At 70.8% G+C, this 57,440-nt stretch carries 48 protein-coding genes and 1 riboswitch (1 of these 49 running past the window's edge); of the genes, 32 read left to right on the top strand and 16 right to left on the bottom strand.

Features of this window, described 5'->3' with window-relative positions; all coding sequences use genetic code 11:
• From ACFWSK_RS06750 to ACFWSK_RS06725, 6 genes are all read left to right on the top strand, one after another.
• A protein-coding gene (locus ACFWSK_RS06750) for a phosphatidate cytidylyltransferase (RefSeq protein WP_383782755.1) crosses the window boundary here: on the top strand, window positions 1–176 show its 3' end. The gene continues 907 nt to the left of window position 1, outside the view; 176 of the gene's 1,083 nt are visible here — the last part of the coding sequence; its start codon lies beyond the left edge, outside the window; the stop codon is at window positions 174–176.
• Window positions 177–280: 104 nt separating this feature from the next.
• Window positions 281–1,387, top strand: a complete 1,107-nt coding sequence (gene rlmN / locus ACFWSK_RS06745; RefSeq protein ID WP_383782753.1) for a 23S rRNA (adenine(2503)-C(2))-methyltransferase RlmN — start codon at window positions 281–283, stop codon at window positions 1,385–1,387.
• 43 nt (window positions 1,388–1,430) lie between these two features.
• Window positions 1,431–1,547, top strand: a riboswitch (TPP riboswitch).
• Between the two features lie 83 nt (window positions 1,548–1,630).
• On the top strand, window positions 1,631–2,725 hold the full coding sequence (locus ACFWSK_RS06740) for a thiamine ABC transporter substrate binding subunit (protein WP_383782751.1): 1,095 nt from the start codon (window positions 1,631–1,633) through the stop codon (window positions 2,723–2,725).
• A 56-nt stretch (window positions 2,726–2,781) separates the two neighbouring features.
• Complete coding sequence (locus tag ACFWSK_RS06735; RefSeq protein ID WP_383782928.1) at window positions 2,782–4,395, top strand: ABC transporter permease; 1,614 nt, start codon at window positions 2,782–2,784, stop codon at window positions 4,393–4,395.
• Between the two features lie 2 nt (window positions 4,396–4,397).
• Window positions 4,398–5,441, top strand: a complete 1,044-nt coding sequence (locus tag ACFWSK_RS06730; protein WP_383782749.1) for an ABC transporter ATP-binding protein — start codon at window positions 4,398–4,400, stop codon at window positions 5,439–5,441.
• A gap of 79 nt (window positions 5,442–5,520) precedes the next feature.
• Complete coding sequence (locus ACFWSK_RS06725; protein WP_383782747.1) at window positions 5,521–5,973, top strand: SRPBCC domain-containing protein; 453 nt, start codon at window positions 5,521–5,523, stop codon at window positions 5,971–5,973.
• 18 nt (window positions 5,974–5,991) lie between these two features.
• On the opposite strand, the gene ACFWSK_RS06720 is transcribed toward ACFWSK_RS06725, so the two are convergent.
• The 4 genes from ACFWSK_RS06720 to ACFWSK_RS06705 form a co-directional block, all read right to left on the bottom strand.
• Window positions 5,992–7,158, bottom strand: coding sequence for a hypothetical protein (locus ACFWSK_RS06720; RefSeq protein WP_383782745.1), 1,167 nt, complete (start codon window positions 7,156–7,158; stop codon window positions 5,992–5,994).
• The gene (locus tag ACFWSK_RS06715; RefSeq protein WP_383782743.1) at window positions 7,140–7,877 is read right to left on the bottom strand and encodes an ABC transporter ATP-binding protein; all 738 of its coding nucleotides are present in this window, start codon (window positions 7,875–7,877) and stop codon (window positions 7,140–7,142) included. Before ACFWSK_RS06715 ends, ACFWSK_RS06720 begins: the two co-directional genes overlap by 19 nt.
• 215 nt (window positions 7,878–8,092) lie before the next feature.
• A complete protein-coding gene (locus tag ACFWSK_RS06710) occupies window positions 8,093–9,472 on the bottom strand; it encodes an aspartate aminotransferase family protein (protein WP_383782741.1) in 1,380 nt (459 codons plus the stop codon).
• Window positions 9,457–9,948, bottom strand: a complete 492-nt coding sequence (locus ACFWSK_RS06705; RefSeq protein WP_383782739.1) for an Lrp/AsnC family transcriptional regulator — start codon at window positions 9,946–9,948, stop codon at window positions 9,457–9,459. The genes ACFWSK_RS06710 and ACFWSK_RS06705 overlap by 16 nt, the downstream gene beginning before the upstream one ends.
• A gap of 176 nt (window positions 9,949–10,124) precedes the next feature.
• On the opposite strand from ACFWSK_RS06705, the gene ACFWSK_RS06700 reads away from it, so the two are divergent.
• Entirely contained in the window at window positions 10,125–11,564 is a 1,440-nt protein-coding gene (locus ACFWSK_RS06700; RefSeq protein WP_383782737.1) for a gamma-aminobutyraldehyde dehydrogenase, read from the top strand.
• 183 nt (window positions 11,565–11,747) lie between these two features.
• Entirely contained in the window at window positions 11,748–12,911 is a 1,164-nt protein-coding gene (locus tag ACFWSK_RS06695; protein ID WP_383782735.1) for a spermidine/putrescine ABC transporter substrate-binding protein, read from the top strand.
• A gap of 14 nt (window positions 12,912–12,925) precedes the next feature.
• On the opposite strand, the gene ACFWSK_RS06690 is transcribed toward ACFWSK_RS06695, so the two are convergent.
• The 6 genes from ACFWSK_RS06690 to ACFWSK_RS06665 all read right to left on the bottom strand — a co-directional run bounded on the left by ACFWSK_RS06690 (window position 12,926) and on the right by ACFWSK_RS06665 (window position 18,772).
• Window positions 12,926–14,116 carry a serine hydrolase domain-containing protein gene (locus tag ACFWSK_RS06690; RefSeq protein WP_383782733.1) on the bottom strand — a complete coding sequence of 397 codons (1,191 nt, stop codon included), beginning with the start codon at window positions 14,114–14,116 and terminating at the stop codon, window positions 12,926–12,928.
• A 96-nt stretch (window positions 14,117–14,212) separates the two neighbouring features.
• On the bottom strand, window positions 14,213–14,941 hold the full coding sequence (locus ACFWSK_RS06685; protein WP_383782731.1) for a response regulator: 729 nt from the start codon (window positions 14,939–14,941) through the stop codon (window positions 14,213–14,215).
• Window positions 14,938–16,026: a sensor histidine kinase gene (locus ACFWSK_RS06680; RefSeq protein ID WP_383782927.1), complete on the bottom strand. Its 1,089-nt coding sequence runs from the start codon at window positions 16,024–16,026 to the stop codon at window positions 14,938–14,940. Before ACFWSK_RS06680 ends, ACFWSK_RS06685 begins: the two co-directional genes overlap by 4 nt.
• A gap of 95 nt (window positions 16,027–16,121) precedes the next feature.
• A complete protein-coding gene (locus ACFWSK_RS06675) occupies window positions 16,122–16,928 on the bottom strand; it encodes an SAM-dependent methyltransferase (RefSeq protein ID WP_383782729.1) in 807 nt (268 codons plus the stop codon).
• Window positions 16,929–16,994: 66 nt separating this feature from the next.
• Entirely contained in the window at window positions 16,995–17,717 is a 723-nt protein-coding gene (locus ACFWSK_RS06670; protein WP_383782727.1) for a glycerophosphodiester phosphodiesterase, read from the bottom strand.
• Window positions 17,718–17,737: 20 nt separating this feature from the next.
• Complete coding sequence (locus ACFWSK_RS06665) at window positions 17,738–18,772, bottom strand: adenosine deaminase (protein WP_383782725.1); 1,035 nt, start codon at window positions 18,770–18,772, stop codon at window positions 17,738–17,740.
• A 129-nt stretch (window positions 18,773–18,901) separates the two neighbouring features.
• Here ACFWSK_RS06665 and ACFWSK_RS06660 point away from each other — a divergent pair, with 129 nt between their 5' ends.
• A complete protein-coding gene (locus tag ACFWSK_RS06660) occupies window positions 18,902–19,666 on the top strand; it encodes a DUF4190 domain-containing protein (protein WP_383782723.1) in 765 nt (254 codons plus the stop codon).
• A gap of 72 nt (window positions 19,667–19,738) precedes the next feature.
• Here ACFWSK_RS06660 and ACFWSK_RS06655 read toward each other — a convergent pair whose 3' ends face one another.
• A complete protein-coding gene (locus ACFWSK_RS06655; RefSeq protein WP_383782721.1) occupies window positions 19,739–20,287 on the bottom strand; it encodes an NADAR family protein in 549 nt (182 codons plus the stop codon).
• Window positions 20,288–20,493: 206 nt separating this feature from the next.
• On the opposite strand from ACFWSK_RS06655, the gene ACFWSK_RS06650 reads away from it, so the two are divergent.
• The 7 genes from ACFWSK_RS06650 to ACFWSK_RS06620 all read left to right on the top strand — a co-directional run bounded on the left by ACFWSK_RS06650 (window position 20,494) and on the right by ACFWSK_RS06620 (window position 29,995).
• Entirely contained in the window at window positions 20,494–22,008 is a 1,515-nt protein-coding gene (locus tag ACFWSK_RS06650; protein ID WP_383782719.1) for a gamma-aminobutyraldehyde dehydrogenase, read from the top strand.
• A gap of 46 nt (window positions 22,009–22,054) precedes the next feature.
• A complete protein-coding gene (locus ACFWSK_RS06645; RefSeq protein WP_383782717.1) occupies window positions 22,055–23,305 on the top strand; it encodes a PotD/PotF family extracellular solute-binding protein in 1,251 nt (416 codons plus the stop codon).
• 53 nt (window positions 23,306–23,358) lie between these two features.
• Window positions 23,359–24,510 (top strand): ABC transporter ATP-binding protein, encoded by a 1,152-nt coding sequence (locus tag ACFWSK_RS06640; RefSeq protein WP_383782715.1) that lies wholly within the window; start codon window positions 23,359–23,361, stop codon window positions 24,508–24,510.
• On the top strand, window positions 24,507–25,439 hold the full coding sequence (locus ACFWSK_RS06635) for an ABC transporter permease (protein ID WP_383782713.1): 933 nt from the start codon (window positions 24,507–24,509) through the stop codon (window positions 25,437–25,439). Before ACFWSK_RS06640 ends, ACFWSK_RS06635 begins: the two co-directional genes overlap by 4 nt.
• Window positions 25,439–26,242, top strand: a complete 804-nt coding sequence (locus tag ACFWSK_RS06630; RefSeq protein ID WP_383782711.1) for an ABC transporter permease — start codon at window positions 25,439–25,441, stop codon at window positions 26,240–26,242. The genes ACFWSK_RS06635 and ACFWSK_RS06630 overlap by 1 nt, the downstream gene beginning before the upstream one ends.
• A gap of 47 nt (window positions 26,243–26,289) precedes the next feature.
• A complete protein-coding gene (locus tag ACFWSK_RS06625) occupies window positions 26,290–27,705 on the top strand; it encodes an NAD(P)/FAD-dependent oxidoreductase (protein WP_383782710.1) in 1,416 nt (471 codons plus the stop codon).
• 466 nt (window positions 27,706–28,171) lie between these two features.
• Window positions 28,172–29,995, top strand: a complete 1,824-nt coding sequence (locus tag ACFWSK_RS06620; protein WP_383782708.1) for a chitinase — start codon at window positions 28,172–28,174, stop codon at window positions 29,993–29,995.
• Here the strand turns inward: ACFWSK_RS06620 and ACFWSK_RS06615 are convergent.
• The gene (locus ACFWSK_RS06615) at window positions 29,946–30,764 is read right to left on the bottom strand and encodes a phosphatase PAP2 family protein (RefSeq protein WP_383782706.1); all 819 of its coding nucleotides are present in this window, start codon (window positions 30,762–30,764) and stop codon (window positions 29,946–29,948) included. The genes ACFWSK_RS06620 and ACFWSK_RS06615 overlap by 50 nt on opposite strands.
• Window positions 30,765–30,912: 148 nt before the next feature.
• Window positions 30,913–32,253 carry a 4-aminobutyrate--2-oxoglutarate transaminase gene (gabT, locus tag ACFWSK_RS06610; RefSeq protein WP_383782704.1) on the bottom strand — a complete coding sequence of 447 codons (1,341 nt, stop codon included), beginning with the start codon at window positions 32,251–32,253 and terminating at the stop codon, window positions 30,913–30,915.
• A 243-nt stretch (window positions 32,254–32,496) separates the two neighbouring features.
• Here gabT and ACFWSK_RS06605 point away from each other — a divergent pair, with 243 nt between their 5' ends.
• From ACFWSK_RS06605 to ACFWSK_RS06550, 12 genes are all read left to right on the top strand, one after another.
• Window positions 32,497–34,914, top strand: coding sequence for an ATP/GTP-binding protein (locus tag ACFWSK_RS06605; RefSeq protein ID WP_383782702.1), 2,418 nt, complete (start codon window positions 32,497–32,499; stop codon window positions 34,912–34,914).
• 114 nt (window positions 34,915–35,028) lie between these two features.
• Window positions 35,029–36,609, top strand: a complete 1,581-nt coding sequence (locus ACFWSK_RS06600) for a PucR family transcriptional regulator (RefSeq protein ID WP_383782700.1) — start codon at window positions 35,029–35,031, stop codon at window positions 36,607–36,609.
• Window positions 36,610–36,743: 134 nt separating this feature from the next.
• Entirely contained in the window at window positions 36,744–38,189 is a 1,446-nt protein-coding gene (locus ACFWSK_RS06595; protein WP_383782698.1) for an aldehyde dehydrogenase family protein, read from the top strand.
• Window positions 38,190–38,415: 226 nt separating this feature from the next.
• Entirely contained in the window at window positions 38,416–40,371 is a 1,956-nt protein-coding gene (locus tag ACFWSK_RS06590; RefSeq protein WP_383782696.1) for an acyl-CoA dehydrogenase family protein, read from the top strand.
• 214 nt (window positions 40,372–40,585) lie between these two features.
• Window positions 40,586–41,824, top strand: a complete 1,239-nt coding sequence (gene aroA / locus ACFWSK_RS06585; protein WP_383782694.1) for a 3-phosphoshikimate 1-carboxyvinyltransferase — start codon at window positions 40,586–40,588, stop codon at window positions 41,822–41,824.
• A 34-nt stretch (window positions 41,825–41,858) separates the two neighbouring features.
• Window positions 41,859–42,500, top strand: coding sequence for a hypothetical protein (locus ACFWSK_RS06580; protein WP_383782692.1), 642 nt, complete (start codon window positions 41,859–41,861; stop codon window positions 42,498–42,500).
• A gap of 55 nt (window positions 42,501–42,555) precedes the next feature.
• The gene (gene dxr / locus ACFWSK_RS06575; protein ID WP_383782690.1) at window positions 42,556–43,809 is read left to right on the top strand and encodes a 1-deoxy-D-xylulose-5-phosphate reductoisomerase; all 1,254 of its coding nucleotides are present in this window, start codon (window positions 42,556–42,558) and stop codon (window positions 43,807–43,809) included.
• Window positions 43,806–45,116 (top strand): M50 family metallopeptidase, encoded by a 1,311-nt coding sequence (locus ACFWSK_RS06570; protein ID WP_383782688.1) that lies wholly within the window; start codon window positions 43,806–43,808, stop codon window positions 45,114–45,116. The genes dxr and ACFWSK_RS06570 overlap by 4 nt, the downstream gene beginning before the upstream one ends.
• Before the next feature lie 172 nt (window positions 45,117–45,288).
• The gene (ispG, locus tag ACFWSK_RS06565) at window positions 45,289–46,443 is read left to right on the top strand and encodes a flavodoxin-dependent (E)-4-hydroxy-3-methylbut-2-enyl-diphosphate synthase (protein WP_383782686.1); all 1,155 of its coding nucleotides are present in this window, start codon (window positions 45,289–45,291) and stop codon (window positions 46,441–46,443) included.
• 190 nt (window positions 46,444–46,633) lie between these two features.
• Window positions 46,634–47,479: a GNAT family N-acetyltransferase gene (locus ACFWSK_RS06560; RefSeq protein WP_383782684.1), complete on the top strand. Its 846-nt coding sequence runs from the start codon at window positions 46,634–46,636 to the stop codon at window positions 47,477–47,479.
• 35 nt (window positions 47,480–47,514) lie between these two features.
• Complete coding sequence (locus tag ACFWSK_RS06555; protein ID WP_383782682.1) at window positions 47,515–48,120, top strand: GNAT family N-acetyltransferase; 606 nt, start codon at window positions 47,515–47,517, stop codon at window positions 48,118–48,120.
• 36 nt (window positions 48,121–48,156) lie between these two features.
• Window positions 48,157–49,857, top strand: a complete 1,701-nt coding sequence (locus tag ACFWSK_RS06550) for a proline--tRNA ligase (RefSeq protein ID WP_383782680.1) — start codon at window positions 48,157–48,159, stop codon at window positions 49,855–49,857.
• Between the two features lie 72 nt (window positions 49,858–49,929).
• On the opposite strand, the gene ACFWSK_RS06545 is transcribed toward ACFWSK_RS06550, so the two are convergent.
• Genes ACFWSK_RS06545 through ACFWSK_RS06535 form a run of 3 tightly spaced genes read right to left on the bottom strand, consistent with a single transcriptional unit; the run spans window position 49,930 to window position 51,910 of the window.
• On the bottom strand, window positions 49,930–50,847 hold the full coding sequence (locus ACFWSK_RS06545; protein ID WP_383782678.1) for an aminoglycoside phosphotransferase family protein: 918 nt from the start codon (window positions 50,845–50,847) through the stop codon (window positions 49,930–49,932).
• Between the two features lie 29 nt (window positions 50,848–50,876).
• Window positions 50,877–51,371: a ferritin-like domain-containing protein gene (locus tag ACFWSK_RS06540; protein ID WP_383782676.1), complete on the bottom strand. Its 495-nt coding sequence runs from the start codon at window positions 51,369–51,371 to the stop codon at window positions 50,877–50,879.
• Window positions 51,368–51,910 carry a hypothetical protein gene (locus ACFWSK_RS06535; protein WP_383782674.1) on the bottom strand — a complete coding sequence of 181 codons (543 nt, stop codon included), beginning with the start codon at window positions 51,908–51,910 and terminating at the stop codon, window positions 51,368–51,370. Before ACFWSK_RS06535 ends, ACFWSK_RS06540 begins: the two co-directional genes overlap by 4 nt.
• Window positions 51,911–52,086: 176 nt before the next feature.
• Between ACFWSK_RS06535 and rimP the strand changes: the two genes are divergently transcribed.
• The 4 genes from rimP (at window position 52,087) to infB (ending at window position 57,348) form a co-directional block, all read left to right on the top strand.
• A complete protein-coding gene (gene rimP / locus ACFWSK_RS06530) occupies window positions 52,087–52,584 on the top strand; it encodes a ribosome maturation factor RimP (protein ID WP_383782672.1) in 498 nt (165 codons plus the stop codon).
• Window positions 52,585–52,586: 2 nt separating this feature from the next.
• Window positions 52,587–53,627, top strand: a complete 1,041-nt coding sequence (gene nusA / locus ACFWSK_RS06525) for a transcription termination factor NusA (protein ID WP_383782670.1) — start codon at window positions 52,587–52,589, stop codon at window positions 53,625–53,627.
• A 146-nt stretch (window positions 53,628–53,773) separates the two neighbouring features.
• Window positions 53,774–54,061 carry a YlxR family protein gene (locus ACFWSK_RS06520; RefSeq protein ID WP_383782667.1) on the top strand — a complete coding sequence of 96 codons (288 nt, stop codon included), beginning with the start codon at window positions 53,774–53,776 and terminating at the stop codon, window positions 54,059–54,061.
• 140 nt (window positions 54,062–54,201) lie between these two features.
• Window positions 54,202–57,348 (top strand): translation initiation factor IF-2, encoded by a 3,147-nt coding sequence (infB, locus tag ACFWSK_RS06515; RefSeq protein ID WP_383782665.1) that lies wholly within the window; start codon window positions 54,202–54,204, stop codon window positions 57,346–57,348.
• Window positions 57,349–57,440 lie beyond the last annotated feature (92 nt).

Genomic DNA, 57,440 nt, shown 5'->3' with positions numbered 1-57,440 from the left:
CCGCCAGTGCCACCCTCGGTGACCTGGGCGAATCCATGATCAAGCGCGATCTGGGGATCAAGGACATGGGCACGCTGCTGCCCGGCCACGGCGGGATCATGGACCGGCTGGACTCGCTGCTGCCGACCGCGCCCGTGGTCTGGCTGCTGCTGGTGATTTTCGTCGGATCGGGCTGACACACCGCGCCCGCACACCGTCTGACCTGCAAAGTTGTGAGCGAGGGCCCGTTGTCCACAGGACGGCGGGCCCTTACTCGTCTGTCTGCGACACTGGAAGAACCATGCCAAAGCCCGGAGAACTCACTTTTGTCGCGCCCCGCGGAGCCAAGAAGCCGCCGCGGCATCTCGCCGACCTCACGCCCGACGAGCGCAAGGAAGCAGTCGCCGCGATCGGCGAGAAGCCGTTCCGCGCCAAGCAGCTGTCGCAGCACTACTTCGCGCGGTACGCGCACGACCCGTCGGAGTGGACCAACATTCCGGCCGCGTCGCGCGAGGGCCTCGCCGAGGCGCTGTTCCCCGACCTGATGTCCGTGGTGCGGCACATCAGCTGCGACGACGACACCACCCGTAAGACGCTCTGGAAGCTGCATGACGGGACGCTCGTGGAGTCCGTCCTCATGCGTTACCCGGAGCGGGTGACCATGTGCATCTCCTCGCAGGCGGGCTGCGGGATGAACTGCCCGTTCTGTGCCACGGGGCAGGCCGGGCTCGACCGCAATCTGTCGACCGCCGAGATCGTGCACCAGATCGTGGACGGCATGCGGGCACTGCGTGACGGCGACGTTCCTGGCGGGCCGGCGCGGCTCTCCAACATCGTCTTCATGGGCATGGGCGAGCCCCTCGCCAACTACAAGCGCGTCGTCGGCGCGATCCGCCGGCTGACCGATCCCGAGCCCGACGGGCTGGGTCTCTCGCAGCGCGGGATCACCGTCTCCACAGTGGGCCTGGTGCCCGCGATGCTGCGCTTCGCCGACGAGGGCTTCAAGTGCCGTCTCGCCGTCTCGCTGCACGCTCCGGACGACGAGCTGCGTGACACGCTCGTCCCCGTGAACACGCGCTGGAAGGTGCGGGAGGTGCTGGACGCCGCCTGGGAGTACGAGGCGAAGTCCGGCCGTCGCATCTCCATCGAGTACGCGCTGATCCGCGACATCAACGACCAGGCGTGGCGGGGTGACCGGCTCGGCCGGCTGCTCAAGGGCAAGCGGGTGCACGTCAACCTGATCCCGCTGAACCCGACGCCGGGTTCCAAGTGGACCGCCTCGCGGCCCGAGGACGAGAAGGCGTTCGTCGAGGCCATCGCGGCCCACGGCGTGCCCGTCACGGTCCGGGACACCCGCGGCCAGGAGATCGACGGGGCCTGCGGACAGCTGGCGGCCTCCGAGCGCTGAAGCGGAAGGGGCCCGGTGTAGCCTGGGCGCCACATTCAACTTCATATTCCGACAGGGGAGCGCCACAGCGCTGAGAGTGCGGCACCGAGGACAGGCTGGCCGCAGACCCTCTGAACCTCGCCCGGGTCATTCCGGGTAGGAAGTTCGGACCTTACTCAAGCTGTTGCGCCCTGCCCGCTTCCCGATGATCACTGGGAAGCGGGCAGGGCCGCGTCTCTTCCTGGTCACTTCCAGGAGGATCACATGAGCACCACCACGAAGATCACCGTGACCGCGGTCGCCGCCGCGCTCGGTGTCACGGCTCTCGCGGGCTGCGGAAGTTCCGACGACGCCTCCGAGGGGGCGAAGGGCTCCGGCTCCAAGACCGTGACGCTGGTCAGCCACGACTCCTTCAACGCCTCGAAGGACGTACTGAAGGCGTTCACCGAGGAGACCGGCTACACCGTCAAGGTCCTGAAGAGCGGTGACGCCGGTGCCGCGCTCAACCAGGAGATCCTGACCAAGGGCTCCCCGCGCGGTGATGTGTTCTTCGGCGTCGACAACACGCTGCTCTCCCGCGCCCTCGACAACGGCCTGTTCACGCCGTACGAGGCCAAGGGCCTCGACCGGGTGGCGGACGACGTGCGGCTCGACGCGGACAAGCACCGGGTCACGCCGGTCGACACCGGGGACATCTGCGTCAACTACGACAAGAAGTACTTCGCCGACAAGAAGCTCGCGCCGCCGCGGTCCTTCGACGACCTGCTGAAGCCCGCGTACAAGAACCTGCTCGTCACCGAGAACGCCGCCACCTCGTCGCCCGGCCTGGGCTTCCTCCTCGGTACCGTCGCCGCCTACGGCGAGGACGGCTACGAGGACTACTGGAAGAAGCTGAAGGACAACGGCGTCAAGGTCGTCGACGGCTGGGAGCAGGCGTACAACGACGAGTTCTCCGGCTCCGCGGGCGGCAGGAAGGCCAAGGCCGACCGGCCCCTCGTCGTCTCCTACGCCTCCAGCCCGCCCGTCGAGGTGCTGTACGCCGAGCCGCGGCCGGCCGAGGCCCCGACCGGCGTCGCCACCGGGACCTGCTTCCGGCAGATCGAGTTCGCGGGCCTGCTGGACGGCGCGAAGAACGAGGCGGGCGGCAAGGCCCTGCTGGACTTCCTGATCGGTCAGAAGTTCCAGGAGGACATGCCGCTGAACATGTTCGTGAACCCGGTCGTGAGCGACGCGAAGCTGCCGGAGCTCTTCACCGAGTTCGGCGCGAAGGTCGACGAGCCGACGACCGTGGCCCCGGAGAAGATCGCCGAGAACCGTGAGCAGTGGGTCCGGTCGTGGTCCTCGCTCGTGGTGAAGTAGCCGGCCGCTCCGTGCGCAAGGGGCAGGTACGCGGAAGCGCGGTGCGGCTCGGCCTGATGGCCGTGCCCGTCGCGTTCTTCGCGCTGTTCTTCGCCTACCCCGTCGCCGCGATCGTCGGCCGCGGGCTGAAGGACGCGGGCCGGTGGCAGTTCGGCCGGATCGGTGAGGTGCTGGGCCGGCCCGAGATCCTCGACGTCCTGTGGTTCACCACCTGGCAGGCACTCGCCTCCACCGCGCTCACCCTGATCCTCGCGCTGCCCGGCGCCTATGTGTTCGCCCGTTTCGACTTCCCCGGCAAACAGTTGCTGCGGGCCGTGGTCACGGTGCCGTTCGTGCTGCCGACCGTGGTCGTCGGGACGGCGTTCCTGGCGCTGCTCGGCCGCGGCGGTTTCCTCGACGAGCTGTGGGGTGTGCGGCTCGACACCACCGTGTGGGCGATCCTGCTCGCGCACGTCTTCTTCAACTACGCCGTGGTCGTACGGACCGTCGGCGGCCTGTGGGCGCAGCTCGACCCACGGCAGGAGGAGGCCGCCAGGGTCCTCGGGGCCGGACGGTACGCGGCCTGGCGGCGGGTCACCCTGCCCGCGCTGGCGCCCGCCGTGGCCGCTGCGGCGCTGATGGTCTTCCTCTTCACGTTCACCTCCTTCGGCGTCGTGCAGATCCTTGGCGGCCCGGCCTTCTCCACGCTCGAGGTGGAGATCTACCGGCAGACCGCCCAGCTCCTCGATCTGCCGACGGCCGCCGTACTGACCCTCGTGCAGTTCGCCGCGGTCGGTGCGATCCTCGCCGTGCACGCCTGGACCGTACGGCGGCGCGAGACCGCTCTGAAGCTGGTCGATCCGGAACAGACCGCCCGCAGGCCGCGTGGCGCCGGGCAGTGGGCGCTGCTCGGCGGGGTGCTGCTGACCGTCCTGCTGCTGATCCTGCTGCCGCTCGGTGTGCTGGTCGAGCGCTCCTTCGACGGGCCGGGCGGTTACGGGTTCGGCTTCTACGGCGCGCTGCAGTCCGCCGACGCGAGCGGCTCCACGTTCCTCGTTCCGCCGCTCGAAGCCGTCTGGAACTCGCTCCGATACGCGCTCGTCGCGACCCTCATCGCACTTGTCGTCGGCGGGCTGGCCGCGGCGGCGCTCACCAGGCGGGCGGGTCGGCTGGTGCGCGGGTTCGACGCGCTGCTGATGCTGCCGCTCGGGGTGTCCGCCGTGACGGTCGGCTTCGGCTTCCTGATCACGCTCGACAAGCCGCCGCTCGATCTGCGGACCTCCTGGATCCTGGTCCCGCTCGCGCAGGCGCTGGTGGGCGTCCCCTTCGTCGTACGGACCATGCTGCCGGTCCTGCGTGCGGTGGACGGGCGGCTCCGGGAGGCGGCGGCGGTGCTCGGGGCCTCGCCGCTGCGGGCCTGGCGCGAGGTCGACCTGCCGCTCGTGCGCAGGGCGCTGCTGGTCGCGGCGGGCTTCGCGTTCGCCGTGTCGCTCGGCGAGTTCGGCGCGACCGTGTTCATCGCGCGCCCCGACAATCCGACGCTGCCGGTCGCGGTCGCCCGGCTGCTGGGGCGGTCCGGGGAGCTCAACTACGGGCAGGCGATGGCGCTCAGCACGATTCTGATGCTCGTCTGCGCGGTCTCGCTGCTGCTGCTGGAACGTATCCGCACCGACCGATCCGGGGAGTTCTGACGATGCTGACACTGGAATCGGCCACGGTCCGCTTCGGGAAGCGGAAGGCGCTCGACGCGGTGGACCTGGAGGTCGCCGACCACGAGATCGTCTGTGTGCTCGGGCCGAGCGGCAGCGGCAAGTCGACGCTGTTGCGGGTGGTCGCCGGGCTCCAGCCCATGGACGGCGGCCGGGTGCTGCTGGGCGGCGCCGACCAGGCCGGGGTGCCGGTGCACCGGCGGGGTCTCGGCCTGATGTTCCAGGACCACCAGCTGTTCCCGCACCGCGATGTCGGCGCCAATGTCGCGTTCGGGCTGCGGATGCACGGTGCCGGGCGGGCGGAGCGGGAACGCGGAGTCGCCGAGCTGCTCGACCTGGTCGGGCTGCCGGGCGCCGGGCGCCGGGCCGTCGCCACACTGTCGGGCGGGGAGCAGCAGCGCGTCGCGCTCGCCCGTGCGCTCGCCCCCAGCCCGAAACTGCTGATGCTGGACGAGCCCCTGGGACAGCTGGACCGGAGCCTGCGCGAACGTCTGGTCGTCGAGCTCCGTACGCTCTTCGGCCGCCTGGGCACCACGGTCCTGGCCGTCACGCACGACCAGGGCGAGGCGTTCGCGCTCGCCGACCGGGTGGTCGTGATGCGCGACGGGCGGATCGCCCAGACGGGAACCCCGCTGGAGGTCTGGCAGCGGCCCGCCTCCGCGTTCGTCGCCCGCTTCCTCGGCTTCGACAACGTGGTGGACGCCGAGGTGACCGGCACGGTGGCGGACACGGTCTGGGGCAAGGTGGCCGTGCCCGAAGGGGAGTGGCAGGGTCCGTGCGAGCTGCTGGTGCGGCCGGCCGGGGTGCGGATCGGTGCTCCGGAGGAGGGCCTGCGCTGCACGGTGGGAGTGCGTACGTTCCGGGGGCACCACGTCTCCGTACTGCTGCACCCCGAGCGCGGGCCCGCGCTGGAGGCGGAGTGTGCGCTGCGGGACACCCCGGAGGAAGGCGCAGTGGCCGGGGTGACCTTCGAGGTGGCCGAGACGGTGGTCCTGGCACCGGCTGTCCGGGGGCAGTCCGGGGAGTGACCGGCTGGCGGCACCCTCCGGAGCCTGGTCCCCTGGAATCTGGCAGCACCGCCCGGGGGCCCAGGAAAGGACCACGACCATGAACGGGTCAGTACGCGAGGGGATCGACCTCACCCGTGTCTTCGACGCCCCACGGGAGCGGGTGTTCGAGGCGTGGACGACGCCGGAACGCTTCGCGGCCTGGTACGGAGGCCACGCCGACGTACCGCTCGACCGGGTGTCGATGGATGTCAGGCCGGGCGGGGAATGGAGCCTGGTCCTCGTCGTGCCGGGCACCGAGATGCCCTTTCACGGGGTGTACCGCGAGGTGGTCGAACCGGAGCGGCTGGTCTTCACGCTGAAGGACGCGAGTGCGGCCGACGAGTCCGAGGGCGAGATCGTCACCGCCACGTTCACAGGTCGCGGGCGCACCACCGAGATGACGTTCCGGCAGCGCGGTGGGAACCTCACCCCCGAGCAGTACGCGGCGGCGGAGGACGGCTGGGAGGCGTTCTTCGACACGCTCGCCACGGTCCTCGCGGACACCGCCTAGACCGGCTGTGCGGACCCGTCAGGCGGTCAGGGGCAGTGCGGCCAGTTGCGCCACTGCCCAGGTCAGCGGGGCGAACACGGCGAGCAGCGCGCCGGCGCGCAGGGCGGTGGCGCTGCGCAGGGCCGAAGCCGGGGCGCCCATCCTGAGCAGGGCGTCGGCGGTCTGGACGCGGGCCTGCTTCGCCTCCAGCGCGGAGGTCAGCAGCGTCGCGGTCGTGCAGCCCAGGACGAGTACCGCACCCAGAGCGGTGAGGGGACCGAAGGGGCGGGGCCCCGTCCCGTACAGCGCGGCGGCCGCGAGCACTCCGGACAGCACCGCGCAGACGACCCCGATCGGGCGGCCGATCCTGCGCGCCTCGTCCATCAGGACCCGGCCCGCCAGCAGGCGTACGGCTCCCGGGCGCGCGGTCTGGAGCAGTTGTCCGCAGAGGTAGGTGAGGCCGGGGCCCGCCATGGCCAGACCGATCGCCGTCAGCGTCCAGCCGGCCAGAACACCGGCCGGGGTGGCGTCCAGCCTGCCCGGCAGGGGGAACGGGCTGCCCGGCGCTCCCCGGCTCGCGTACGCCTCGACCGCGAGGCCGGCAGCGGTCAGGGCGACGCCCCACGGCAGACCGGACGGTGCCCCGGAGGGACCGGCTTCCCCGGCCGCCCCGGAGGCGTCGGAGGAGGGCGCCGGGGGCCGGGAGCGCAGGGCGCGCGCGGTCGCGAGCGCCGAGGCCACCGGTACGAGGGCGAGGAGGGTGAGGGCGGCTGCCAGCGGCAACGGGGCGCCCGCGCCCAGCAGTTCGGCCGCGCCGCCGTCGAACGGCAGCCCGGTCAGATCGCCCCGCAGGTGCAGGAAGAGGAGCAGGGCCACCATCGAGCCGAGCGTGGTGGAGACCGCCGTGGAGACGGCCGCGAGCACGGAGAGCCTGACCGGTCCGAGCCCGATGGCGGAGAGCCCCGGGCGGGGCCGGGTGCCCGGGTCCGTCCGGGCCACCGCGACGGCGAACTGCACGGTGGCCGCCAGCGGGACGAGGCACCACAGCAGGCGCAGTACCGAACCGGTGGACTGCGCCGGGTGACTGGAGGCGTACCCGAGGGTGCACAGCAACAGGAAGCCGACCCCGGCCGAGGCGGCGGCGACGAGCAGGCGCCGCATCAGGACCAGGGGATGCGTACCGCGGGTCAGACGGAGAGCGAGCACGCCGAGCGGCCTTCCGTATCGGATACGGCGGGCAGGGTGACGGTGCTGACGCGGCGGCCGTCCAGCAGGGCGACCGCGCGGTCCGCGAGCGCGGCGACCTCCACGTCATGGGTGGCGAGGACGACCGTGATGCCGTGCGAGCGGGCCGCGGTCGTCAGGGTGCGCAGGAGCTGCGTGCGGTCCGCGCGGTGCAGCGTCGCGGTCGGCTCGTCGGCGAAGATCACCGACGGCGAGGCGGTCAGTGCCCGGGCGACGGAGACGCGCTGGCGCTGTGCCTGGAGCAGCGCGTGGGGCCGCTTCTTGGCGAACGTGGCGATGTCGAGCCGCTCCAGCCATTCCAGCGCCGCCTTCTTGGCGGCCCGGTGCGAGGTGCCCCGCAGGAGCAGCGGAAGGGCCGCGTTCTCCCAGGTGGTCAGCTCCGGTACGAGCTGGGGTTCGGGGGCGATCCAGGCGAAGCGCTCGCGGCGCAGCTGTTCGCGCAGGCGCGGGCCCATGGTATGGACGGGGACGCTGTTGAACCAGACCTCGCCCTCCTGGGGCACCAGCTGTCCGGACAGGCAGTGCAGCAGCGTGGTCTTCCCGCTGCCGCGCGGCCCGGTCACGGCCAGGATCTCGCCGTCCCGGATGCCGACGGAGACACCGCCGAGGGCGGGCGAGCCGTTGTGGGAGTGGTGCAGGGAACGCGCCCAGATCACGTCGTTGTCCGGCGGGGCCACCATGGCGTACACCTCGGTTCAGTTCAGATTTCCTGTCCCCCGTACGGGGGAACGAAGACGCGGCCGATCGGTCACTCGGCACGGTAGGCAGCCCGGCCCGGGTGTGCGCACAGCACGCGGCCCGGATGCGCTCCTTCTCACTCGAAAGGCGTATCCGGGCCGCGTGGACCGTATGAAATGACCGCTGGAACGTCGTCAGCCAGGGGTCACCGTCGGGGTCAGAGCTTCGTCCACGCCTCCGTGAGCACGGACCGCAGGATGCCCTCGATCTCGTCGAAGGTCGCCTGGTCGGAGATCAGCGGCGGCGCGAGCTGGACGACCGGGTCGCCGCGGTCGTCGGCACGGCAGTACAGACCGTTCTCGTACAGCGCCTTGGAGAGGAAGCCGTACAGGACGCGCTCGGTCTCCTCGTCGGAGAAGGTCTCCTTGGTGGCCTTGTCCTTCACCAGCTCGATGCCGTAGAAGAAGCCGTTGCCGCGGACGTCGCCGACGATCGGCAGGTCGTGCAGCTTCTGCAGCGTCTTGAGGAACGCGCTCTCGGTGTCGAGGACGTGCTGGTTGAGGCCCTCGCGCTCGAAGATGTCGAGGTTGGCGATACCGACGGCCGCGGAGACCGGGTGGCCACCGAAGGTGTAGCCGTGCAGGAAGGTGTTGCCACCCTTGTAGAACGGCTCCGCCAGGCGGTCCGAGACGATGCACGCGCCGATCGGGGAGTAGCCCGAGGTCATGCCCTTGGCGCAGGTGATCATGTCCGGCACGTAGTCGAACTTGTCGCACGCGAACATCGTGCCGAGGCGGCCGAAGGCGCAGATCGTCTCGTCCGAGACGAGCAGCACGTTGTACTGGTCACAGATCTCGCGGACCCGCTGGAAGTACCCGGGCGGCGGCGGGAAGCAGCCACCGGCGTTCTGCACCGGCTCCAGGAAGACCGCGGCGACGGTCTCGGGGCCCTCGAAGAGGATCTCCTGCTCGATCTGGTCGGCGCACCAGCGGCCGTAGGCCTCCGGGTCGTCGCCGTGGATCGGGGCGCGGTAGATGTTGGTGTTCGGCACCTTGTGAGCGCCGGGAACCAGCGGCTCGAAGGGGGCCTTCAGGGCCGGCAGGCCCGTGATGGACAGGGCGCCCTGCGGGGTGCCGTGGTACGCCACCGCGCGGGAGATGACCTTGTACTTGGTCGGCTCGCCGGTGAGCTTGAAGTACTGCTTCGCCAGCTTCCACGCGGTCTCGACGGCCTCGCCGCCACCGGTCGTGAAGAAGACCTTGTTCAGGTCACCCGGAGCGTAGTTCGCGAGACGCTCCGCGAGCTCGACGGCCTTCGGGTGGGCGTACGACCACACCGGGAAGAAAGCGAGCTCCTGCGCCTGCTTGTACGCCGTCTCGGCGAGCTCATGACGACCGTGGCCGGCGTTGACCACGAACAGGCCGGAGAGGCCGTCGAGGTAGCGCTTGCCCTTGTCGTCGAAGATGTAGGTGCCCTCGCCACGCACGATGGTGGGAACGGGCGCGTTCTCGTAGTCCGACATGCGGGTGAAGTGCATCCACAGGTGGTCGTACGCGGTTCGGCTGAGGTCCTTGCTCACGGCTATCGGGTTCCCCACATATAGGTCTGCTTCTTGAGCTTGAGGTAGACGAAGCTCTCGGTGGAGCGCACACCGGGTATGGCCCGGATGCGTTTGTTGATCGTCTCCAGCAGGTGGTCGTCGTCCTCGCAGACGATCTCCACCATCAGGTCGAAGGAGCCCGCGGTCATGACCACGTACTCGCACTCGGCCATGGCCGACAGGGCTTCCGAGACGGGGTCGAGGTCTCCCTCGACATTTATGCCGACCATCGCCTGCCGGCGGAGTCCCACGGTGAGCGGGTCCGTGACGGCGACGATCTGCATCACGCCCTGGTCGAGCAGCTTCTGGACGCGCTGACGCACGGCCGCTTCGGACAGGCCGACGGCCTTGCCGATCGCGGCGTACGGACGGCGTCCGTCCTCCTGGAGCTGCTCGATGATTGCGAGAGAGACGGCATCGACCGTCGGGGACGATCCGTTCCCGGTCCTGGAGTCTGCGCTGCGACTGGCCACAGACCCACTCTGCACCGGGACTCGTCTGTCTGGCAAGCCCAGATCGATGAAATTCGTTGTTTGGGGGCCAGGATCTCACTGAATCCGAAGATGGCGGACTGTGGGTATGTCGAAAGCGTCACCGAAGCGATTAGGGTGGAATCTCATCCATCGGACAGCCGACAGGAGGGGTGGTTGTGACCACCGAGGTGCGCCGTCTGCGCAACTACATCAACGGAGAGTTCCGGGACGCCGCGGACGGGCGGACCATCGACGTGGTCAACCCGGTGACGGAAGAGGTCTACGCGACCTCCCCGCTCTCGGGACAGGCCGACGTCGATGCCGCCATGGCGGCGGCAGCCGCCGCTTTCCCGGCCTGGCGTGACGTGACGCCGGCCGAGCGCCAGAAGGCTCTGCTCAAGATCGCGGATGCCTTCGAGGAGCGTGCCGAGGACCTCATCGCGGCCGAGTCGGAGAACACCGGCAAGCCGCTGGAGCTCACCCGTACCGAAGAAGTCCCGCCGATGGTGGACCAGATCCGCTTCTTCGCGGGTGCCGCCCGGCTGCTCGAAGGCCGCTCGGCGGGCGAGTACATGGAGGGCCTGACCTCCATCATCCGTCGCGAGCCGGTGGGCGTGTGCGCCCAGGTCGCGCCGTGGAACTACCCGATGATGATGGCCGTCTGGAAGTTCGCCCCGGCGCTCGCCGCGGGCAACACCGTCGTCATCAAGCCGTCCGACACCACCCCGGCGTCGACCGTGCTGATCGCGGAGATCATCGGCCAGATCCTCCCCAAGGGCGTCTTCAACGTCATCTGCGGCGACCGTGACACCGGCCGCGCGATGGTCGAGCACCCGACCCCGGCGATGGCCTCCATCACCGGTTCGGTACGGGCCGGCATGCAGGTCGCCGAGTCCGCGGCCAAGGACGTCAAGCGCGTTCACCTGGAGCTCGGCGGCAAGGCGCCCGCGGTGGTCTTCGAGGACAGCGACATCGCCAAGGCCGTCGAGGGCATCTCCGTCGCGGGCTTCTTCAACGCCGGCCAGGACTGCACGGCCGCGACCCGCGTGCTGGTCCACGAGTCGGTCCACGACGAGTTCGTCACCGCGCTCGCCAAGGCCGCGGCCGACACGAAGACCGGGCTCCCGGACGATGAGGACGTGCTCTACGGGCCGCTCAACAACGCCAACCAGCTGAAGCAGGTCAGCGGATTCATCGAGCGCCTCCCCGCGCACGCCAAGGTCGAGGCGGGCGGTCAGCGGGTCGGCGAGAAGGGCTACTTCTACGCCCCCACCGTGGTCTCCGGCCTCAAGCAGGACGACGAGATCATCCAGAACGAGGTCTTCGGTCCGGTCATCACGGTCCAGTCGTTCACGGACGAGGCCCAGGCGCTGGAGTACGCGAACGGCGTCGAGTACGCGCTGGCGTCCTCGGTGTGGACCAAGGACCACTCGCGCGCCATGCGGATGTCCAAGAACCTCGACTTCGGCTGTGTGTGGATCAACACCCACATCCCGCTCGTCGCCGAGATGCCGCACGGTGGATTCAAGAAGTCCGGCTACGGCAAGGACCTCTCCGCCTACGGCTTCGAGGACTACACCCGCATCAAGCACGTCATGACGTCGCTCGACGACTGACCGGCGTACCGCACAGCGGTTTCACGGCCCCGGGCTCAGGCCCGGGGCCGTTTTCCGTGCCCGGGGCCCGCGCCGCATCGACAGGGTGTGCGGAACGGGCCTGCTCCGCTGGACGGTCGGGCCATTGCCCGCCTCTGCGCCGACCGGCATCCTGCGCAGGTGCGAGCGATCATGAAGGACCCCATGTCCCGCCGTTCCCTCCTGCGTCTCCTCGGGGCGGGTGCGGCCGGCGCCACCCTGGCGGGCTGCGGGGTACCCGCCGCCTACGTCGAGCCGGGCGACCGTGCCGGGCGCGACACCTCGGACGGCGACCGGTCCCTGCACTTCGCCAACTGGCCGCTGTACATCGACACCGACGACGAGGACGAGTCCCGCCGGCCCACCCTCGACGCGTTCACGCGGCGCACCGGGATCTCCGTCACGTACACCGAGGAGATCAACGACAACGACGAGTTCTTCGGGAAGATCAGCCCGTCCCTGATGAACCATCAGAGCACCGGCCGGGACCTGATCGTCCTCAGTGACTGGATGGCCGCCCGGTTCGTACGTCTGGGCTGGGTGCAGGAGATGGACCGGGCACGGCAGCCCAACGTCGCCAGGTACCTCGATCCTCAGCTGCGTTCGCCCTCCTTCGACGAGGGCCGTACGCACAGCGTCCCCTGGCAGTCCGGGATCACCGGCATCGCGTACAACCGGAGGAAGCTCGGCCGCGAGATCCAGCACACGGGCGATCTGTGGGCGGACGACCTGCGGGGCAGGGTGACGCTGCTCTCCGGGCTCGACGAGTCCTTCGCGCTGCTGATGCAGGGCAACGGGGTGGACGTCACCCGCTGGACGGCCGACGACTTCCACGAGATGTGCGAGCAGGTCGACGGGCTGGTCAGGTCCCGGCACATCCGCCGTTTCACCGGGAACGACTACATCAAGGACCTGTCCACCGGCGACGTCCTCGCCTGCCAGGCGTACTCCGGCGATGTCATCCAGCTCCAGGCGGACAACCCGGACATCGAGTTCGTGGTGCCGCAGGAGGGTGCCGAGCTGTGGGCGGAGAGCCTGATGATCCCCAACCTCGCCGGTCACAAGCGCAACGCGGAGAAGCTGGTCGACCACTACTACGAACCGGAGGTGGCCGCCGAACTGGCCACCTGGGTCAACTACGTGTGCCCGGTCCCCGCCGCCCGCGACGTACTGGCCTCCTCCAGGGACGAGGAGACCGCCGCGCTCGCCGAGGACCCGCTGATCTTCCCCGACGGGGCGATGCGCGAACGGCTGGCCATCGCCCGCGACATCACCTCCGGGGAACGCGCCGCCTTCACCAAGAGGTGGAACGCCATCGTCGGCCTGTAGGCCCGGCCACCGGTTCAGTCCCGCGACGGCTCACCGAAGGCGGTGACGATCAGGTTCATCACCACGGCGTTGGTGTTCCGGCCCTTCGCGTCCGTGGAGTTGATGCTGTAGACGAGCGTGCGCGAGAGATCGCGTGCGGACCCGATCCCCGCGTTGTAGCCCCAGCGTCCGCCGGTCTTGCCCCAGATCTGGCGGCCGCCCAGTTTCCATGAGGTCAGGCCGACGCTGTACGCCGCGGGGCCGCCCGTGCTGTAGTCGCGCACGGAAGCGTCGGGCAGCGTGAACATCTCCTCCAGCAGCGGACCGCGCACCACCTCGCCGCTGAACAGGGCCCTGATGAAGTGCTCCAGGTCCGCAGAGGTCGAGATGATGTCGCCCGCCGCCCAGCCGTCCGTGACGCTCCAGACGCTGGCATCGCGCAGCACCGTGGTGCCGTCGGCCCGCACCAGCTTCTGGTAGCCGTGGTTGTGCGGGCCGTGGATCCGGGGATCGGTGCCGGGCAACGACGTGCCGTGCAGGCCGAGCGGCTTCAGGATGCGGCGCGTGACCTCACTCTCGTAAGAGTGTCCCGTGACCTTCTCGATCAGGAGGCCGGCCACGGTGTACCCGATGTTGGAGTAGTTCTGCCGGGTGCCGGCGGGGAACAGCTCCTTCTTGGCGGTCGCGGAGGCGACCATCTCGCGCGGCGAGAAGACATGGAAGCGGTTGGCGTAGTAGTCCTCGGTCGTGCTGCCGGGGAAATCGGGGGACGGCAGGCCGCTCGTGTGATTCAGCAGCTGCCGGACGGTGACCTTTCCGTAGGCGGCCGGGACGTCTTCCGGGAGGTAGTCACGGACGGGCCGGTCCAGGCCGACCTTCCGCTCCGCGGCGAGCTGGAGGACCGTCGCCGCGGTGAAGACCTTGGTCACCGATCCCGCACGGAACCTCGCGTCCGGATCGGCCGGGCGGTTCGTTCTCAGGTCGTGCACGCCTGAGCTGCCCCGCCAGCTGCCGTCGCTGCCGGAGAGCCGTACGAGAGCGGCTGTCGCGCCGTCGTCCGGCAGCCCGGCGATCACGGCGCGCAGTGCCTCCGTGTCCGGGGGGTCGTACGCCGTGGTCGCTGTGACCGACGGGGCGGCGCCGAGGGCGGAGGCCGGGACTGCCGGGCCCGCGGCGATGCCGAGAACGAGGGCGGCGGCGAGGACCGTGCGGGTGCGGGTGTTCATCGTGATGCCTCCTGGGCGGGGAATCCGGGGGCCGCCGGTCATCTCGGGCGGCCCTGCTGACGGACTCCATCCTGGTGACCGCCGGGCCCCGGGGGATCACCCAGGCGAGCGGTCTGTGGCTGGTCGTCTTCTCGCCTGTACGCGGGAGTTGAGGGCGGCTTCTCCCTCCGGCGAGGGAGCGACGAGTCCCGACTCGTACGCGCAGATGACCGCCTGGATCCGGTCGCGCAGGCCCAGTTTGGACAGCACGTTCCCCACATGTGTCTTCACCGTGTGCTCGCTGACGACCAGTGCGCCGGCGATCTCCGCATTGGACAGGCCGCGCGCCAGATGCAGCAGGGTCTCCCGCTCGCGGGCGGTCAGCACGTCGAGACGCTCGGACGCCGACACGCCGTGCGCCGCCGGGCGTGCGGTGTACTCGGCGATCAGCCGACGGGCCACGGACGGAGCCAGCAACGAATCACCGGCGGCCACCACCCGTACCGCATGGACGAGATCGTCCCGGCGCACGTCCTTGAGCAGAAAACCGCTCGCGCCCGCGTGCAGCGCCTCGTAGACGTGGTCGTCGGAGTCGAACGTGGTGAGCATGACGGTCCGGCAACTCGTCTCCGAACTGATCGCCCGGCATGCCTCGATGCCGTCCATGACGGGCATCCGGATGTCCAGCAGGACCACCTCGGGGCGCAGCCTGCGCACCGCGTCGACCGCCTGTGCCCCGTTCGCCGCCTCCGCGACGACCTCGATGTCCGGCTGGGCGTCCAGGATCATCGCGAAGCCGCTGCGTACGAGTTCCTGGTCGTCGGCCACCACCACTCGGATCGTCAACTCGGCACCCCTTTCGTTGATGTGGTGATGGGAAGGGTGACGTGGACCCGGAAACCCCGGCCGCCGGGTCCCACGCCCGTGCGGGCCGTCCCGCCGTGTGCCGCGGCCCGTTCGCGGATGCCGATCAGGCCGAACCCGGTCGTGGTCCCGGGCCCCCGTCCGTCGTCCGTCACCGTGATCGTCACCGCGTAATCCGTGCGGTCGAGTTGTACGGAGACGTGATCGGCACCGGCGTGCTTGACCACGTTCGTCAGGGCCTCCTGCACGATGCGGTGGACGGTGGCCTCCGTGTCCAGGGGGAGCGGCCGGTCGGGACCCGTAGTCGTGTGCGTGACGTGCAGGCCGCCGGCGCGGACCCGCTCGATCAGCGCGGGGAGCCCGGCGAGCGCGGGCTGCGGTCCACGCGGTGCGTCCTGCGGGCCCTCGTCCTCGCGGAGCACGCCGAGCATCCGGCGCAGCTGCACCATCGCGTCCCTGCCGGTCTCCGAGATCGCGTCGAACGCGGCCTCCGCCCGCTCCGGCGCCGCACGGACCGCCACCGGACCGGCCTCCGCCTGCACGATCATCAGACTCACCGCGTGGGAGAGGATGTCGTGCATCTCCCTTGCGATCCGGGCCCGTTCACGCGCCGCGGCCTGCTCGGCCTCGATCCGCCGTGTCCGTTCCAGCTGCCGCGCCCGGTCCTCCACGGCCCGGGTGTACGCCTGCCGGGTGCGGGTGAGCAGCCCGAAGGCGTACGCCGCGGTGAAGACGATGAGCGAGAACACCAGCTCCCGCGCCTCGCCGGTGTTGAACGCGGTCGAGGGGAAGACGATCGCGAGCGTCAGCGCACCGAGCATCCGGCGCCGGGGCGCCGGTGCCTGGGCGGCCACGGTGTAGAGGGCGACCAGACCGGTGTACGGGAGTGTCTGCCCGGGGCCGTCGACGGCGAGCCCGTACAGGCCCTGGGCCGCGATGACCGCGAGGAGGACCCGGGCGGGTGCCCTGCGCCGCCACACCAGCGGCACCACGGTGAGCGTCGTCAGCAGATACGCGGTCGCCGTCGCCGGCTCCAGACGTGGATCGCGGGGCAGGACCCACGGCATGGTCACCGCCGCCTGCACCAGCAGGGCGACCCCGATGTCCGCCGCCCATGGGCTCCTGGAGCGCAGCGCCCGTGTTCCCGCCCCCCATATGTCCACTAGGGCTTCCGGGCCACCGCGCCGAACTGGGCGACCTCGGCCGCCGGGCTGCCGGGTTCGGCGCGCCACTGGGCGCAGGACACGATGCCCGGCTCCAGGATGTCCAGACCGTCCATGAACGCGGCGAACTCGGCGCGGGTGCGGGCGGTGATCGGCGGAGTGGCGTTCTCGTTCCAGAAGCGCATCGCCGCCTCGTTGCCCTCGCCGCCCAGCTCCAGCGTGGGGTGGGTGAGCGCCAGGTAGCTGCCGGACGGGATCGCGTCCATCAGCTTCCGTACAATGCCCTGTGCCTCGCCGGTGTCCAGGACGAAGTTCAGGATGCCGAGCATCATCACCGCGACCGGCTGCCCCAGGTCCAGGGTCGGCTCGACGGAGCGCAGGATCTGCTCCGGGTGGTGGGCGTCCGCGTCGATGTACTCCGTGGCGCCCTCGGGGGAGCTGGTGAGCAGCGCCCGTGCGTGCGCAAGCACGATCGGGTCGTTGTCGACGTACACGATGCGGGAGTGCGGGACGGTGTGCTGCGCGATCTCGTGGGTGTTGTTGAAGGTCGGCAGGCCCGTGCCGATGTCCAGGAACTGGGTGACGCCCCGGTCTCCGGCCAGATGCCGCACCACGCGGCCGAGGAACGCCCGGTCGGCGCGCGCCACTTCGCCGATGCTCGGATACATGCCGGTGACCTGGTCGCCCACCGTCCGGTCCACCGGGTAGTTGTCCTTGCCGCCCAGCCAGTAGTTCCAGACCCGGGCGTTGTGCGCGACGTCGGAACGGACGCGGGCGGGGACGGATTCGGTGCTGGGGTCGGTCACGTCTGCTCCTCTGGTGCCGGGCCGGGCATCACGGACGATGCCGCGCCTACCATCATGCCGGATTGATCAAGACGCCTTACGGGTGGGGAAGTTGGCGAGCAGGCCGTGCAGTGCGTCGACGCGGTTCGTGGTGATCGAGTCGACTCCCCGCCCGATCAGGCGGCGCATCGTGCGCTTGGTGTCGGCCGTCCACGCCGAGACCAGCATCCCGTCACGGTGCACGCGGTCCGTCAGCTCCCGGCTCACCAGACCGAACCGGTAGTTCATCCAGCGGGGCTTCACGGCGTCCACGAGCGCGGCGCGCGGCGGCACGAGCGTGTTCCAGGTCAGCGCGATCTCGGCGGACGGATCAGCCGCCCGGACGCGGAGCATCGCCCCACCGCCCGCGCAGTAGTACACCCGGTCTGCCGCCCCGCACTCGTGGACCACGCCGACGATCTTCCGTACGGAGGCGTCGGTGCAGCCGGGCAGGTCGATCATGAGGCGGTGATCCGCGGTGGCGAGCAGCGCCTCCCGCAGTGTGGGCACGCCGCCCGAGGTCAGCTCCGTCAGTTCCTGGTGGCGCAGCCGGTCGAGACGCAGCTCGTGGCCCCACAGCCGTTCCAGCGTGGAGTCGTGCAGCAGGACCGGCACGCCGTCGCGGGTGACGCGGACGTCGATCTCGACCGCGTCCGCCCCGCGTTCCAGGGCGGAGCGGACCGAGAGCAGCGTGTTCTCGCGGGCGCGGTACGGATCGCCGCGGTGTGCCACGGCGGTGACGGCGCGGACGGTGTGGAGGGGGTGAGCCATGGGGCCATTGTGGCGGGAGGTCACCGGGCGGGGGTCTCCAGCCAGTTCGCCGTGTACGTGTCGATCTCGGTGGCCAGCTTCCGCTTGCCTGCCTGGTCCAGGTAGGACGCCTCCACCGCGTTCTTCGCGAGGTCCGCCACCCCGCGCTCGTCGAGGCCGAGGAGGCGGGCCGCCACGGCGTACTCGTTGTTGAGGTCGGTGCCGAACATCGGCGGGTCGTCGCTGTTGATCGTGACGAGCACGCCCGCCCCGACCATCTCGCGGACCGGGTGCAGATCGAGATCGGCCACCGCGCGGGTGGCGATGTTCGAGGTCGGGCAGACCTCCAGGGGAATCCGGTGCTCGGCGAGGTGGTCGAGCAGCTTCGGGTCCTGGACGGAGCTGGTGCCGTGGCCGATGCGCTCGGCGCGCAGGGCGGTGAGCGCGTCCCAGACGGTCTGCGGTCCCGTGGTCTCCCCGGCGTGGGGGACCGAGTGCAGGCCCGCGGCGATCGCCCGGTCGAAGTACGGCTTGAACTGGGGGCGCTCGACGCCCACCTCCGGGCCGCCGAGGCCGAACGAGATGAGCCCTTCGGGCCGCAGGTCCAGGGCGAGGCGGGTGGTCTCCGCGGCGGCCTCCAGGCCGGCCTCGCCGGGAATGTCGAAGCACCAGCGGAGTACGACCCCGAGTTCGGCCTCGGCGGCCTTGCGCGCGTCCTCGATGGCCTCCATGAAGCCGACCTCCGGGATGCCGCGCCGGGTCGAGCTGAACGGGGTGACGGTCAGCTCCGCGTACCGGATGTTCTGGCGGGCCATGTCCCGGGCCACCTCGAAGGTGAGCAGCCGTACGTCCTCGGGGGTGCGGATCAGGTCCACCACGGAGAGGTAGACGTCGACGAAGTGCGCGAAGTCGGTGAAGGTGAAGAAGTCCGCCAGCGCTTCCGGATCCGTGGGGACCTTGGAGTCGGGGTGGTGCGCGGCCAGTTCCGAGACGATGCGCGGTGAGGCCGATCCGACGTGGTGGACGTGGAGCTCGGCCTTGGGCAGCCCCGCGATGAAGGGGTGCAGATCGTTCATCGGACTCTCCGGAAGTCTTGGCGGTCGGCGTCTTCCGGCCGGGAGCACCGGCCGCTCCGATCATCGTATGCGGGGGTGGGCGGCCGGGGGCCGGGCCGTAGCATGACGGGACCACGATGGGGGAGGCCCATGTCAGACAGCACAGAGCAGCCCGGGGGCGGGCGCGCGCCGCACGATCCGTGGGCGCCGCCGGACGGCCGGGTGGAGCTGGGCAAACCGGCCGCCGCCGGACCGCCGCCCGTGCACGACCAGCCGACCATCGGCGCCATGCCGGGCGTGGGCGGCGGCCCCGTGCCGGGAGCGGGTGTTCCGGGATACGGGCAGGCTGACGCGGGTGCCGGCTTCGGGCCCGGGGGCCCCGGTGCCGGCTTCGGGCCCGGGGGCCCCGGTGCCGGCTTCGGGCCCGGTGACGCGTCCGTACCGCCGCCGCCGATCGCGCCCAACGGTCCGGGGCAGGCCGCTCCGCCCGCGGGGCAGTACGGCTATCCGGCCGCGCCCGTCCCGCCGTACGGCGGCTACCCGGGCTATCCCGGCTACGGCGGCCAGCCCGGCTGGGGCGGCCCGCCGCCCGCCAACGGTCTCGGCACGGCCGCCATGGTGCTCGGCATCCTGGCCGTCTGCCTGTTCTGCCTCTACGGGATTCCGAGCCTGATCCTGGGCGTACTGGCCCTGATCTTCGGCATCCTGGGGCGCAAGCGCGTAGCCCGCGGCGAGGCCGACAACAACGGTCAGGCGCTGACCGGAGTCATCCTGGGCTCCATCGGCATCGCCCTCGGTGCGGCGATCATCGGCTTCTTCATCTGGCTGTTCGCCACGCACAGCGAAGAGTTCAACGACGGCGGCGAGTACGACGATCCGTACTCCACGTCGCTCGTGATCGGCACCGGCCGGTAGCCGCTCAGCGCTCGACCGCCGGACGGGCCGGAACGCGGCCCGTCCGGCGAACGGTGCTCCGGGCCCCGTCCGTCAGAGCGCGCGCAGGCGCGCCCGCGCCTCCATGAGTGCGAAGCCGAGCAGGTTCAGCCCCGCCCAGCGGGCCGGGTCGGTCACCCTCGGGTCGTCCCAGGCGTGACCGACGCCCCAGATCCGGTCGACGGGGCTCGCCTCGACCAGCACGCGTTCCCCCGTGCTCAGCAGGTACGCCCGCAGCGCCGGGTCCTGGCCGAACTTGTGGACGCTGCCCTCCACCACCAGGGCGAACCGCTCGCGCACCCAGACGCTCTCGTCGAATCCGCGGACCAGCCGGCCCACCTTCTTCGCCGCCGCCGGGCTGCTCGCCGCGACGGCCCGTATCTCCGCCTGCTCGTCCCCGAAGAGCCGCGCCTTGCCGGCCATCATCCAGTGCTCCGCCGACGCGTACGTCACCGGACCGACGGTGAACGGCGACGGCCACCACTGGCTCAGACAGCTCGCGCCGAGCCGGCCGTCGGAGCGCGGACGATGCCCCCAGAACGGCAGGTACTTCACTTTCTCGCCACGCGCGAGCCTCGCCACAAGATCCTCTGTGTGCCCCATGGCATGTGAGTCTGGCATTCGCCACGGACACTCCGTACGGGGATCTTCGCACCGACGCGACACATGGTCGACAGATTCCGTCGCGTAACCAAAAGGCAACAACGGAATCACTTGTTGGTGTGGGTCCCCTCTGTCAGGATCGGCACTCAACTCGACCAGAAGCTACGCCGCCCCTGCTCAGCGGGGGATCGGTGGAGGAGAGCGTCATGGGTAACGGCTTCCACGTGCAGGACCGCTTCGCGGGCGGCGCGCAGTACATTGGCGGAAAACTGCGGTCCGGTACATCCGGTCGCCACCACGAGGTGGTGAACCCGGCGACGGGCGAGACGGTCTACCGCTACGAACTGGCCGGCACCGACGACGTGGACGCGGCCGTCGCCGCGGCGGCGGCCGCCTTCCCCGGCTGGTCAGGCGCCACCCCTGCCGAGCGGTCCGAGGCGATGCACCGCTTCGCCGCCGTGCTCGCCGGACAGGCCGACGACTTCGCGTACGCCGAGTCCCTCCAGTGCGGCAAGCCGATCAAGCTCTCCACCGAGTTCGACGTGCCCGGCACCGTCGACAACACCGCCTTCTTCGCGGGCGCCGCCCGTCATCTGGAGGGCAAGGCGGCTGCCGAGTACGACGGCGACCACACCTCGTACGTACGCCGCGAGGCGATCGGGGTCGTCGGCTCCATCGCTCCCTGGAACTACCCGCTCCAGATGGCCGCGTGGAAGGTCCTCCCGGCCGTCGCGGCGGGCAACACCATCGTCCTGAAGCCGGCCGAGATCACCCCGCTGACCTCGCTGATGTTCGCCCAGGCGGCCACCGAGGCGGGCATCCCGGACGGGGTGATCAACATCGTCACCGGTGCGGGCAGGGACGCGGGCGAGCACCTCGTCGGTCACCCCGACGTCGTCATGACCTCCTTCACCGGCTCGACCGCCGTCGGCAAGCGCGTCGCGGAGATCGCCACCTCCACCGTCAAGCGCCTCCACCTCGAACTCGGCGGCAAGGCACCCTTCGTGGTCTTCGACGACGCCGACCTCGAAGCGGCGGTCAACGGCGCGGTGGCCGGCTCCCTCATCAACACCGGGCAGGACTGCACCGCCGCCACCCGCGCCTATGTGCAGCGTCCCCTCTACGACGCCTTCGTACGGGACGTCGCCGCGCTCATGGAGACCGTCCGGCTCGGCGATCCCTTCGACCCCTCGACGGACCTCGGCCCGCTGATCAGCCACGCCCAGCGCGACCGGGTCGCCGCCATCGTCGAGCGCGCCCGCGCCTACGCCACCGTCGTCACCGGCGGCGAGGCTCCCGGCGGCGGCCTTCAGGACGGCGCCTACTACCGGCCGACCCTGGTCGCGGGCGCCGCCCAGGACAGCGAGATCGTCCAGTCCGAGATCTTCGGGCCGGTCCTCGTGGTCCTCCCCTTCGACACCGACGACGAGGGCATCGCCCTCGCCAACGACACCCCGTACGGCCTCGCGGCCTCCGCCTGGACCCGGGACCTGTACCGGGCCAACCGGGCCACCCGTGAGATCAAGGCGGGCTGCGTCTGGGTGAACGACCACATCCCGATCATCAGCGAGATGCCGCACGGCGGATACAAGGCCAGCGGCTTCGGCAAGGACATGTCGACGTACTCCTTCGAGGAGTACACGCAGGTCAAGCACGTGATGTACGACAACACCGCGGTCGCCCGCAAGGACTGGCACCGCACGATCTTCGGGGACCGATAGCAGCCGTCGCCTGACCAGCGGCCACACACCCGAAAGGGCAACGCGTATGGAGCAGTACGAGCCCGAGCGCCTCTCTCCCGCCCAGCTGGCGGCCATGAGGCGAAGCCTGACCACGGGCAGGGGCGCCCTCACCCGCCGTTCGATGCTGCGCGCCTCGGGCATGGGCGCCCTGGCGCTCGGCGGCCTGGGCACACTGAGCGCCTGCGGCATCCCGCCCGCCAAGCGCGAGGGCGACGCGGCGGCCGCTTCCGACGACCACTCGGCCAAGGAGAAGCAGATCAGCTTCTCCAACTGGACCGAGTACATGGACGTCAGCGAGGACGAGAAAGGCCGCCCGACCCTGGAGGCGTTCACGAAACGCACCGGGATCAAGGTCAAGTACACCGAGGACATCAACGACAACGTCGAGTTCTTCGGGAAGGTCAAGCCGCAGCTCGCGGCCGGCCAGAACACCGGACGCGACCTCATATGCGTCACCGACTGGCTGGCGGCCCGCATCATCCGGCTCGGCTGGGCGCAGAAGCTCGACCCGGCGAACCTGCCGCACGCCTTCGCCAACCTCTCGTCCCAGTTCCGCACCCCCGACTGGGACCCGGGCCGCGCCTACTCGTACCCCTGGACCGGCATCCCCACCGTCATCGCCTACAACTCCAAGGCGACCGGGGGCCGCAAGGTCGACTCCGTCACCCAGCTGCTCGACGACCCCAAGCTCAAGGGCCGGGTGTCCTTCCTCTCCGAGATGCGCGACTCCGTCGGCATGACGCTGCTGGACATGGGCAAGGACCCCGGGACGTTCGGCGACGCCGACTTCGACGCCGCGATCGGCCGCCTCCAGAAGGGCGTCGACAAGAAGCAGATCCGCCGCTTCACCGGCAACGACTACACGGCGGACCTGAGCAAGGGCGACATCGCGGCCTGTATCGGCTGGGCCGGGGACATCATCCAGCTCCAGGCCGACAACCCGGACATCAAGTTCACCATCCCGGCCGCCGGTTACATCACCTCCAGCGACAATCTGCTGGTCCCCGCGAAGGCGCGGCACAAGACCAACGCCGAGAAGCTCATCGACTACTACTACGAGCCGCCGGTCGCCGCCCAGCTCGCCGCGTACATCAACTACGTGTGCCCGGTCGACGGCGTACGCGAGGAACTCGCCAAGATCGACGAGTCGATGGCCGCCAACACGCTGATCCTCCCGGACAAGGAGATGGCGGCGAAGTCCCGCGCCTTCCGGTCACTCAGCTCCAAGGAAGAGACGGCGTACGAAGAGAAGTTCGCCAAGCTCATCGGCGCCTGAGCGCCGGACCTTCCCTTCCCTCACCCGCCCTTCCACCACTGGGACTGCGACCCATGACTCAGCAGCAGACAACCGGCGGCGATGTCCGCCTCACCGGGATCAGCAAGACATACGGCTCCTTCACCGCCGTACAGCCGCTCGACCTGACCGTCCCGCAGGGTTCGTTCTTCGCGCTGCTCGGCGCGTCCGGCTGCGGCAAGACCACCACGCTCCGCATGATCGCGGGCCTGGAGGAGGCGACGACCGGCACGGTCTCGCTCGGCGGCAAGGACATCACCGGCCTGCCCCCGTACAAGCGGCCCGTCAACACCGTCTTCCAGAGCTACGCGCTCTTCCCGCACCTGGACATCACCGAGAACATCGCCTTCGGTCTGCGCCGGCGTGGCATCAAGTCGGTCAAGAAGCAGGTCGACGACATGCTGGAGCTCGTCCAGCTCGGCGACTTCGCCCGGCGCAAGCCGCACCAGCTCTCCGGTGGCCAGCAGCAGCGCGTCGCCGTCGCCCGCGCACTCATCAACCATCCGCAGGTGCTGCTCCTCGACGAGCCGCTCGGCGCCCTCGACCTCAAGCTGCGCCGCCAGATGCAGCTTGAGCTGAAGCGGATCCAGACCGAGGTCGGCATCACCTTCGTGCACGTCACGCACGACCAGGAAGAGGCCATGACCATGGCCGACACGGTCGCCGTGATGAACGGGGGGCGGGTCGAACAGCTCGGTGCCCCGGCCGATCTGTACGAGAACCCGAAGACCACGTTCGTCGCCAACTTCCTCGGCACCTCCAACCTCATCGAGGGCGAGGTCGTCGAGTCCGGCACGGACATCGTCGTCTCGGCGGGCGGCGGAAAGCTCCGGCTGCCCGGCGACCGGTGCTCCGCCCCGGCCACCACCGGAGGCAAGGTGCTCCTCGGCATACGCCCCGAGAAGATCTCCCTGGCGCACGCCGACGCCGCCGAGCGGATAGCCGACGGCCGCAACCGGGTCACGGGGCGGATCGTCGACTCCAGCTTCATCGGGGTCTCCACGCAGTACGTCGTCGAGAGCCCGGCGGGCAAGGCGCTCCAGGTGTACGAGCAGAACATCGAGCGTGACGCGCGGCTCACCCCCGGCGCCGAAGTCGTCCTGCACTGGAACCCGGCGCACACCTTCGGCCTGGACGCCTCCCAGGACATCGACGCCGGCGTGGAGACGGTGGAGGACGCGGCGTGACCGTCACCGAAGCGCCCGCCGCGCCACCGAAAGAGCCCGCGGAGCCGAAGGTGCGCAAGCCCTCCACCCGCAAGCGGCTCGTCCCCTACTGGCTGCTGCTCCCCGGCATCCTGTGGCTGATCGTCTTCTTCGCGGTGCCGATGGTCTACCAGGCATCGACCTCCGTACAGACGGGATCCCTGGAGAAGGGGTTCGAGGTCACCTGGCACTTCCAGACGTACTGGGACGCGCTGAAGGACTACTACCCGCAGTTCATCCGGTCCCTGCTGTACGCCGGTTCCGCGACGCTCCTGTGTCTGGTGCTCGGCTACCCGCTCGCGTATCTGATCGCGTTCAAGGCGGGCCGCTGGCGCAACCTGGTGCTGGTGCTGGTCATCGCCCCGTTCTTCACCAGCTTCCTGATCCGTACGCTCGCCTGGAAGACGATCCTCGCGGACGGCGGCGCGGTCGTGGACCTGCTGAACACGCTGCACGTCCTGGACGTCACCAGCTGGCTCGGCTGGACCGAGTCCAACCGGGTGCTCGCCACCCCGATGGCGGTCGTCTGCGGTCTGACGTACAACTTCCTGCCGTTCATGATCCTGCCGCTCTACACCTCGCTGGAGCGGATCGACGGCAGGCTGCACGAGGCGGCGGGCGACCTGTACGCCACCCCCGCCACGACCTTCCGCAAGGTGACGTTCCCGCTCTCGATGCCGGGTGTCGTCTCCGGCACGCTGCTGACCTTCATCCCCGCCAGCGGTGACTACGTCAACGCGGAACTGCTCGGCTCCACCGACACCAAGATGGTGGGCAGCGTCATCCAGTCGCAGTTCCTGCGGGTCCTGGACTATCCGACAGCAGCCGCGCTCTCCTTCATCCTCATGGCGATCGTCCTGCTGATGGTCACCTTCTACATCCGCCGCTCCGGGACGGAGGACCTGGTCTGATGCCCGCACTGCGCTGGATTCGCCGCAACATGATCGTCATCGCGGGTCTGCTGACCCTCGCGTACATGATCGTGCCGAACATCGTCGTGATGGTGTTCTCGTTCAACAAGCCCAACGGGCGCTTCAACTACGCCTGGCAGCAGTTCTCGCTGGACGCCTGGAAAGACCCCTGCGGGGTCGCCGACCTCTGCTCGTCGCTCTCGCTCTCGTTCCGGATCGCGATCTGGGCGACCATCGGCGCGACCGTGCTCGGCACGATGATCGCCTTCGCGCTGGTCCGCTACCGCTTCCGGGCGCGTGGCGCGATCAACTCGCTGATCTTCCTGCCGATGGCGATGCCCGAGGTCGTCATGGCCGCCTCGCTGCTCACGCTCTTCCTCAACATGGGCGCGGAACTGGGCTACTGGACCGTCCTGATCGCCCACATCATGTTCTGCCTCAGCTTCGTGGTGACCGCGGTCAAGGCACGCGTGATGTCGATGGACCCGAGGCTGGAGGAGGCCGCCCGTGATCTGTACGCGGGCCCCGTACAGACCTTCGTCCGGGTGACCCTGCCGATCGCGGCCCCGGGAATCGCCGCGGGAGCGCTGCTCGCCTTCGCGCTCTCGTTCGACGACTTCATCATCACCAACTTCAACGCGGGCTCCACCGTCACCTTCCCCATGTTCGTCTGGGGTTCGGCACAGCGCGGCACGCCCGTGCAGATCAACGTCATCGGCACGGCGATGTTCATCATTGCCGTGACGGTGGTCCTCGTCGGCCAGCTCGTCGCGAACCGGCGGAAGAACAACGCGCAACCCTAGGCCGTGCCCGGGGGCACCCCTGGAAAGCCCTGAAGGAGTTGGAAACCATGGCCCCAGTCGCCATGCGTACTGCCGCACAATCACTCGCCGGCGCCAAGCCGCTCGCCTACTGGCTGGACGACCCGGCGAAACCGGAGGCGCTTCCCGCGCTCATCGGGGAGGAGCGCTGTGACCTCCTCGTCATCGGTGGCGGATACAGCGGTCTGTGGACCGCGCTGATCGCCAAGGAACGGGACCCCGGGCGCGATGTCGTCCTGATCGAGGGGCACGAGGCGGGCTGGGCCGCCTCGGGCCGCAACGGCGGGTTCTGCGCCGCCTCCCTCACCCACGGCCTGCCCAACGGCGTGGAACGCTGGCCGGACGAGATCAAGAAGCTGGAGGAACTGGGCGAGCGGAACCTCGACGCCATCGAGGCCGCCGTCGCCCGTTACTCCATCGACTGCGAGTTCGAGCGCACCGGCGAGATCGACGTCGCCACCGAACCGCACCAGCTCGAAGAGCTGCGCGCCTGGCACCGGGAGGCCACCGAACTCGGCTTCACCGGACTGGAGTTCCTGGACCGGGAAGCGGTGAGGGCGGAAGTCGACTCGCCGACATTCCTGGGCGGGCTCCTGGACCGGAACGGTGTCGCCATGCTGCACCCCGCCAAGCTCGCCTGGGGCCTGAAGCGGGCCTGCGTCGAACTCGGCGTGCGGATGTACGAGCACACCCGGGGCCTCGATCTGCTCAAGTCCGGCCCGGGGATGGCGGTCCGCACTCCGTACGGGCGGGTCCTGGCGCGCAAGGTCGCGCTGGGTACGAACATCTTCCCCTCGCTGGTCAAGCGCGTACGCCCGTACACCGTCCCGGTCTACGACTACGCGCTGATGACGGAGCCGCTCAGCGAGGACCAGCTCGCCTCGATCGGCTGGAGGAACCGGCAGGGACTCGGCGACAGCGCCAACCAGTTCCACTACTTCCGGCTCTCCTCGGACAACCGGATCCTGTGGGGCGGATACGACGCCATCTATCCGTACGGGGGCCGGCTGAGCGCCGATCTGGACCAGCGGCCGGAGACCTTCCTCAAGCTCGCGGCCCAGTTCTTCGAGTGCTTCCCGCAGCTTGCCGGGGTGCGCTTCAGCCACGCGTGGGGAGGGGCGATCGACACGTGCTCGCGCTTCTCCGCCTTCTTCGGTACGGCTCATCAGGGGCGGGTCGCCTACGCGGCGGGATTCACCGGGCTAGGGGTCGGCGCCACCCGTTTCGGGGCCGATGTGATGCTCGACCTGCTCTCCGGCGAGCCGACGGAACGGACCGCCCTGGAGATGGTCCGTTCCAAGCCCGTCCCCTTCCCGCCGGAGCCGTTCGCCTGGGCCGGCATCGAGCTCACCAAGAGGTCGCTGGCCAGGGCCGACAGCAACGGCGGACACCGCAATCTGTGGCTGAAGGCGATGGACCGGGCGGGCCTCGGCTTCGACAGCTGAGCCCGACGGGGCCATGTGATCCGGTTCGCAGCCGGCAAGTCCCCGAACCCGCGTAATGAACCGGGCGCGGCGCTCTCTCTTCCGTGAACGCACCGGCAGGTCCCTGCCGGTGCCCCAGGAACGGAGGGCATGCCATGGCCGGCCCGGGGGCAAAGTTGTCGTCCCGTACCCCGGCCGGGCCTGCGGCGGGGTGCGGTGGCTGATCCCGCCGGACGGCTCCGGGACGCTCACCGATCCCGCTCTGCTGGAACTCGCGATGCACGAGGCCGCGGAGCCGCGGCGCGGGACGGCGACGGGGGCTGAAACCGCCGGGGGGCCGGTGCTGCGGCGGGCCGAGACCGCCGGGGGCCGGTGCTGCGGCGGGGCCGAGGGTGGTGGCCACACTGCCAGAGGTCTTGACAAGTTGATTGGTCTGGACCAGGTTGTGGCCCGCCACCCCCCAATTCCCCCCTGCCCGGAGGCTGTTGTGGAACGTACGGGACCCCCCACCCGATTGTCCGGACTCGTGGCCGCCCTCGCGGCGACCCTGCTCGCCGCCGCCGGTCTGGTCGCGACCGCCCCGGCCGCCGGTGCCGCCGACGCCGAACTGGCCCGCAACGGCGGCTTCGAGGCCGGCCTGGACGGCTGGAGCTGCACCGGCGGCAGCGGAGCCGTCGTCGGTACGCCCGTGCACAGCGGCACCTCCGCGCTGAGGGGCACCCCGGCCGGCAGCGACAACGCCAAGTGCTCCCAGACCGTCACGGTCAGACCCGGCTCCGCCTACACGCTGAGTTCCTGGGTGCAGGGCGGTTACGTCTACCTCGGCGCGTCCGGCACCGGTACCACGGACGTCTCCACCTGGACGCAGTCGCCCGGCGCCTGGAAGAAGCTCACCACCACCTTCACGACCGGGGCCGCCACCACCTCGGTGACCCTCTACACCCATGGCTGGTACGGCACCCCCGCCTACTATGCCGACGACCTCAGCCTCGTCGGCCCGGGCGGCGACCCGGTCGCCCTGCCCGCGGTCCCCGCCGGACTGAAGGCGGGCACGGCCACCGCCTCCTCCGTCCCGCTCACCTGGAACGCGGCCTCCGGAGCCACCGGCTACCACGTCCACCGCAACGGCACCAAGGTCCTGGCGGTCACCGGCACCTCGGCCACCGTGACCGGCCTGAGCGCCTCGACGGCGTACAGTTTCCAGGTCAGCGCGGTCAACGCCGCCGGTGAGTCCGCCAAGTCGGCCGCCGTGTCCGCCACCACCACGGCGGGCGGCGGCGGGGGCGGCGGCGACCTCCCGGCCCACGCCCTCGTCGGCTATCTGCACTCCAGCTTCGCCAACGGCTCCGGCTACACGCGGATGGCGGACGTGCCCGACTCCTGGGACGTCATCAACCTCGCCTTCGGTGAGCCGACCTCCGTCACCTCCGGCGACATCCGCTTCTCGCTCTGCCCGGTCGCCGAGTGTCCGAACGTCGAATCCGCGGCCGATTTCAAGGCGGCCATCAAGGCCAGACAGGCCGCGGGCAAGAAGGTGCTCATCTCCATCGGCGGCCAGAACGGCCAGGTGCAGCTCGCCACCACCGCCGCCCGCGACACCTTCGTCTCCTCGGTGAGCAGGATCATCGACGAGTACGGGCTGAACGGTCTGGACATCGACTTCGAGGGCCACTCCCTCTCGCTGAAGACCGGTGACACCGACTTCCGCAGCCCGACCTCACCGGTGATCGTCAACCTCATCTCGGCCGTCAAGACCCTCAAGGCGAAATACGGCGCCGGCTTCGTCCTCACCATGGCCCCGGAGACCTTCTTCGTCCAGCTCGGCTACCAGTACTACGGCTCGGGGCCCTGGGGCGGGCAGGACCCGCGTGCCGGGGCCTACCTCCCGGTCATCCACGCCCTGCGCGACGACCTCACCCTGCTGCACGTCCAGGACTACAACTCGGGCTCCATCATGGGCCTGGACAACCAGTACCACTCGATGGGCGGCGCGGACTTCCACATCGCCATGACCGACATGCTCCTCACGGGCTTCCCGGTCGCCGGTGACCAGGCGAAGGTCTTCCCGGCGCTGCGTCCCGAGCAGGTCGCCATCGGTCTGCCGGCCTCGACCCAGGCGGGCAACGGGCACACCTCGCCCGCGGAGGTCACCAAGGCACTGAACTGTCTGACGAAGAAGACCGACTGCGGCGGTTATCAGACGCACGGCACCTGGCCCGCACTGCGCGGGCTGATGACCTGGTCGATCAACTGGGACCGCTTCAACCAGTGGGAGTTCTCGAAGAACTTCGACGCCTACTTCGGCAGCTGAGCACCCACAGGGCAACCAGCAGCACCCCGCTCAGGCACCAGCTGCCGACCACGTCGAGCGGCCAGTGGTAGCCGCGCAGCACGAGGCCGATGCTCGTCGCCGCAGTCAGCAGGACGGCGGCGGCGGGCATCGTCCACGAGCGCTTCAGATACGGGACCAGGAGCATCGCCGCCGCTCCGTACGCCACCGCGGAGGTGGCCGTATGGCCCGACGGGTAGTAGCCGGTCGCCTCGGTCAGCGGGCCCTGGCGGTCGGTCCACAGCTTCAGCGGGACCACCAGCGCGGGCACGGCGGCCATCGCGAGCGCGGCGTACAGCGGTTCGCGGCGCTCGCCCCGCACCAGGGCGAAGACGATCGCGCAGACCAGCACCGGAAGGGCGACCTGCATATTGCCGAGATCGGTGAAGAACTCCGTGAGCGCCACGGGGCCGCGGCCGGCCAGCGCCTCACTGATGCGTTCGTCCGGACCGAGCAGGGGGCCGTCGGCCACGACCTGCCAGGTGCTGAGCGCGAAGACCGCGAGCAGCGAGATCACCGCGGAAACGAGTGGAGCCGGTCGCCCAGGAACAGGGGGGGTTGTTCCTGGGCGACCGGCGGGATCGGTTTGCCGCGCGCCCCGGGGGGTGTGGGGCGGGCGGCCATCCGATCGGTGAGGAGTTCCGGAGCCAGAGGCTCCAGTGGTGTGCGCGTGGGCACAACCCGGACGGCACCGGGGAAGCGCCGAACCGGAGTCGCCCGCAGTTTCCCGCGAGCGGCGTGTTTCTCTCATCTGTGGAAACCGTACGTCAGCCGGTGGGGGACCGACAGCGGGAAACGGATCCCGCCATCGGCCCCCCACACGTTCTTCACAGGCCCACACGCGGGGCCGGGTCATCCGCGCCATTCGGCCTTCCGGCGTTCGGCGGGATTCGCACGGATCAGACCGTGGCGAAAGCCTGCTCGATGATGTCGAGGCCCTCGTTCAGCAGGTCCTCGCCGATCACGAGCGGCGGCAGGAAGCGCAGGACGTTGCCGTACGTGCCACAGGTGAGGACCAGCAGACCCTCGGCGTGGCATGCCTTGGCCAGGCCCGCGGCGGCTGCCGGGTTCGGGTCCTTCGTGCCGGACTGGACCAGCTCGATCGCGATCATGGCGCCGCGGCCGCGGATGTCACCGATGATGTCGCCGTTGGGGAGCTTCGACTGCATCTCGGCGAGGCGGCCCTTCATGACCTCCTCGATGCGCTTGGCCTTGCCGTTCAGGTCCAGCTCGCGCATCGTCTCGATGGCGCCCAGCGCACCCGCGCAGGCCACCGGGTTTCCGCCGTACGTGCCGCCGAGGCCGCCGGCGTGGGCTGCGTCCATGATCTCGGCGCGGCCCGTCACGGCGGAGAGCGGCAGACCGCCCGCGATGCCCTTGGCCGTGGTGATCAGGTCGGGGACGATGCCCTCGTCCTCGCAGGCGAACCACTGGCCGGTGCGGCAGAAGCCGGACTGGATCTCGTCCGCGACGAAGACGATGCCGTTGTCCTTGGCGAACTGGGCGATCGCCGGCAGGAAGCCCTTGGCAGGCTCGATGAAGCCGCCCTCGCCGAGGACCGGCTCGATGATGATGGCGGCGACGTTGTCCGCGCCGATCTGCTTGGTGATCTCGTCGATGGCCTGCGCGGACGCCTCGGCGCCGGCGTTCTCGGCACCGGTCGGCCAGCGGTAGCCGTACGCCACCGGGACGCGGTAGACCTCGGGCGCGAACGGGCCGAAGCCCTGCTTGTACGGCATGTTCTTCGCCGTCAGCGCCATCGTGAGGTTGGTCCGGCCGTGGTAGCCGTGGTCGAAGACGACGACCGCGGTGCGCTTGGTGTAGGCGCGGGCGATCTTCACGGCGTTCTCGACGGCCTCGGCGCCCGAGTTGAACAGCGCCGACTTCTTCGCGTGGTCGCCCGGCGTCAGCTCGGCCAGCTGCTCACAGACCTCGACGTACCCCTCGTACGGCGTGACCATGAAACAGGTGTGGGTGAAGTCGGCGAGCTGCGCGGAGGCGCGGCGTACGACGGCCTCGGCGGAGGCGCCCACCGACGTCACGGCGATGCCGGAGCCGAAGTCGATCAGACGGTTGCCGTCCACGTCCTCGATGATCCCGCCGCCGGCGCGGGCCGTGAACACCGGCAGTGTGGAGCCCACCCCTGCGGCGACCGCCGCGACACGGCGAGCCTGGAGCTCGACCGACTTCGGGCCGGGAATGGCGGTGACGAGGCTGCGCTCCTGCGGGACTGCGCTCATGAGGGGCTCCTGGGGGGTGTTTCCTACGCTTCTCTTTCTGCAGGCTAGGGGCGGTGAGTGCCGACAGGCATGCGCCGATCGGGAGTGGTGGGGGCGTGTCCTTGTCCCATCCGGACAGATGGGCGTACACGCGGCGAGGTTCTCGGTACGGGACGGGCTCGGGCGCCTGGCTGAACTCCTTGGGCGGGCGCACTAGATTGACCGGGCAGAGGCAGGACCTGGCTGGTCAGGGGGCAGCGGTTCATGGACACCGAAGGCACGTACGGCGCACGGGACACACGGGCGAATCAGGTGCCCCGTCCGAGCGCGCCTCCACCCAGCACGCCCCCGCCCGCAGGGCCCCCACCGGCCACGCCGCCCCCGCCACCGGCGGGCCCCCCGCCCGGCCCGCCACGCCCGGACCGCGCTCCGGCCGCCGGGCCGCGGCTCGACGAGTGGCTGCGCACCCCGCGCCTCCCGCAGGAGCCCGGTGTCTGGAGGTACGGCCACACGCCCCGGCCGCCCGAGAAGCCCGACGGGGTCTCCGACCGGTCCCTGGTGGTGGGCACGGTGATCGCGGTGCTGTGCGGAGTGCTCGTCTGGTCCCTGTGGCGCAACGGCTACATCCCCTACCGACTGGTCCCGCTGAAACTCTTCACCCCGCGCGAGTGGTGGTACGTGGGCAGCGCGGGCGGCCCGCGGACCGTGGAGGGCGTCGACGCCCTGACGGTCTACGAGGCCCTCCTGTTCGGGCTGCTCGTGTACGGCTGCGGGCGCCTGGGCAACTGGCCGGAGCTCTTCCGGCGGCACGTCGCCGGGCGTGGACAGCCCTTCCTGGGCGTGGCCACCGTGGCCATGGCCGGCCTGGCCCAGCTTCTCGTCTGGCAGGGCGCGGTGCCGCTCGCCAGGCCCGTCCTCGTCCTGATCGCCGCGGTCGCGGGCGGTGAGGTCTTCCAGAGCCAGAGCGTCGTGAACGTGATCTATGCACTGATCACCGCCGCTGTGCTGTACCCCTTCGCCCGCCTGGGCCGCTGGCGGGAACTGCTCGCCGCCTACCGCAAGGGCCGGTCCGGGGGCCAGGACGCCGCTCCCGCGACGGAGCCGGCCGCCGATACGGCCGCCGACCGGTGGCCCGAGCTGCGCGCGGCCGCACAGACGGACGCCGCCGAGACACTCACCGCCGAGGTGCGGGCCGGCCGGATGAACGACGTGGACTGCGCACGGCTGCGCCACGCCTGGACCGTCGCCCGCGCACACCCCGAGCGCCTCGCCGGATTCACGGATGCGGTGCTGCGTGCGGGGGGCGCCGCCGCCCTGCACCCCTCCGGCCACCGGGACCTGCCCCTGCGCACCGCCCGGCACGATGTCCTGACCGGTCAGGTGCGCATCGGCAGGTGCGCCGACGACGCCCACAACCCCTATGGGCGGCGGGGCTCGGGCGTCGCCCTGGAACCCGTGACGCTTGGCACCTCGCTGCTGGCGGTGGGGCCGCCCGGCTCCGGCAAGTCCGCGTCCCTCGTCCGCCCCGTCGTCGAGTCCCTCGCACTCCGGGCGCTCGCAGGGCAGGCCGCCGTACTCGCGGTGGGCGGGGGCGGAACCGCTTTCGGCCCGGACGAGGCGTACGACGTCGTGGTGCGGATCGGCGACCCCCGGTCCCTCCACGACTTCGACCTGTACGGGGGGACCACCGATCCCGACGAGGCCGCCGGGGTGCTCGCGGAAGGGCTCATCGGCGACGTACCCACGGCGGACAGCCGGCGTGCGGCCACGGTGCTGGCCCAACTGCTCGGCCCCTTCCACACGGTCCACGGCCGTTTTCCCCGGGTGCCCGAACTCCGTGAGCTGCTCGACGGCGCCCCGGACGCACTCACCGCGCTGCGCGGGGCGCTGGAAGCGGGCGGCCACGGAGCCATGCTGCGCGAACTGGATGCCAGGGCCCGGCAGGCGGGTGGCGCCGGAGACCCCGGGCCGGTGCTCGCCGACCGCGTCGCGCTGCTCGACCGGCCCGCGTTCGCCGGATTCTTCGCCACCGGGGAAGACGCCCGTCCCTTCTCGCTGCGCTCCCTGGGGCAGCTTCCTCTGCGGGTCCGTATCGATCTCCCGGAGCGCACCCACGCGGAGGCGTCGCGGCTCCTCGCCCGGCTGGTTCTCGCCCAGTTCACGGCCGTGGCCGCGGCGCGCGGCGACCGTTCGCTCTTCGTCTGCCTGGTCCTGGACGACGCGACGCACACCGTGACCCCCGAGACGGTTCGAGGTATCCGGCGGCTGCGGTCCGTCAACGCCGGCGCCGTCCTCGTGCTGCGTACCGTCGACGACGTCCCCGAGGGGCTGCACACCGCACTGATGGGCGCCGTCGGCTGCTGCATGGCGTTCTCCGGCGTGACCACCTGGGACGGCAAGCGGTTCGCGGAGGTCTGGGGCAAGGAATGGGTGTCGACCCGGGAGGTCGCCCAGCACACGGTTTTCGCCGACCAGCCCTTCACCCGTGCCCTGCACGCCCTGCGCAAGCTGGTGACCGGCAAGGCGGTGACGACGGACGCCGTGACCGTCCGCCAGGTCGAGCGGGAACGCTGGTCGGCCTCCGAACTGGCGTACTCCGTCCCCGCCGGCCACGCCGTGCTCTCCCTGACGACGGTGGACGGCGAGCACGCACCCCCGCTCCTGGTGGACCTCAGCGGCTGAGCCGCCCTACCGGCCAGTAGCCCCGCGAACGGCTCCACGCACTCTGCCGCCCTGGCAGAATCGAAGCAGCCGTTCGTACGGGACGGCGAAATCGATCCAGAGGTCCGCCGTCCCATGCCCCCCACACTCGCCTCGCTCGCCCAGCACTCGGCGCTCAAGCTCACGGTCCGCGCGGGGGCCGACCGCCTCGACACCCCCGTGCGCTGGGCGCACGCCAGTGAGCTCACCGATCCCGTGCCCTATATGGAGGGCGGGGAGCTCCTCCTCGTCACCGCCACCAACCTCGACGCCGAGGACGGGGCGGCGATGCTCCGTTACGTGCGACGGCTGGCCGCCGCCGGTGTCGCGGGGCTCGGATTCGCCGTCGGCGTGAACTACGAGGAGATCCCGCGGGCCCTCGTCGACGCCGCCGAGGAGGCCGGGCTGCCGCTCCTCGAAGTCCCGCGCCGCACCCCGTTCCTCGCCATCACCAAGGCCGTGTCCGCGGCCATCGCCGCCGACCAGTACCGGGCGGTCACCGCCGGCTTCGAGGCCCAGCGCGAGCTGACCAAGGCCGCCGTCGCGGGCGACGGACCCGGTGATCTCCTCACCCGTCTCGCCGCCCACGTCGACGGCTGGGCCGCCCTGTACGACACCTCCGGCGCCGTCGTGGCCGCCGCGCCCGAATGGGCCGCCAGGCGAGCCGCCCGCCTCACGCCCGACGTGGAGCGCCTCCGGGACCGCCCCGCCCCGGCCAGCGTCGTCGTCGGCGACACCGACGACCGGGTCGAGCTCCAGTCGCTGGGCACCGGCCGCCGGGTCCGCGGGGCCCTCGCCGTCGGGACGGGCGCGGCGCTCGGAACCGCCGAGCGGTACGCCGTGCACTCCGCGGTCGCCCTCCTGACGCTCACCACCGCACGCTCCCGCTCGCTCCAGGGCGCCGAGCAGCGCCTCGGCGCCGCCGTCCTGCGCATGCTGCTCGCCGGGCAGCCCGACCACGCGCGAGCCGTCGCGGGAGACCTGTACGGCGGACTGCTCGACGCCCCCTTCCGGCTGCTGATCGCGGAAGCGGCCCCCGGGTCCACCCCCGAGCTCCTCGCCGAGACCATGGAGGCCGCCGCGGCCCGCGCCGGGGAGGCGCTGCTGATGGTGCCCGAGGGCGAACGCATCGTCGTGCTCGCCGCGGACGCGGGCGCCGCGGTGGCCGCCTGCGCCGGATACGCCGAGGCCCAGGACGACCGCCCGGCCCGCGATCCGGGCACCGAGGACGGCGAGGTCGTCGTCGGCCTGTCCGCACCGTCCGGACCGATCGCCGTGTCCGCCGCGTACAAGCAGGCCGAACAGGCACTCTCGGTGGCCCGCCGCCGCGGCAGGGCCCTCGTCGAGCACGAGGAACTGGCCGCCGGCTCCGTACTTCCGCTGCTCGCCGACGACGCCGTACGGGCCTTCGCCGACGGAATGCTCCGCCCCCTGTACGAGCACGACGCCAAGGGCCGCGGCGACCTCGTCGCCTCCCTGCGCGCCTGGCTCTCCCGGCACGGCCAGTGGGACGCGGCCGCCGCCGACCTGGGCGTCCACCGCCACACCCTGCGCTACCGGATGCGCCGCGTGGAGGAGATCCTCGGCCGCTCCCTGGACGATCCGGACGTCCGGATGGAGCTCTGGCTGGCGCTGAAGGCCACGACGGCCGCCACCTCGGGCACCCCAGCCGCCTGATCCCCGACAAAGCGGAGCATCGCCCGGGTCCTGTGCTCCACGCCGGACAAACGTCATCCGCGCCCGGCCGCCCTACGGTGGGGGAGCACGACACCCACGAGCTCCGTCACGACCTCCGAAGGGCCGGACCCGCCATGACTTCCACCCACGCCTTCTGGCTGGCCGGCCGCCAGGCCACCGGCGAGGACAGCTTCGACGTCACCAACCCCTGGGACGGCCGTCTTGTCGGCACGGTCAGCGTGCCGACCGACGCGCAGACCGAAGAAGCCGTCGCCGCCGCGCACGCCGTCCGCGAGGAGTTCGCCGCGACCCCGGCGCACGTCCGGGCCGCCGCCCTCGACCACGTCGTACGCCGCCTCGTGGAGCGCACCGAGGAGATCGCCCAGCTGATCTCCGCCGAGAACGGCAAGCCCATCAAGTGGGCCCGTGGCGAGGTCGGGCGGGCCGTCTCCGTCTTCCGCTTCGCCTCCGAGGAGGCCCGCCGCTTCAACGGCGGCGACGCCCAGCGCCTGGACACCGACGCCGGCGGCACCGGCCGTCTCGGGCTGACCCGGCGCTTCCCGCGCGGCACCGTCCTCGGGATCTCGCCCTTCAACTTCCCGCTCAACCTGAGCGCGCACAAGGTCGCCCCGGCCATCGCCGTCGGCGCCCCGATCATCCTCAAGCCCGCCCCGGCGACCCCGATCTCCTCGCTGATCCTGGGCGAGCTGCTGGCCGAGACCGACCTTCCGGCCGGTTCCTGGTCCGTGCTGACGGTCCCCAACGACCGCATGCCGGACCTCGTCCAGGACGAGCGGCTGCCCGTGATCTCCTTCACCGGATCCGGTCCGGTCGGCTACTCGATCATGGACTCGGTCCCGCGCAAGCACTGCACCCTGGAGCTCGGCGGCAACGGAGCCGCGGTCGTCCTCGGCGACTACGCCTCCGAGGAGGACCTGGACTGGGCCGCGACCCGCATCGCGACCTTCTCCAACTACCAGGGCGGTCAGTCCTGCATCTCGGTGCAGCGCGTCATCGCGGACGCCTCGGTCTACGACCGCCTCGTCCCGAAGATCGTCTCGGCCGTCGAGGCCCTGGTCACCGGTGACCCGTCCGACGCCACCACCGATGTCGGCCCGCTGGTCAGCGAGGACGCCGCCAAGCGCGTCGAGTCCTGGGTCGACGAGGCCGTCCAGGCAGGCGCCGCCCTGCTGACCGGCGGCAAGCGCGACGGGGCCACGTACGCGCCGACCGTGCTCACCGAACTCCCGGACAACGTCACGCTCTCCGGCGAAGAGGTCTTCGGCCCGGTCCTGTCCGTGCAGAAGGTGGACGGTGAGGCGGAGGCGTTCGCCGCTGTCAACTCCTCCAAGTACGGCCTCCAGGCAGGCGTGTTCACCCACGACCTGCAGACGGCCTTCCGCGCCCACCGCGCCCTGGAGGTGGGCGGCGTGATCATCGGCGACGTCCCCTCGTACCGCGCCGACCAGATGCCGTACGGCGGCGCCAAGCAGTCCGGCGTCGGCCGCGAGGGCGTGCGCTACGCGATGGACGACTACACCTACGAGCGGGTCCTCGTCCTCACCGGCCTCGCCCTCTAGGACACCCCGAACGGCCGCCTGCCTTCCGCCCGGACAGCGATCGCAGCAGGCGGCACAACGACGGCCGGAGCCCACTGTGCGGGGGCTCCGGCCGTCGTGCGCCCCCCGTCGCAGGGGTGGTGGGACGGGGGCACATCGGGTACATACGGACGAGTGGCACCGACCGGAAAAGTCACCGGCCGGTCCGCGTCCCACCCGACCCCACCAGCGGCGAGGTGAGCTCCTCATGTCCGCACCACCCGCACCACCCGAACCGTCCCAGACGCCCAAGGTCACCGAGCGTGAAGCACGCAGGGTGGCCGAGGCCGCCCGTGAGCAGGACTGGCGCAAGCCCAGTTTCGCCAAGGAACTCTTCCTCGGCCGCTTCCGGCTCGACCTGATCCACCCCCACCCGCTCCCCGCCGGTGAGGACGTACGGCGCGGCGAGGAGTTCCTCGCCCGGCTGCGCGACTTCTGCGAGACGAGGATCGACGGCGCGCTCATCGAGCGCGAGGCCAGAATCCCCGACGAGGTGATCAACGGCCTCAAGGAACTCGGCGCCCTCGGCATGAAGATCTCCACCCATTACGGCGGCCTCGGGCTCACCCAGGTGTACTACAACAGGGCTCTCGCACTGATCGGCTCGGCCAGCCCCGCGCTCGGCGCGCTGCTCTCCGCGCATCAGTCGATCGGCGTACCGCAGCCGCTGAAGATTTTCGGCACCCAGGAGCAGAAGGACGCCTTCCTGCCCCGGCTGGCCCGTACGGACATCTCGGCGTTCCTCCTCACCGAGCCCGACGTCGGGTCCGACCCTGCCCGGCTCGCCACCTCCGCCGTACCCGACGGCGATGACTACGTGCTCGACGGCGTGAAGCTGTGGACCACCAACGGCGTGGTCGCCGATCTGCTGGTCGTCATGGCCCGCGTCCCGAAGTCCGAGGGCCACAGGGGCGGGATCACCGCGTTCGTCGTCGAGGCGGACGCCCCCGGCATCACCGTCGAGCACCGCAACGCGTTCATGGGTCTGCGCGGCCTGGAGAACGGCGTCACGCGCTTCCACCGGGTCCGGGTCCCCGCCGCCAACCGCATCGGCCCGGAGGGCGCCGGCCTCAAGATCGCCCTGACCACCCTCAACACCGGCCGCCTCTCGCTGCCCGCCATGTGCGTGGGAGCGGGGAAGTGGAGCCTGAAGATCGCCCGTGAATGGTCGGCCGTGCGGGAGCAGTGGGGCAGGCCCGTCGCCCGGCACGAGGCGGTCGGCGCGAAGATCTCCTTCATCGCCGCGACCACCTTCGCGCTGGAGGCCATGGTCGACCTCGCCTCGCAGATGGCGGACGAGGACCGCAACGACATCCGCATCGAAGCCGCCCTGGCCAAGCTGTACGGCTCCGAGATGGGCTGCCTGATCGCCGACGAACTGGTCCAGATCCGCGGCGGCCGCGGCTTCGAGACCGCCGACTCCCTCGCCGCCCGCGGTGAACGGGCCGTCCCCGCTGAGCAGTTGCTCCGCGATCTGCGGATCAACCGGATCTTCGAGGGCTCCACGGAGATCATGCACCTGCTGATCGCCCGCGAGGCCGTCGACGCCCACCTCAAGGTGGCCGGAGACATCATCGACCCCGACAAACCGCTGTCCGCCAAGGCGAAGGCCGGCGCCAACGCGGCCGGCTTCTACGCCCGCTGGCTCCCCAAGCTCGTCACGGGCCCCGGGCAACTCCCGCGTACGTACGCCGAGTTCAACCCTCCGGGCCACCCCGACCTGTCCGCCCACCTGCGCTACGTCGAACGCTCCGCCCGCAAGCTGGCCCGTTCCACCTTCTACGCGATGTCCCGCTGGCAGGGCCGCATGGAGACCAAACAGGGCTTCCTCGGCCGGATCGTCGACATCGGCGCCGAACTCTTCGCGATGAGCGCCGCCTGCGTCCGCGCCGAACTCCTGCGCACCACCGGTGAGCACGGCCGCGAGGCGTATCAGCTGGCCGACGTCTTCTGCCACCAGTCCCGCATCCGGGTCGAGGAACTCTTCACCCGTCTGTGGTCCAACACCGACGACCTCGACCGGCGCGTGGTCGAGGGAGTCCTCTCCGGTACGTACACCTGGCTGGAGGAGGGCGTCGTCGACCCGAGCGGCGACGGCCCGTGGATCGCCGACGCCACCCCGGGCGCCTCGACGAAGGAGAACGTCCACCGGCCCATCCGCTGAGCCCGTCACCGGCGGGGCACGTCCACGCGCTGGACGTGGCCCCCCCCGGCGCCCCCCCCCCGGCCGGGTTGGCGGCCCGGGCCGGCCACCACAACCCCCGCCCCAAGGCCGGCACCCCCCCCCCCCCCCGCGGGCCCCCCGCGCCGGGGGGCCCCCCCCCCGGGGCGCCCCCCCCCCCCGCCGCTGCGCCCGCCGCACGGCAGGATGTGCGCCCGTGACCGTCATCCACATCCCCGGCTCCAAGTCCGTCACCGCCCGCGCGCTGTTCCTGGCCGCCGCCGCGGACGGCACCACCACCCTCGTACGCCCCCTGCACTCGGACGACACCGAGGGCTTCACGGAGGGTCTGACCCGTCTCGGCTACGCGGTGACCCGGGAGCCGGACCGCTGGCACATCGAGGGGCGCCCGGCCGGCCCCGCCGTCACCGAAGCCGACGTGTACTGCCGCGACGGAGCCACCACCGCCCGCTTCCTGCCGACGCTCGCCGCCGCCGCGGCCTCCGGCACGTACCGCTTCGACGCCTCCGCGCAGATGCGCCGCCGCCCCCTCGCCCCGCTCACCGAGGCCCTGCGCACCCTGGGCGTCGGGCTGCACCACGAGGCGGCCGAGGGCCACCATCCGCTGCGCATCGAGGCGTCCGGCATCAAGGGCGGTGAACTGACCCTGAACGCGGGGGAGTCGTCCCAGTACCTCACCGCCCTGCTCATGCTCGGACCGCTCACCGCCGAGGGACTGCGGATCGAGGTGACCGAGCTGGTGTCGGCGCCGTACATCGGGATCACCCTCGCGATGATGCGCAGCTTCGGCGTCGAGGCGGGCCGGGAGGGGAACACCTTCACCGTCCCTCCCGGCGGCTACCGCCCCACCACGTACGCCGTCGAACCCGACGCCTCCACCGCGAGCTACTTCTTCGCCGCCGCCGCGCTCACCGGCCGCGAGGTCACCGTGCCCGGCCTCGGCCGGGACGCGCTCCAGGGCGATCTGCGCTTCGTCGACGTCCTGCGCCGCATGGGCGCCGACGTCCGTACGACAGCGGACGCGACGACCGTCGGCTCCGCCGGCGCCCTCACCGGCCTCACGGTCAACATGCGCGACATCTCCGACACGATGCCGACGCTGGCGGCCATCGCACCGTTCGCCTCGTCGCCCGTCCGCATCGAGGACGTCGCCAACACCCGGGTGAAGGAGTGCGACCGGCTCGACGCCTGCGCCGACAACCTCCGGCGCATGGGCATCACCGTGCGCACGGGTCATGACTGGATCGAGATCCACCCCGGCACCCCCCGCCCCATCGAGATCACCACCCACGGCGACCACCGCATCGTCATGTCGTTCGCCGTCACCGGGCTGCGGACGCCGGGCATGACGTACGACGACCCCGCCTGTGTACGCAAGACGTTCCCGCGCTTCCACGAGACCTTCGCGGATTTCGCGGCCACCACGGCCGGTTAGGGTTCCTGGGCGCTCGTCGTCCACAGGAGAATTCATGGCCACGCCGCCCCACCAGCCCCTGCCCCCGTACGGGTTCGGCCGCCCCGCGCCGCTTCCGTGCGACGTCTGCGGTGCGATACCCGCGGTCCACACCGTCGTCCGCGGTCATCAGGGGCTCGTCGTCACGCTGCGCTTCCTGACGAAGGAAGGCACCTTCTGCCGCACCTGCGGGACCTCGCTGTACCGGAAGATGACCTCGGACACGCTCTGGCAGGGCTGGTGGGGGCTGCTGTCCGCGTTCGCCGCCCCGGTCACCCTGTTCATGAACATCGGTGCCCGCCGCCGGATCCGCTCCCTGCCGCATCCGGTGGGGAATCTGAGACCCCAGCTCGCCCCCGGCCGCCGCGTCCTGGTCCGGCTGCCCGCCCTGATCATCACCGGCGCCCTCGTCGCGGCGCTCGGCGTCTTCGTCGTACCGCGGCTGATCCCCTCCACCCCGCCCAGCTTCATGGCGGGCGACTGTGGACGCAACAACGCCGAGTGGCCCGAGCAGGATCTCGAAGAGGTCGGGTGCAGCTCGGCCGAGGCCGAGTTCTGGCTCTCGGAGGGCGGGAAGTGCTGGGGCATGGACTGGCTGGTGTACCTGGAATACAGCGCCGAGCAGGAGATGCTGTGCGCTCACCCCATGAAGAAGTGACCCCGACTGGGACGCCCTGTCCCCACGCACAGCCGTAGCGGCAACAATGGGGGGCATGAGCGACAGCCCTGCCCCCCTCGCCGATCCGCATCTGATCTTCGACGCCGCGGAAGGCCGCCGGGATCTCGTGATCCTCGGCTCCACCGGGTCCATCGGCACCCAGGCCATCGACCTGGTGCTGCGCAACCCCGACCGCTTCCGGGTCACCGCACTCTCCGCCGGCGGCGGCAGGGTCGCGCTCCTCGCCGAGCAGGCGCGGCGCCTCCGGGTGCGTACGGTCGCCGTCGCCGCCGAGGACAAGGTACCGGCCCTGCGCGAGGCACTGCGCGCGGAGTACGGGGCGGGCGAGCCGCTCCCCGAGATCCTGGCCGGGCCCGACGCGGCCACCCGGCTCGCAGCGGGCGACTGCCACACCGTGCTCAACGGCATCACCGGCTCGATCGGCCTCGCCCCGACCCTCGCCGCCCTGGAGGCGGGCCGCACGCTCGCCCTCGCCAACAAGGAGTCGCTGATCGTCGGCGGCCCGCTGGTGAAGGCGCTCGCCGCCCCCGGCCAGATCATCCCGGTCGACTCGGAACACGCCGCGCTCTTCCAGGCCCTGGCCTCCGGCACCCGCGCCGACGTACGCAAGCTCGTCGTCACAGCATCGGGCGGACCCTTCCGGGGGCGCACGAGGAGCGAGCTGGCCGACGTCACCCGGGAGCAGGCCCTCGCGCACCCGACCTGGGCGATGGGCCCGGTCATCACCATCAACTCGGCGACCCTGGTCAACAAGGGCCTGGAGGTCATCGAGGCACATCTCCTCTACGACATTCCGTTCGACCGGATCGAAGTGGTCGTCCACCCGCAGTCGTACGTCCACTCCATGGTCGAGTTCACGGACGGCTCCACGCTCGCCCAGGCCACCCCGCCGGACATGCGCGGCCCGATCGCCATCGGCCTCGGCTGGCCGCAGCGCGTCCCCGACGCCGCTCCCGCCTTCGACTGGTCGAAGGCGTCCAGCTGGGAGTTCTTCCCGCTGGACACCGAAGCCTTCCCGTCCGTCGGGCTCGCCCGGCACGTCGGCACCCTCGGCGGCACGGCCCCCGCGGTGTTCAACGCCGCGAACGAGGAGTGCGTGGACGCGTTCCTGGCGGGACGGCTGCCCTTCAACGGAATCATGGATACGGTCACCGCAGTGGTGGCCGAACACGGCACCCCTGCCACGGGAACTTCACTGACGGTCGCGGACGTCCTCGAAGCGGAGACCTGGGCGCGTGCCCGGGCCCAGGAGCTCTCGGCGAAAGCGACAGCGGAGGCGCGCGCATGAGTATGACGACGATCCTGTTGACGATCCTGGGGATCGCCATCTTCGCCGTGGGTCTGCTGTTCTCGATCGCCTGGCACGAGCTGGGGCACCTCTCGACCGCCAAACTCTTCGGCATCCGCGTACCGCAGTACATGGTCGGCTTCGGCCCGACCATCTGGTCGCGCAAGAAGGGCGACACCGAGTACGGCATCAAGGCGATCCCCGCGGGCGGCTACATCCGCATGATCGGCATGTTCCCGCCCGGCGCCGACGGACGTCTGGAGGCCCGCTCCACCTCACCGTGGCGCGGCATGATCGAGGACGCCAGGTCGGCCGCCTTCGAGGAGCTGGAGCCGGGCGACGAGACGCGCCTCTTCTACACGCGCAAGCCGTGGAAGCGCGTGATCGTGATGTTCGCCGGCCCGTTCATGAACCTGGTGCTGGCCGTCGCCATCTTCCTCGGCGTGTCCATGACCTTCGGCTTCCAGACCCAGACCACCGAGGTCGCGGCGGTCCAGAAGTGCGTCATCGCGCAGAGCGAGGACCGCGACACCTGTGAGAAGGGCGACCCCGTCTCGCCCGCACAGGCCGCCGGTCTGCAGAAGGGCGACAAGATCGTCGCCTTCAACGGCCAGCGGATCGACGACTGGTCCACGCTGTCCGACCGGATCCGCGGCACCATCGGCCCCGCCACCATCACCGTGCAGCGCGACGGCGGCGAACAGACCCTCAACGCCGTACTGAAGAAGAACTCGGTGGCGAAGAAGGACTCCAACGGCGACGTCATCCCCAACGAGTACGTGACGGCGGGCTACCTGGGCTTCGGCCCGCGGAGCGAGATCGTGCCGCTCTCCTTCGGGGACTCGGTCGTCCGCATCGGAGACATGATCGAGAACGGCGTCGACTCGATCATCGCGCTGCCGTCCAAGGTCCCGGACCTCTGGAACGCGGCCTTCAGCGACGGGGAACGCGCGGACGACTCCCCGGTCGGCGTGGTCGGCGCGGCCCGCATCGGCGGCGAGGTGATGACCCTCGACGTCCCGGCGCAGAACCAGATCGCGATGATGCTGTTCCTGCTCGCCGGCTTCAACCTCTCGCTGTTCCTCTTCAACATGCTGCCCCTGCTGCCGCTCGACGGCGGTCATATCGCGGGCGCCCTCTGGGAAGCCCTGCGCCGCAACGTGGCCCGGGTCTTCAAGCGCTCCGACCCCGGTCCGTTCGACGTGGCGAAGCTGATGCCGGTCGCCTACGTGGTCGCCGGAATCTTCATCTGCTTCACGCTGCTGGTTCTGGTGGCCGACATCGTCAACCCGGTCAAGATCACCTGACCGTCCCACACGCCCCACGGGGAGTGGCCGGTCACACATGAGGTGGCCGGCCACCCGCCGGGGGTGAATTCGCCGGACGGGGTGCGTCCCGCGTCCCTTCGGTGCCGTAACCTCGAAGACCGGAGCCCGCCGATCTCGGGACCTTGATCCACACCTTGGGGATGCTCAGCGCATGACTGCGATTTCTCTCGGAATGCCGGCCGTTCCGACCAAGCTCGCCGACCGAAGGGTCAGCCGCCAGATCCAGGTCGGGTCGGTCGCGGTCGGCGGAGACGCACCGGTGTCGGTGCAGTCGATGACGACGACGCGTACCTCGGACATCGGGGCGACTCTGCAGCAGATCGCGGAGCTGACGGCCTCGGGGTGCCAGATCGTGCGGGTGGCGTGTCCGACACAGGACGACGCGGACGCGTTGTCGACGATCGCGCGGAAGGCGCAGATCCCCGTGATCGCGGACATTCACTTCCAGCCGAAGTACGTCTTCGCGGCGATCGACGCGGGCTGTGCGGCGGTGCGCGTGAACCCGGGGAACATCAAGCAGTTCGACGACAAGGTCAAGGAGATCGCGCTCGCCGCCAAGGACGCGGGCACGCCGATCCGGATCGGTGTGAACGCGGGTTCGCTGGACGCGCGGCTGCTGAAGAAGTACGGCAAGGCGACACCGGAGGCTCTGGTGGAGTCGGCGCTGTGGGAGGCGTCGCTCTTCGAGGAGCACGGTTTCGGTGACATCAAGATCTCGGTGAAGCACAACGACCCGGTCGTGATGGTGAACGCCTACCGTCAACTGGCGGCGCAGAGTGACTACCCGCTGCATCTGGGTGTGACCGAGGCGGGTCCGGCGTTCCAGGGCACGATCAAGTCGGCGGTGGCGTTCGGCGCCCTGCTGTCGGAGGGCATCGGGGACACGATCCGTGTGTCGCTCTCGGCTCCGCCGGCCGAGGAGGTCAAGGTCGGGCTGCAGATCCTCGAGGCGCTGAACCTCAAGCAGCGTCGTCTGGAGATCGTGTCGTGTCCGTCGTGCGGGCGTGCGCAGGTGGACGTGTACAAGCTGGCGGACCAGGTGAGTGCGGGTCTTGAGGGCATGGAGGTCCCGCTGCGGGTCGCGGTGATGGGCTGTGTCGTCAATGGTCCGGGTGAGGCCCGTGAGGCTGACCTGGGTGTGGCGTCCGGCAACGGCAAGGGACAGATCTTCGTGAAGGGCGAGGTCATCAAGACCGTCCCTGAGTCGAAGATCGTCGAGACCCTCATCGAGGAAGCCCTGAAGATCGCCGAGCAGATGGAGAAGGACGGCATCTCCTCCGGCGAACCCCAGGTCTCCATCAGCTGACCAGGACCGCACACGGCTTCACCGCGCCCCGCCGGACTTCGCGTCCGGCGGGGCGCGGCCGTTGTGCCCGAGGGGCAGGACGAGCCGCGGGAAGCCGACCGCGGCCGGCCCCCTTCCGGGCGCGAGGGGCGCCCGCCGCCGCCGTTCGGTACAGTGCGGAAATCAGCAGACCGCATGGTGAGGCCCCCTCGTGTTGACGCAGACCACCACCCGGGTCCTCGAACCCAGCGACCTCGGCGCCGCGCTCGCCATCCTGGAGAGCGAGCCCGTGGCCAACGCCTTCGTGACATCGCGCGTGCAGGTCGCGGGACTCGACCCCTGGCGCCTCGGCGGTGAGATGTGGGGCTGGTACGCCGACGGGCGCCTGCGCTCCCTGTGCTACTCCGGGGCCAACCTCGTCCCCATCTGTGCCACTCCCGAAGCGATCAGGGCCTTCGCCGACCGTGCCCGCAGGGCAGGCCGCCGCTGCTCGTCGATCGTCGGCCCCGCCGAACCCACGGCCCAGCTGTGGCGCCTGCTCGAACCGGGCTGGGGCCCCGCCCGCGAAGTCCGCGCCAACCAGCCGCTCATGGTCACCGAACACCCCTCCGCCGACGTCGAACCCGACCCCCTCGTGCGCCGCATCCACAAGGAGGAGATGGACATCCTCATGCCGGCCTGCGTGGCGATGTTCACGGAGGAGGTGGGCATCTCGCCGATGGCCGGTGACGGCGGACTCCTCTACCAGGCACGCGTCGCCGAGCTGATCGGCAGCGGCCGCTCCTTCGCCCGCATCGAGGACGGCAGGGTCGTCTTCAAGGCGGAGATCGGCGCGGCCACCTCGCTGGCCTGCCAGATCCAGGGCGTCTGGGTCGCCCCCGAACACCGCGGGCGGGGCCTCTCCGAAATCGGCATGGCCGCGGTCCTGCGCTACGCGCTGGCCGACGTGGCGCCCATCGTCAGCCTGTACGTGAACGACTACAACACCCCCGCGCGCAAGGCGTACGCCCGTGTCGGCTTCCGTGAGACCGGAGCCTTCATGAGCGTCCTCTTCTGACCCCACCGTCCCGGCGCGGACAGTAGGGTTCCCGCATGGCAGCAGCAGTGAGCGGTGGCGGTCCCGGAGTTCCCGGCATCGTGGTGGGCCCCCTCGACCTGGCCGCGCGAGTCGACGAGGCACTGGCGGTGCAGGCCGTCGCCTTCGGTCTGGGCCCGGAGGAGATCGAGGTACGCCGCCACATCGTGCTGCGGCACCTCGAACATCCGCAGGCGCGTGCGCTCGGAGCCGCCACCGCCGGTGGCCGGCTCGTCGGATTCGTCTACGGCATGCCCAACGAGCGCGCCCAGTGGTGGTCGACCGTCGTCGAGCCCTATCTGCGCGCCACCGGCTCCGAGGGCTGGCTGGACGACTCGTTCGTGATCACGGAGCTGCACGTCCACCCGGACCACCAGCAGCACGGCATCGGACGGACCCTGATCACCGCCCTCACGGACGCCGTCGGCCTGCCCCGCTCCATCCTCTCGGCGATCGACACGGAGAGCCCGGCGCGCGGCCTGTACCGCTCCCTCGGCTACCGGGACCTGGCCCGGCAGGTGCACTTCCCCAGTGCTCCCAGGCCGTACGCGGTGATGGGCGCGCCCCTTCCGCTGTGCCGTGCGGAGGCAATCGATTTCCGCCCGCCCCCGCAGCCCGGCTAATCTCGGCCACATCACCCTTCCGAGCAGGAGTTCATCATGGCCCAGGTCCAGCGCATGTCCCGATTGATGATCAAGACACTGCGCGACGACCCGGCAGACGCCGAGACGCTCAACCACAAGCTGCTCGTCCGGGCCGGATACGTACGTCGCACGGCCGCCGGCATCTGGACCTGGCTGCCGCTCGGCAAGAAGGTCCTGGAGAACGTCACCCGAGTCGTCCGCGAGGAGATGGACGCCATCGGCGGCCAGGAAGTCCTGCTCCCCGCGCTGCTCCCCAAGGAGTCCTACGACGCGAGCGGCCGGTACGAGGAGTACGGCGACCTGCTGTTCCGCCTCAAGGACCGCAAGGGTTCCGAATACCTCCTCGGCCCCACGCACGAAGAGATCTTCACCCAGATCGTCAAGGACCAGATCTCGTCCTACAAGGACCTGCCCGTGGTCCTGTACCAGATCCAGACCAAGTACCGCGACGAGGCCCGCCCCCGCGCCGGTGTGCTCCGCGGGCGCGAGTTCCAGATGAAGGACTCGTACTCCTTCGACACCACCGACGAGGGCCTCGTCGAGGCGTACCAGCTGCACCGGGCCGCCTACATCCGGATCTTCGAGCGCCTCGGCCTCGACCACCGCATCGTCTCCGCGGTCTCCGGCGCCATGGGCGGCTCCGCGTCCGAGGAGTTCCTCGCCCCCGCCCCGGCCGGTGAGGACACCTTCGTCGACTGCCCCAACTGCGACTACGCCGCCAACACGGAGGCCGTGACCTTCAAGGGCGCCCCCGTCGACGGTTCGGCGCACGGCCCCGTCGAGGAGCTGGACACCCCGGACACCCCGACCATCGAGACCCTTGCCGCCTTCCTCGGCATCCAGGCGTCCGAGACGCTCAAGAACCTCCTGGTGAAGGTCGACGGCGAGATCGTCGCCGTGGGCGTGCCCGGCGACCGCGAGGTCGACCTCGGCAAGCTCGGCGAGCACCTGGCGCCCGCCGTGGTCGAACTGGTCACAGCCGAGGACTTCGAGGGCCGCCCCGACCTCGTACGCGGCTACGTCGGCCCGCAGGGTCTGGACAAGGTCCGCTACATCGCCGACCCCCGCGTCGCCTCCGGCACCGCCTGGGTCACCGGCGCCAACAAGCCCGGCACCCACGCGCGCAAGGTCGTCGCCGGCCGTGACTTCGAGGTCGACGACTACCTCGACGTCGTCGTCGTCGAGGCGGGCGACCCCTGCCCGAAGTGCGGTGCGGGCCTCAAGCTGGACCGTGCCATCGAGATCGGCCACATCTTCCAGCTGGGCCGCAAGTTCGCCGACGCCTTCCAGCTCGACGTGCTCGGGCAGAACGGCAAGCCGGTCCGGGTCACGATGGGGTCGTACGGAATCGGCGTCTCCCGCGCCGTGGCGGCACTCGTCGAGCAGACCGCCGACGAGCAGGGCCTGTGCTGGCCGCGCGAGATCGCCCCGGCCGACGTCCACGTCGTCGCCGCGGGCAAGGCACTTCAGACGGAGCTGGCCCTCGACGTCTCCGAGAAGCTGAACGCGGCGGGCGTCCGGGTCCTGGTGGACGACCGCGCGGGTGTCTCGCCCGGCGTGAAGTTCACGGACGCCGAGCTGATCGGTGTGCCGAAGATCCTGGTGGCGGGCCGCCGTTCGGCCGAGGGTGTCCTGGAGCTCAAGGACCGCCGCACGGGCGAGCGCGAGGAGCTCACGGTGGACGAGGCGATCGCGCGCCTCACCAGCCAGGGCTGAGCCGAGCCGGTACGTCACGAAGGCGCCCGCGCACCTGCGCGGGCGCCTTCGGGCGCTTCGGGCGGCCGGGCCCTACAGCCAGCCCGCGAACTCCAGGATCAGTTCGCCGTCCTGCCGGCGTCCAGCGGTCAGCGCGCGGGTGCCCGACTCCACGGCCCGGAACAGCGTCCAGCCGTGCAGCCGTTCCCGGTCCACGTCCAGGGAATCGGCGAGCTTCTTGATCCGTCGCCGGGCCGTCGCCGCGCCGCCGGGAGAGGCGATCAGATCCTCGACCCGGTCCCGCACCAGCCGTGCCAGGTCGTAGGCGCGCTCGCCCACCAGCGGCTCGGGGCCGACCGTGAGCCAGGGGGAACGCTCACCCGAGAGCACCTTGCTCTGGCGGAAGTTGCCGTGCAGCAGCAGGAGTTCGGGGGAGTGGGCGACCAGTTCGGCACGGGCCGCCAGAGCGGCCGACACGAGCGGAGCCAGCTCCGGACCGGCCTCCGCGACCGCCCGCATCGGCCCCGCCTGACGGCCCGTCCGCTCGGCCACCGTCTCGAAGGAGTGCCCGGCCGGCGGCTCGACCCACAGCCGGCGCACCGTGCCCGCCGCCTCCAGCAGGGCCTTCGCCTCCGGGAGCGAGCGCAGCGACACCTCGTGGTGCAGCCGCTCCAGAAGAAGCGCGTCGCCCGGCAGTGCCCCGGGGGGTTCGAGCAGCTGTACGGCGCCCCAGCCGTTCCAGTGCGCCAGCGCGGCCTGCTCGCACCCGGGCGCGGCCTCGGGCGGGGCGATCTTCAGTACGCCGGGCGTCCCGTCGGACCGCCGCACCAGGAGGGCCAGGCTGCTGCGTCCGCCGGGGGCGACGACCCGCTCGACGGAGAGATCCTGCGTGCTCCCGGAAAGCGCCTCGTCGGTCAGCGCGGGGAGCCGTCCGAGCCACTCGGCCGCGGCGGCATCCCCGTACATCTCGCCGAGCGCTCGCACCAGACGCTGCGGCGGTTCGAAACCCATACGTGCCTTGTTCCCTTTCAGAGCCTTCTTCAGTGCGTCCCGCCGGTCCCTTCCGGACCTGCGGCCTCCGCGGTCGCGGCCTTCTCGGGGAGCCCGGGAAAGGCTACGCCGGTGCCCCGCCAGCGGACCGCGCGTACCGCGGCCTCCCGCAGAGCGCCCGCGGCTTCCCGCCGCAGGGGCCCTCCGGCGGCCCGTACGAGATCGGAGTAGACGCCCGCGATCCGGTCCTCCAGCACGGCGGCGAACCGCACCGCCGCCGCCGGGTCCCGCACCGCGAACGGCAGAGCGTACGCGGCATCGGCCGCGACGGGCGCACCGCCCAGGTCACGCACGGTGCGCACCAGGGCGTCGCGCCGTGCCCGGTGCCCGTCGTACGCGGCCGTGGCCTCCGTAGCGCGCCTCCCGGTGAGCCGGCCGCCGAGCACCGCGTATCCGTACACCGCGGCGTGCTCGGCCGCCAAGGCGGCCTGAGCGGCGTTCAGTTCCTCCGAGCCGTCCTCGGCCCGGGTGTCGATGAGGCTCATGACGCGGTGTCCTTGGCGAGTTCGGTGAGCAGGTACGCGTGCACGGCGCCGGCGGCCGCGACGGAGGCCAGCAGCCGGGCGAGTTCGGGTTCCGCCTCCAGCAGGGACTCGGTGTGGGCGTCGGCCGAGCGTCGCGCCGCGGCGGCCAGCTCCTTCAGGGCGGCCCGCGCGTCGACGGCCGGAGCCGCTGCGGGCGCCCCCGGCGTCGTCCGTCCGGCGCCCTTCGACAGGGCCGCCGTGTGTTCCCGTACGGCGGACCGCAGCGGGGCCAGTCCGGCGGCCGTGGCGGGATGCGCGGCCGCGACCTGGTCGTACCGGGCGAGCAGTGAGGCGCTGACCCGGGTCGCGCCCTTGCGCAGCGTCCGCTGAGCGCGGGCGTCCGTGGCGCGGGCGCGGGCCTGCGCGTCGGCCCGCGAACCGGCGGGGGAGGACCCCTTGGGGGTCTCCGGCCCGTCACCGCAGCCCGCCAGCACCGCACCCATCGAAAGTGCTCCAGTGGCCGCGAGCGCGGCCCTGCGCGTCGTCCCCGTCCGCCGCACGTGTCTCCTCCGGGTCCCGTTCGGTACTGACTGCTTCTGTCCTGAAGTGATCACCGTTGGCGAGCGTACCCGCGCCCAGGGGCAGGCGGACGGCAACACCCCTCCGGACCGGATACCCTTTGACCTGACACACGACGATCCCCACAACAGCACACGCGGCCGAGGAGTCACCCGGGATGAGCACCACCCAGAGCGAGAGGCTGCGCGAACTGCTGGAACCGCTCGTCAGCGCCGAGGAACTGGATCTCGAAGAGATCGAGGTGGCACGAGCCGGCCGCAGGCAGGTGCTTCGGGTCATCGTGGATTCCGAACAGGGTGTCGAGCTGGACGCCTGTGCCGAGCTGAGCCGCGCGATCTCCGAGAAGCTCGACGAGACCGACGTGATGGGCGAGGGCGAGTACGTCCTCGAAGTGAGCTCTCCGGGCGCCGACCGCCCGTTGACCGAGCACCGCCACTACGTACGAGCCACCGGCCGCCTCGCCCGGCTCCAGCTGACCGGGGGCGACGAGCTGGTGGCCCGCATTCTCGCGGTCGACGACGAAGGACTGGACCTCGAAGTGCCGGGCGTCAAGGGCCGCAAGCCCACGTCCCGCCGGGTCTCCTTCGACGAGATCGCCAAGGCACGCGTGGAGATCGAATTCAACCGCAAGGACAAGAAGGAAGAGGAGGCGTAGCCGTGGACATCGATGTGAAGCTGCTGAAGGGCTTGGCGCAGGACAAGGAGATCCCCTTCGACGTGCTCGTCGGGGCGATCGAGTCGGCCCTCCTCATCGCGTACCACCGCACCGACGGCAGCCACCGCCGGGCACGGGTCGAGCTGAACGAGCGCGGCCATGTGACGGTGTGGGCCAAGGAGGACCCGGCCGACCTCGAAGAGGGCCAGGAGCCCAAGGAGTTCGACGACACCCCGTCCGGCTTCGGCCGGATCGCGGCGACCACCGCCAAGCAGGTCATCCTGCAGCGGCTGCGCGACGCGGAGGACGACAGGACGTTCGGCGAGTACGCCGGCCACGAGGGCGATGTCGTCACCGGTCTGGTCCAGCAGGGCAAGGACCCCAAGAACGTCCTGGTCGACATCGGCAAGATGGAGGCCATCCTGCCCGTCCAGGAGCAGGTGCCGGGCGAGGAGTACACCCACGGCCTCCGGCTGCGTTCGTACGTCGTACGGGTCGCCAAGGGCGTCCGAGGCCCGTCCGTGACGCTGTCGCGTACCCACCCCAACCTCGTGAAGAAGCTCTTCGCGCTGGAGGTCCCGGAGATCGCGGACGGCTCGGTCGTCATCGAGGCGATCGCCCGCGAGGCCGGTCACCGCAGCAAGATCGCGGTGCGCTCCACCCGTGCCGGTCTGAACCCCAAGGGTGCCTGCATCGGCCCGATGGGCAGCCGTGTGCGCAATGTCATGGCCGAGCTGCACGGCGAGAAGATCGACATCGTGGACTGGTCGGACGACCCGGCCGAGATGGTCGCCAACGCGCTGTCGCCCGCACGGGTGAGCAAGGTCGAGGTCGTGGACCTCGGTGCCCGGTCCGCCCGGGTCACCGTTCCGGACTACCAGCTGTCGCTGGCGATCGGCAAGGAGGGGCAGAACGCCCGTCTGGCCGCCCGTCTCACCGGCTGGCGCATCGACATCCGCCCGGACACGGAGACGGACGAGGAGCGGGACATCGCGGACCGTGAGCGCGCCGAGCGCGCCAGGGAGCGGTCGGAGCGGGGCTGATCCCCGGCCCCTCCGGTAGCGGTCAGGGCCGTTCAGCGGCCCGTCCGAAGGAATAAATCCGGGCGCCACGACGCTGAGATCACGACAACATCCGTTCGATTCTTGCCCCAAAGGGGTGAGGTCGGTGCGGGGAGGTAGACTTAAACGTGTCTGGCCGGACGCTAGCCCGCGCTTGCCCCGAACGAACCTGTGTCGGATGCCGGGAGCGGGCGGCCAAGAGCGAGTTGCTGCGCATCGTGGTGGATGAGGGTGAATGCCTACCCGATCCGCGCGGTACGCTGCCCGGCCGGGGTGCGTATCTGCACCCCGCCTCTGTCTGTCTCGACCTGGCGGTCCGCCGCCGGGCATTCCCCCGGGCCTTCAAGGCCAAGGGGCCGTTCGGTTCCGCGGCACTGCAGCGGTTCGTCGAGCGGGTGACAACGCAAGAAAAGTGAACGGCACGGGACCCCGTGCGGTCAGGTACCTCGCGAGTTGGAAGTAGGTCGAGATTGCGATGAGCACTCGATGAGTACGCGATGAGTACGCCCATGAAGTAGCGACGGTCCGGCGGTAACCCGGACCTAAAAGGAGCGAAGTGGCTAAGGTCCGGGTATACGAACTCGCCAAGGAGTTCGGGGTTGAGAGCAAGGTCGTCATGGCCAAGCTCCAAGAACTCGGTGAGTTCGTACGTTCGGCGTCCTCGACGATCGAGGCGCCGGTTGTACGCAAGTTGACTGACGCACTGCAGGGGCCCGGCGGCAACGCCGGCAAGTCCGCTGCGAAGCCCGGCGCGCCCCGCAAGGCCGCGCCCTCGAAGCCCGCAGCGCCCTCCCCGGCCGCTGCGGCACGTCCCGCTGCCCCGAAGCCCGGCGTCCCGGCCCCCAAGCCGGCCGCAGCCGAGGCCCCGGAGAGCAGCGCCCCCGCCGCAGCACCTTCCGCGCCGTCTGCGGGCCCGCGTCCGGGCCCCAAGCCCGCGCCGAAGCCCGCACCGGTCACTCCGGTGCCCGCGGCTGAATTCTCCGCTCCGGCCCCGGCTCAGCCGGCCCAGCCGCAGCAGCAGCAGGCCCCGCGTCCCGCGGGTGCCACCCCCGGCCCCCGCCCCGCGACCCGTCCGGCTCCGGCCGGCGGTCAGCGTGACGGTGGCCAGCGTGACGCAGGTCAGCGCGACGGCGGCCGTGGCGGCGAGCGTGGCGGCGACCGCCCCGCGCGTCCCGCAGGCCAGGGAGCGCCGCGTCCTGCCGGTGCTCGTCCGGCGGGTCCCCGTCCGGGCAACAACCCCTTCACCTCCGGTGGCTCCACCGGCATGGCGCGCCCCCAGGCCCCCCGGCCCGGCGGCGCCCCGCGTCCCGGTGGCGGTCAGGACCGTCCGGAGCGCCCCGGCGCCCCGCGTCCGCAGGGCGGCCCCGGTGGCGCCCCGCGCCCGCAGGGTCAGGGTGGTGCCCGTCCGAGTCCCGGCGGCATGCCCCGTCCGCAGGCTCCCCGTCCGGGCGGTGCCCCGTCCGGTAACCGGCCGAACCCGGGCATGATGCCGCAGCGTCCCGCTGCGGGTCCGCGTCCCGGTGGTGGCCCCGGTGGCGGTGGCCGTGGTCCCGGTGGCGGCGGCGGTCGTCCCGGTGGCGGTGGCGGCGCAGGCCGTCCCGCCGGCGGCGGTTTCGCAGGCCGTCCGGCCGGTCCCGGTGGCGGCGGCGGCGGTTTCGCCGGTCGTCCCGGTGGTCCGGGTGGCGGCGGCGGTGCCGGTCGTCCCGGTGGTGGCGGCGGCTTCGGCGGTCGTCCCGGCTTCGGTGGACGTCCCGGCGGCCCGGGTGCCCGTGGTGGCACACAGGGTGCGTTCGGCCGTCCGGGTGGTCCCGCGCGTCGTGGTCGCAAGTCGAAGCGTCAGAGGCGCCAGGAGTACGAGGCCATGCAGGCCCCGTCGGTGGGCGGCGTCATGCTGCCTCGCGGCAACGGGCAGGCTGTCCGGCTGTCGCGCGGTGCGTCCCTCACGGACTTCGCGGAGAAGATCAACGCGAACCCGGCGTCGCTCGTCGGCGTGATGATGAACCTCGGCGAGATGGTCACTGCCACGCAGTCCGTCTCCGACGAGACGCTGAAGATGCTCGCGGACGAGATGAACTTCGTCCTCGAGATCGTCAGCCCCGAGGAGGAGGACCGCGAGCTGCTCGAGTCCTTCGACATCGAGTTCGGCGAGGACGAGGGCGGCGAAGAGGCCCTGGTCTCCCGTCCGCCGGTCGTGACCGTCATGGGTCACGTCGACCACGGTAAGACCCGACTGCTGGACGCGATCCGCAAGACGAACGTCGTTGCGGGCGAGGCCGGCGGTATTACGCAGCACATCGGTGCGTACCAGGTCGGCGCCGAGGTCAATGGCGAGGACCGTCGCATCACCTTCATCGACACCCCGGGTCACGAGGCGTTCACCGCCATGCGTGCACGTGGTGCGAAGTCCACCGACATCGCGATCCTCGTGGTGGCGGCGAACGACGGTGTGATGCCCCAGACGATCGAGGCGCTGAACCACGCCAAGGCGGCCGATGTGCCGATCGTGGTCGCGGTCAACAAGATCGACGTCGAGGGTGCCGACCCGACCAAGGTGCGCGGTCAGCTCACCGAGTTCGGTCTGGTGGCCGAGGAGTACGGCGGCGACACGATGTTCGTCGACATCTCCGCCAAGCAGGGCCTCAACATCGAGGCTCTTCTGGAGGCCGTCGTCCTCACCGCCGACGCCTCGCTCGACCTGCGGGCCAACCCGGAGCAGGACGCGCAGGGTATTGCGATCGAGTCCCACCTCGACCGCGGCCGTGGTGCCGTCGCGACCGTCCTGGTCCAGCGAGGCACGCTGCGGGTCGGCGACACGATGGTGGTCGGCGACGCGTACGGCCGAGTCCGCGCCATGCTCGACGACAAGGGCGAGAACGTCGAGGAAGCGGGTCCCTCGACCCCCGTCCTCGTGCTGGGTCTCACCAACGTGCCGGGTGCCGGCGACAACTTCCTGGTTGTCGACGAGGACCGTACGGCCCGTCAGATCGCCGAGAAGCGTGCCGCTCGTGAGCGCAACGCCAACTTCGCCCGCAAGGGTGTCCGGTTCTCCCTGGAGAACCTGGACGAGGCGCTCAAGGCCGGTCTGGTCCAGGAACTCAACCTCATCATCAAGGGCGACGCGTCCGGTTCGGTGGAGGCTCTCGAGTCCTCGCTGCTCCAGCTCGACGTCGGTGAAGAGGTCGACATCCGGGTCCTGCACCGCGGTGTGGGTGCGGTCACCGAGTCGGACATCGACCTGGCGACCGGCTCCGACGCCATCGTGATCGGCTTCAACGTGCGCGCCGCAGGGCGTGCGCAGCAGATGGCCGAGCGCGAAGGCGTGGACGTCCGGTACTACTCGGTCATCTACCAGGCGATCGAAGAGATCGAAGCGGCCCTCAAGGGCATGCTCAAGCCGGAGTACGAAGAGGTCGAGCTCGGTACGGCGGAGATCCGCGAGGTCTTCCGCTCGTCCAAGCTGGGCAACATCGCCGGTGTGCTGGTCCGGTCCGGCGAGGTCAAGCGCAACACCAAGGCGCGCCTGCTTCGCGACGGCAAGGTCATCGCGGAGAGCCTCAACATCTCCGGTCTGCGCCGCTTCAAGGACGACGTCACCGAGATCCGCGAAGGCTTCGAGGGCGGTATCAACCTCGGAAACTTCAACGACATCAAGATCGACGACGTCATCGCGACGTACGAGATGCGCGAGAAGCCCCGCGGCTGATCCGTACCTCAACAGTCGGGGCCGATCGACGGGTCTTATTCCCTAGGACGGAGCCCGCCCGTAACGGTAAGTTTATTTTGTGGCACGCAAGC

The organism is Streptomyces sp. NPDC058620, assembly GCF_042717135.1.
Lineage (GTDB): Bacteria > Actinomycetota > Actinomycetes > Streptomycetales > Streptomycetaceae > Streptomyces.
The sequence above is the reverse complement of the archived record's forward strand: the minus strand, read 5'-3'. Positions and strand labels throughout refer to the sequence as shown.

Excerpts from the sequence above, each read along its gene's own strand:
- ACFWSK_RS06650 (WP_383782719.1), top strand. The coding sequence starts at position 20,494 with ATGGGTAACGGCTTCCACGTGCAGGACCGCTTCGCGGGCGGCGCGCAG.
- ACFWSK_RS06740 (WP_383782751.1), top strand. The coding sequence starts at position 1,631 with ATGAGCACCACCACGAAGATCACCGTGACCGCGGTCGCCGCCGCGCTC.
- ACFWSK_RS06735 (WP_383782928.1), top strand. The coding sequence starts at position 2,782 with ATGGCCGTGCCCGTCGCGTTCTTCGCGCTGTTCTTCGCCTACCCCGTC.
- ispG (WP_383782686.1), top strand. The coding sequence starts at position 45,289 with ATGACTGCGATTTCTCTCGGAATGCCGGCCGTTCCGACCAAGCTCGCC.
- ACFWSK_RS06715 (WP_383782743.1), bottom strand. The coding sequence starts at position 7,877 with ATGGTGGCCCCGCCGGACAACGACGTGATCTGGGCGCGTTCCCTGCAC.
- rlmN (WP_383782753.1), top strand. The coding sequence starts at position 281 with ATGCCAAAGCCCGGAGAACTCACTTTTGTCGCGCCCCGCGGAGCCAAG.
- ACFWSK_RS06670 (WP_383782727.1), bottom strand. The coding sequence starts at position 17,717 with ATGGCTCACCCCCTCCACACCGTCCGCGCCGTCACCGCCGTGGCACAC.
- ACFWSK_RS06540 (WP_383782676.1), bottom strand. The coding sequence starts at position 51,371 with ATGAGCCTCATCGACACCCGGGCCGAGGACGGCTCGGAGGAACTGAAC.
- ACFWSK_RS06640 (WP_383782715.1), top strand. The coding sequence starts at position 23,359 with ATGACTCAGCAGCAGACAACCGGCGGCGATGTCCGCCTCACCGGGATC.
- ACFWSK_RS06605 (WP_383782702.1), top strand. The coding sequence starts at position 32,497 with ATGGACACCGAAGGCACGTACGGCGCACGGGACACACGGGCGAATCAG.
- ACFWSK_RS06570 (WP_383782688.1), top strand. The coding sequence starts at position 43,806 with ATGAGTATGACGACGATCCTGTTGACGATCCTGGGGATCGCCATCTTC.
- ACFWSK_RS06680 (WP_383782927.1), bottom strand. The coding sequence starts at position 16,026 with ATGCCGTGGGTCCTGCCCCGCGATCCACGTCTGGAGCCGGCGACGGCG.
- ACFWSK_RS06625 (WP_383782710.1), top strand. The coding sequence starts at position 26,290 with ATGGCCCCAGTCGCCATGCGTACTGCCGCACAATCACTCGCCGGCGCC.
- ACFWSK_RS06545 (WP_383782678.1), bottom strand. The coding sequence starts at position 50,847 with ATGGGTTTCGAACCGCCGCAGCGTCTGGTGCGAGCGCTCGGCGAGATG.
- ACFWSK_RS06550 (WP_383782680.1), top strand. The coding sequence starts at position 48,157 with ATGGCCCAGGTCCAGCGCATGTCCCGATTGATGATCAAGACACTGCGC.
- ACFWSK_RS06615 (WP_383782706.1), bottom strand. The coding sequence starts at position 30,764 with ATGAGAGAAACACGCCGCTCGCGGGAAACTGCGGGCGACTCCGGTTCG.
- ACFWSK_RS06730 (WP_383782749.1), top strand. The coding sequence starts at position 4,398 with ATGCTGACACTGGAATCGGCCACGGTCCGCTTCGGGAAGCGGAAGGCG.
- ACFWSK_RS06630 (WP_383782711.1), top strand. The coding sequence starts at position 25,439 with ATGCCCGCACTGCGCTGGATTCGCCGCAACATGATCGTCATCGCGGGT.
- rimP (WP_383782672.1), top strand. The coding sequence starts at position 52,087 with ATGAGCACCACCCAGAGCGAGAGGCTGCGCGAACTGCTGGAACCGCTC.
- ACFWSK_RS06695 (WP_383782735.1), top strand. The coding sequence starts at position 11,748 with ATGTCCCGCCGTTCCCTCCTGCGTCTCCTCGGGGCGGGTGCGGCCGGC.
- ACFWSK_RS06555 (WP_383782682.1), top strand. The coding sequence starts at position 47,515 with ATGGCAGCAGCAGTGAGCGGTGGCGGTCCCGGAGTTCCCGGCATCGTG.
- ACFWSK_RS06660 (WP_383782723.1), top strand. The coding sequence starts at position 18,902 with ATGTCAGACAGCACAGAGCAGCCCGGGGGCGGGCGCGCGCCGCACGAT.
- ACFWSK_RS06590 (WP_383782696.1), top strand. The coding sequence starts at position 38,416 with ATGTCCGCACCACCCGCACCACCCGAACCGTCCCAGACGCCCAAGGTC.
- ACFWSK_RS06725 (WP_383782747.1), top strand. The coding sequence starts at position 5,521 with ATGAACGGGTCAGTACGCGAGGGGATCGACCTCACCCGTGTCTTCGAC.
- ACFWSK_RS06645 (WP_383782717.1), top strand. The coding sequence starts at position 22,055 with ATGGAGCAGTACGAGCCCGAGCGCCTCTCTCCCGCCCAGCTGGCGGCC.
- ACFWSK_RS06580 (WP_383782692.1), top strand. The coding sequence starts at position 41,859 with ATGGCCACGCCGCCCCACCAGCCCCTGCCCCCGTACGGGTTCGGCCGC.
- ACFWSK_RS06665 (WP_383782725.1), bottom strand. The coding sequence starts at position 18,772 with ATGAACGATCTGCACCCCTTCATCGCGGGGCTGCCCAAGGCCGAGCTC.
- ACFWSK_RS06600 (WP_383782700.1), top strand. The coding sequence starts at position 35,029 with ATGCCCCCCACACTCGCCTCGCTCGCCCAGCACTCGGCGCTCAAGCTC.
- ACFWSK_RS06595 (WP_383782698.1), top strand. The coding sequence starts at position 36,744 with ATGACTTCCACCCACGCCTTCTGGCTGGCCGGCCGCCAGGCCACCGGC.
- dxr (WP_383782690.1), top strand. The coding sequence starts at position 42,556 with ATGAGCGACAGCCCTGCCCCCCTCGCCGATCCGCATCTGATCTTCGAC.
- gabT (WP_383782704.1), bottom strand. The coding sequence starts at position 32,253 with ATGAGCGCAGTCCCGCAGGAGCGCAGCCTCGTCACCGCCATTCCCGGC.
- ACFWSK_RS06690 (WP_383782733.1), bottom strand. The coding sequence starts at position 14,116 with ATGAACACCCGCACCCGCACGGTCCTCGCCGCCGCCCTCGTTCTCGGC.
- ACFWSK_RS06655 (WP_383782721.1), bottom strand. The coding sequence starts at position 20,287 with ATGGGGCACACAGAGGATCTTGTGGCGAGGCTCGCGCGTGGCGAGAAA.